Annotated in this window: 71 protein-coding genes and 1 pseudogene (1 of these 72 running past the window's edge); 35 read left to right on the top strand and 37 right to left on the bottom strand. The window is 33.8% G+C overall.

The features are described from left to right. Positions 1-377, top strand: the end of a protein-coding gene (locus A2530_RS10780) for a TRAP transporter substrate-binding protein (RefSeq protein ID WP_294885373.1). 754 nt of this gene lie to the left of the window's left edge; only the last 377 of its 1,131 coding nucleotides appear in the window; its start codon lies off the left edge, out of view; it ends in the stop codon at positions 375-377. 48 nt (positions 378-425) lie between these two features. Then, the gene (locus A2530_RS10775) at positions 426-1,679 is read left to right on the top strand and encodes a putative glycoside hydrolase (protein ID WP_294885374.1); all 1,254 of its coding nucleotides are present in this window, start codon (positions 426-428) and stop codon (positions 1,677-1,679) included. On the opposite strand, the gene A2530_RS10770 is transcribed toward A2530_RS10775, so the two are convergent. Together A2530_RS10770 and queC are read right to left on the bottom strand one after the other, a co-directional pair. Then, positions 1,636-2,298: a M48 family metallopeptidase gene (locus A2530_RS10770; protein ID WP_294885375.1), complete on the bottom strand. Its 663-nt coding sequence runs from the start codon at positions 2,296-2,298 to the stop codon at positions 1,636-1,638. The genes A2530_RS10775 and A2530_RS10770 overlap by 44 nt on opposite strands. Continuing rightward, complete coding sequence (gene queC, locus A2530_RS10765; protein ID WP_294885376.1) at positions 2,285-2,959, bottom strand: 7-cyano-7-deazaguanine synthase QueC; 675 nt, start codon at positions 2,957-2,959, stop codon at positions 2,285-2,287. Before queC ends, A2530_RS10770 begins: the two co-directional genes overlap by 14 nt. A gap of 83 nt (positions 2,960-3,042) precedes the next feature. Here queC and A2530_RS10760 point away from each other — a divergent pair, with 83 nt between their 5' ends. The 3 genes from A2530_RS10760 to A2530_RS10750 all read left to right on the top strand — a co-directional run bounded on the left by A2530_RS10760 (position 3,043) and on the right by A2530_RS10750 (position 4,643). Then, positions 3,043-3,216 (top strand): hypothetical protein, encoded by a 174-nt coding sequence (locus A2530_RS10760; RefSeq protein WP_294885377.1) that lies wholly within the window; start codon positions 3,043-3,045, stop codon positions 3,214-3,216. A gap of 75 nt (positions 3,217-3,291) precedes the next feature. Beyond that, positions 3,292-3,711, top strand: coding sequence for an rRNA maturation RNase YbeY (ybeY, locus tag A2530_RS10755; protein ID WP_294885565.1), 420 nt, complete (start codon positions 3,292-3,294; stop codon positions 3,709-3,711). A 5-nt stretch (positions 3,712-3,716) separates the two neighbouring features. Then, positions 3,717-4,643: a calcium/sodium antiporter gene (locus A2530_RS10750; protein ID WP_294885378.1), complete on the top strand. Its 927-nt coding sequence runs from the start codon at positions 3,717-3,719 to the stop codon at positions 4,641-4,643. A gap of 1 nt (position 4,644) precedes the next feature. On the opposite strand, the gene mrdA is transcribed toward A2530_RS10750, so the two are convergent. From mrdA to A2530_RS10695, 11 genes are all read right to left on the bottom strand, one after another. Continuing rightward, positions 4,645-6,429, bottom strand: a complete 1,785-nt coding sequence (gene mrdA, locus A2530_RS10745; protein WP_294885379.1) for a penicillin-binding protein 2 — start codon at positions 6,427-6,429, stop codon at positions 4,645-4,647. A 415-nt stretch (positions 6,430-6,844) separates the two neighbouring features. Then, a complete protein-coding gene (locus A2530_RS10740; protein WP_294885566.1) occupies positions 6,845-7,261 on the bottom strand; it encodes an N-acetyltransferase in 417 nt (138 codons plus the stop codon). Between the two features lie 34 nt (positions 7,262-7,295). Then, on the bottom strand, positions 7,296-7,913 hold the full coding sequence (gene yihA, locus A2530_RS10735) for a ribosome biogenesis GTP-binding protein YihA/YsxC (protein WP_294885380.1): 618 nt from the start codon (positions 7,911-7,913) through the stop codon (positions 7,296-7,298). Beyond that, complete coding sequence (gene lptA, locus A2530_RS10730; protein WP_294885381.1) at positions 7,906-8,388, bottom strand: lipopolysaccharide transport periplasmic protein LptA; 483 nt, start codon at positions 8,386-8,388, stop codon at positions 7,906-7,908. Before lptA ends, yihA begins: the two co-directional genes overlap by 8 nt. Beyond that, a complete protein-coding gene (lptC, locus tag A2530_RS10725) occupies positions 8,388-8,906 on the bottom strand; it encodes an LPS export ABC transporter periplasmic protein LptC (RefSeq protein ID WP_294885382.1) in 519 nt (172 codons plus the stop codon). The genes lptA and lptC overlap by 1 nt, the downstream gene beginning before the upstream one ends. 1 nt (position 8,907) lies before the next feature. Continuing rightward, positions 8,908-9,402 (bottom strand): HAD family hydrolase, encoded by a 495-nt coding sequence (locus tag A2530_RS10720; RefSeq protein ID WP_294885383.1) that lies wholly within the window; start codon positions 9,400-9,402, stop codon positions 8,908-8,910. Next, on the bottom strand, positions 9,399-9,971 hold the full coding sequence (gene hisB, locus A2530_RS10715; RefSeq protein ID WP_294885384.1) for an imidazoleglycerol-phosphate dehydratase HisB: 573 nt from the start codon (positions 9,969-9,971) through the stop codon (positions 9,399-9,401). Before hisB ends, A2530_RS10720 begins: the two co-directional genes overlap by 4 nt. A 2-nt stretch (positions 9,972-9,973) precedes the next feature. Beyond that, positions 9,974-10,786 (bottom strand): septal ring lytic transglycosylase RlpA family protein, encoded by an 813-nt coding sequence (locus tag A2530_RS10710; RefSeq protein WP_294885385.1) that lies wholly within the window; start codon positions 10,784-10,786, stop codon positions 9,974-9,976. After that, positions 10,779-12,005, bottom strand: coding sequence for a lytic transglycosylase domain-containing protein (locus A2530_RS10705; RefSeq protein WP_294885386.1), 1,227 nt, complete (start codon positions 12,003-12,005; stop codon positions 10,779-10,781). Before A2530_RS10705 ends, A2530_RS10710 begins: the two co-directional genes overlap by 8 nt. Positions 12,006-12,082: 77 nt before the next feature. Next, on the bottom strand, positions 12,083-12,859 hold the full coding sequence (locus tag A2530_RS10700; RefSeq protein ID WP_294885387.1) for a TatD family hydrolase: 777 nt from the start codon (positions 12,857-12,859) through the stop codon (positions 12,083-12,085). Positions 12,860-12,879: 20 nt separating this feature from the next. Then, a complete protein-coding gene (locus A2530_RS10695; protein ID WP_294885388.1) occupies positions 12,880-14,418 on the bottom strand; it encodes an AAA family ATPase in 1,539 nt (512 codons plus the stop codon). Between the two features lie 117 nt (positions 14,419-14,535). On the opposite strand from A2530_RS10695, the gene A2530_RS10690 reads away from it, so the two are divergent. Beyond that, positions 14,536-14,742 (top strand): hypothetical protein, encoded by a 207-nt coding sequence (locus A2530_RS10690; RefSeq protein WP_294885389.1) that lies wholly within the window; start codon positions 14,536-14,538, stop codon positions 14,740-14,742. Positions 14,743-14,746: 4 nt separating this feature from the next. On the opposite strand, the gene A2530_RS10685 is transcribed toward A2530_RS10690, so the two are convergent. Further along, the gene (locus A2530_RS10685; RefSeq protein ID WP_294885390.1) at positions 14,747-15,601 is read right to left on the bottom strand and encodes an NAD(+)/NADH kinase; all 855 of its coding nucleotides are present in this window, start codon (positions 15,599-15,601) and stop codon (positions 14,747-14,749) included. Positions 15,602-15,734: 133 nt separating this feature from the next. Here A2530_RS10685 and wrbA point away from each other — a divergent pair, with 133 nt between their 5' ends. From wrbA to A2530_RS10665, 4 genes are read left to right on the top strand one after another with little or no spacing between them, the layout of a single operon-like run. Continuing rightward, positions 15,735-16,346: an NAD(P)H:quinone oxidoreductase gene (gene wrbA, locus A2530_RS10680; RefSeq protein ID WP_294885391.1), complete on the top strand. Its 612-nt coding sequence runs from the start codon at positions 15,735-15,737 to the stop codon at positions 16,344-16,346. 30 nt (positions 16,347-16,376) lie between these two features. Further along, complete coding sequence (locus A2530_RS10675; protein ID WP_294885392.1) at positions 16,377-16,709, top strand: co-chaperone YbbN; 333 nt, start codon at positions 16,377-16,379, stop codon at positions 16,707-16,709. A 59-nt stretch (positions 16,710-16,768) separates the two neighbouring features. Then, a complete protein-coding gene (gene aspS, locus A2530_RS10670; RefSeq protein WP_294885393.1) occupies positions 16,769-18,523 on the top strand; it encodes an aspartate--tRNA ligase in 1,755 nt (584 codons plus the stop codon). 7 nt (positions 18,524-18,530) lie between these two features. After that, positions 18,531-19,100 carry an adenylate kinase gene (locus A2530_RS10665; RefSeq protein WP_294885394.1) on the top strand — a complete coding sequence of 190 codons (570 nt, stop codon included), beginning with the start codon at positions 18,531-18,533 and terminating at the stop codon, positions 19,098-19,100. Positions 19,101-19,118: 18 nt separating this feature from the next. On the opposite strand, the gene adk is transcribed toward A2530_RS10665, so the two are convergent. Together adk and A2530_RS10655 are read right to left on the bottom strand one after the other, a co-directional pair. Beyond that, entirely contained in the window at positions 19,119-19,766 is a 648-nt protein-coding gene (gene adk, locus A2530_RS10660) for an adenylate kinase (RefSeq protein WP_294885395.1), read from the bottom strand. A 301-nt stretch (positions 19,767-20,067) separates the two neighbouring features. Beyond that, positions 20,068-20,355 carry a hypothetical protein gene (locus A2530_RS10655; protein ID WP_294885396.1) on the bottom strand — a complete coding sequence of 96 codons (288 nt, stop codon included), beginning with the start codon at positions 20,353-20,355 and terminating at the stop codon, positions 20,068-20,070. Between the two features lie 96 nt (positions 20,356-20,451). Here A2530_RS10655 and A2530_RS10650 point away from each other — a divergent pair, with 96 nt between their 5' ends. Both A2530_RS10650 and A2530_RS10645 read left to right on the top strand, forming a co-directional pair. Continuing rightward, positions 20,452-21,183: a molybdopterin-binding protein gene (locus A2530_RS10650; RefSeq protein WP_294885397.1), complete on the top strand. Its 732-nt coding sequence runs from the start codon at positions 20,452-20,454 to the stop codon at positions 21,181-21,183. 184 nt (positions 21,184-21,367) lie between these two features. Then, a complete protein-coding gene (locus tag A2530_RS10645) occupies positions 21,368-22,039 on the top strand; it encodes a DUF6166 domain-containing protein (RefSeq protein ID WP_294885398.1) in 672 nt (223 codons plus the stop codon). A gap of 16 nt (positions 22,040-22,055) precedes the next feature. On the opposite strand, the gene A2530_RS10640 is transcribed toward A2530_RS10645, so the two are convergent. Next, positions 22,056-22,559: an ankyrin repeat domain-containing protein gene (locus A2530_RS10640; RefSeq protein WP_294885399.1), complete on the bottom strand. Its 504-nt coding sequence runs from the start codon at positions 22,557-22,559 to the stop codon at positions 22,056-22,058. Positions 22,560-22,669: 110 nt separating this feature from the next. Here A2530_RS10640 and A2530_RS10635 point away from each other — a divergent pair, with 110 nt between their 5' ends. After that, positions 22,670-23,866, top strand: a complete 1,197-nt coding sequence (locus A2530_RS10635) for a tetrahydrodipicolinate N-succinyltransferase N-terminal domain-containing protein (protein WP_294885400.1) — start codon at positions 22,670-22,672, stop codon at positions 23,864-23,866. 111 nt (positions 23,867-23,977) lie between these two features. Continuing rightward, complete coding sequence (locus tag A2530_RS10630) at positions 23,978-24,283, top strand: flagellar basal body protein (protein ID WP_294885401.1); 306 nt, start codon at positions 23,978-23,980, stop codon at positions 24,281-24,283. Between the two features lie 9 nt (positions 24,284-24,292). Here A2530_RS10630 and A2530_RS10625 read toward each other — a convergent pair whose 3' ends face one another. The 11 genes from A2530_RS10625 to A2530_RS10575 all read right to left on the bottom strand — a co-directional run bounded on the left by A2530_RS10625 (position 24,293) and on the right by A2530_RS10575 (position 32,034). After that, complete coding sequence (locus tag A2530_RS10625) at positions 24,293-25,669, bottom strand: SH3 domain-containing C40 family peptidase (protein ID WP_294885402.1); 1,377 nt, start codon at positions 25,667-25,669, stop codon at positions 24,293-24,295. Positions 25,670-25,680: 11 nt separating this feature from the next. After that, positions 25,681-26,340, bottom strand: coding sequence for a LexA family transcriptional regulator (locus A2530_RS10620; RefSeq protein WP_294885403.1), 660 nt, complete (start codon positions 26,338-26,340; stop codon positions 25,681-25,683). Between the two features lie 214 nt (positions 26,341-26,554). Further along, positions 26,555-26,707 (bottom strand): hypothetical protein, encoded by a 153-nt coding sequence (locus A2530_RS10615; RefSeq protein WP_294885404.1) that lies wholly within the window; start codon positions 26,705-26,707, stop codon positions 26,555-26,557. Next, entirely contained in the window at positions 26,704-27,177 is a 474-nt protein-coding gene (locus tag A2530_RS10610) for a tRNA (cytidine(34)-2'-O)-methyltransferase (RefSeq protein ID WP_294885405.1), read from the bottom strand. Before A2530_RS10610 ends, A2530_RS10615 begins: the two co-directional genes overlap by 4 nt. 102 nt (positions 27,178-27,279) lie before the next feature. Further along, positions 27,280-28,116: a formyltetrahydrofolate deformylase gene (gene purU, locus A2530_RS10605; RefSeq protein WP_294885406.1), complete on the bottom strand. Its 837-nt coding sequence runs from the start codon at positions 28,114-28,116 to the stop codon at positions 27,280-27,282. Next, positions 28,113-28,466, bottom strand: a complete 354-nt coding sequence (locus A2530_RS10600; RefSeq protein ID WP_294885407.1) for a hypothetical protein — start codon at positions 28,464-28,466, stop codon at positions 28,113-28,115. Before A2530_RS10600 ends, purU begins: the two co-directional genes overlap by 4 nt. Beyond that, a complete protein-coding gene (locus tag A2530_RS10595; protein ID WP_294885408.1) occupies positions 28,457-28,705 on the bottom strand; it encodes a tetratricopeptide repeat protein in 249 nt (82 codons plus the stop codon). Before A2530_RS10595 ends, A2530_RS10600 begins: the two co-directional genes overlap by 10 nt. Next, complete coding sequence (gene leuB, locus A2530_RS10590) at positions 28,702-29,769, bottom strand: 3-isopropylmalate dehydrogenase (RefSeq protein ID WP_294885409.1); 1,068 nt, start codon at positions 29,767-29,769, stop codon at positions 28,702-28,704. The genes A2530_RS10595 and leuB overlap by 4 nt, the downstream gene beginning before the upstream one ends. Beyond that, a complete protein-coding gene (locus A2530_RS10585) occupies positions 29,769-30,272 on the bottom strand; it encodes a 3-isopropylmalate dehydratase small subunit (protein ID WP_294885410.1) in 504 nt (167 codons plus the stop codon). Before A2530_RS10585 ends, leuB begins: the two co-directional genes overlap by 1 nt. A gap of 145 nt (positions 30,273-30,417) precedes the next feature. Further along, entirely contained in the window at positions 30,418-31,206 is a 789-nt protein-coding gene (flgG, locus tag A2530_RS10580; RefSeq protein ID WP_294885411.1) for a flagellar basal-body rod protein FlgG, read from the bottom strand. Positions 31,207-31,212: 6 nt separating this feature from the next. After that, a complete protein-coding gene (locus A2530_RS10575) occupies positions 31,213-32,034 on the bottom strand; it encodes a flagellar hook-basal body protein (protein ID WP_294885412.1) in 822 nt (273 codons plus the stop codon). Between the two features lie 121 nt (positions 32,035-32,155). On the opposite strand from A2530_RS10575, the gene rpoD reads away from it, so the two are divergent. Both rpoD and A2530_RS10565 read left to right on the top strand, forming a co-directional pair. Continuing rightward, a complete protein-coding gene (gene rpoD, locus A2530_RS10570; RefSeq protein WP_294885413.1) occupies positions 32,156-34,039 on the top strand; it encodes an RNA polymerase sigma factor RpoD in 1,884 nt (627 codons plus the stop codon). Positions 34,040-34,047: 8 nt separating this feature from the next. Continuing rightward, positions 34,048-34,731, top strand: coding sequence for a hypothetical protein (locus tag A2530_RS10565; protein WP_294885414.1), 684 nt, complete (start codon positions 34,048-34,050; stop codon positions 34,729-34,731). A gap of 3 nt (positions 34,732-34,734) precedes the next feature. On the opposite strand, the gene A2530_RS10560 is transcribed toward A2530_RS10565, so the two are convergent. From A2530_RS10560 to hemL, 3 genes are all read right to left on the bottom strand, one after another. Continuing rightward, positions 34,735-35,142 carry a hypothetical protein gene (locus A2530_RS10560; RefSeq protein WP_294885415.1) on the bottom strand — a complete coding sequence of 136 codons (408 nt, stop codon included), beginning with the start codon at positions 35,140-35,142 and terminating at the stop codon, positions 34,735-34,737. Between the two features lie 82 nt (positions 35,143-35,224). Further along, on the bottom strand, positions 35,225-35,548 hold the full coding sequence (locus tag A2530_RS10555; protein WP_294885416.1) for an AtpZ/AtpI family protein: 324 nt from the start codon (positions 35,546-35,548) through the stop codon (positions 35,225-35,227). Further along, a complete protein-coding gene (gene hemL, locus A2530_RS10550; RefSeq protein WP_294885417.1) occupies positions 35,541-36,833 on the bottom strand; it encodes a glutamate-1-semialdehyde 2,1-aminomutase in 1,293 nt (430 codons plus the stop codon). The genes A2530_RS10555 and hemL overlap by 8 nt, the downstream gene beginning before the upstream one ends. 95 nt (positions 36,834-36,928) lie before the next feature. Here hemL and A2530_RS10545 point away from each other — a divergent pair, with 95 nt between their 5' ends. Further along, positions 36,929-37,816 (top strand): energy transducer TonB, encoded by an 888-nt coding sequence (locus A2530_RS10545; RefSeq protein WP_294885418.1) that lies wholly within the window; start codon positions 36,929-36,931, stop codon positions 37,814-37,816. Positions 37,817-37,828: 12 nt separating this feature from the next. Here A2530_RS10545 and A2530_RS10540 read toward each other — a convergent pair whose 3' ends face one another. Beyond that, positions 37,829-38,761, bottom strand: a complete 933-nt coding sequence (locus A2530_RS10540; protein WP_294885419.1) for an aldolase/citrate lyase family protein — start codon at positions 38,759-38,761, stop codon at positions 37,829-37,831. Beyond that, positions 38,751-39,092, bottom strand: coding sequence for a cytochrome c (locus tag A2530_RS10535; protein WP_363114104.1), 342 nt, complete (start codon positions 39,090-39,092; stop codon positions 38,751-38,753). Before A2530_RS10535 ends, A2530_RS10540 begins: the two co-directional genes overlap by 11 nt. Before the next feature lie 68 nt (positions 39,093-39,160). Between A2530_RS10535 and folD the strand changes: the two genes are divergently transcribed. The 15 genes and pseudogenes from folD to A2530_RS10460 all read left to right on the top strand — a co-directional run bounded on the left by folD (position 39,161) and on the right by A2530_RS10460 (position 49,650). Continuing rightward, positions 39,161-40,015, top strand: a complete 855-nt coding sequence (gene folD, locus A2530_RS10530; RefSeq protein ID WP_294885421.1) for a bifunctional methylenetetrahydrofolate dehydrogenase/methenyltetrahydrofolate cyclohydrolase FolD — start codon at positions 39,161-39,163, stop codon at positions 40,013-40,015. A 3-nt stretch (positions 40,016-40,018) separates the two neighbouring features. Beyond that, the gene (gene lepB, locus A2530_RS10525; protein ID WP_294885422.1) at positions 40,019-40,828 is read left to right on the top strand and encodes a signal peptidase I; all 810 of its coding nucleotides are present in this window, start codon (positions 40,019-40,021) and stop codon (positions 40,826-40,828) included. Beyond that, positions 40,815-41,492 carry a site-2 protease family protein gene (locus A2530_RS10520; protein ID WP_294885423.1) on the top strand — a complete coding sequence of 226 codons (678 nt, stop codon included), beginning with the start codon at positions 40,815-40,817 and terminating at the stop codon, positions 41,490-41,492. The genes lepB and A2530_RS10520 overlap by 14 nt, the downstream gene beginning before the upstream one ends. A 12-nt stretch (positions 41,493-41,504) precedes the next feature. Then, positions 41,505-41,942: a ribose 5-phosphate isomerase B gene (gene rpiB / locus A2530_RS10515; RefSeq protein WP_294885424.1), complete on the top strand. Its 438-nt coding sequence runs from the start codon at positions 41,505-41,507 to the stop codon at positions 41,940-41,942. 15 nt (positions 41,943-41,957) lie between these two features. Continuing rightward, positions 41,958-42,290 carry a hypothetical protein gene (locus A2530_RS10510; RefSeq protein WP_294885425.1) on the top strand — a complete coding sequence of 111 codons (333 nt, stop codon included), beginning with the start codon at positions 41,958-41,960 and terminating at the stop codon, positions 42,288-42,290. Positions 42,291-42,300: 10 nt separating this feature from the next. After that, positions 42,301-42,849 carry an adenine phosphoribosyltransferase gene (locus A2530_RS10505; RefSeq protein WP_294885426.1) on the top strand — a complete coding sequence of 183 codons (549 nt, stop codon included), beginning with the start codon at positions 42,301-42,303 and terminating at the stop codon, positions 42,847-42,849. Further along, positions 42,849-44,048 carry a tryptophan synthase subunit beta gene (gene trpB / locus A2530_RS10500; protein WP_294885427.1) on the top strand — a complete coding sequence of 400 codons (1,200 nt, stop codon included), beginning with the start codon at positions 42,849-42,851 and terminating at the stop codon, positions 44,046-44,048. Before A2530_RS10505 ends, trpB begins: the two co-directional genes overlap by 1 nt. A 70-nt stretch (positions 44,049-44,118) precedes the next feature. Then, positions 44,119-44,242, top strand: a pseudogene (locus tag A2530_RS10495) (IS982 family transposase); the annotation flags it as partial. A 63-nt stretch (positions 44,243-44,305) separates the two neighbouring features. Next, complete coding sequence (accD, locus tag A2530_RS10490; RefSeq protein WP_294885428.1) at positions 44,306-45,151, top strand: acetyl-CoA carboxylase, carboxyltransferase subunit beta; 846 nt, start codon at positions 44,306-44,308, stop codon at positions 45,149-45,151. Continuing rightward, positions 45,151-45,714, top strand: coding sequence for a thiamine phosphate synthase (locus A2530_RS10485; RefSeq protein WP_294885429.1), 564 nt, complete (start codon positions 45,151-45,153; stop codon positions 45,712-45,714). Before accD ends, A2530_RS10485 begins: the two co-directional genes overlap by 1 nt. Further along, the gene (locus A2530_RS10480) at positions 45,711-46,169 is read left to right on the top strand and encodes a 23S rRNA (pseudouridine(1915)-N(3))-methyltransferase RlmH (protein ID WP_294885430.1); all 459 of its coding nucleotides are present in this window, start codon (positions 45,711-45,713) and stop codon (positions 46,167-46,169) included. Before A2530_RS10485 ends, A2530_RS10480 begins: the two co-directional genes overlap by 4 nt. Before the next feature lie 9 nt (positions 46,170-46,178). Further along, the gene (dksA, locus tag A2530_RS10475; RefSeq protein ID WP_294885431.1) at positions 46,179-46,529 is read left to right on the top strand and encodes an RNA polymerase-binding protein DksA; all 351 of its coding nucleotides are present in this window, start codon (positions 46,179-46,181) and stop codon (positions 46,527-46,529) included. A gap of 10 nt (positions 46,530-46,539) precedes the next feature. After that, complete coding sequence (locus A2530_RS10470) at positions 46,540-47,556, top strand: hypothetical protein (RefSeq protein WP_294885432.1); 1,017 nt, start codon at positions 46,540-46,542, stop codon at positions 47,554-47,556. A 13-nt stretch (positions 47,557-47,569) separates the two neighbouring features. Beyond that, positions 47,570-48,520: a tRNA dihydrouridine synthase DusB gene (gene dusB, locus A2530_RS10465; protein ID WP_294885433.1), complete on the top strand. Its 951-nt coding sequence runs from the start codon at positions 47,570-47,572 to the stop codon at positions 48,518-48,520. Then, positions 48,517-49,650 carry a hypothetical protein gene (locus tag A2530_RS10460; RefSeq protein ID WP_294885434.1) on the top strand — a complete coding sequence of 378 codons (1,134 nt, stop codon included), beginning with the start codon at positions 48,517-48,519 and terminating at the stop codon, positions 49,648-49,650. The genes dusB and A2530_RS10460 overlap by 4 nt, the downstream gene beginning before the upstream one ends. Here A2530_RS10460 and A2530_RS10455 read toward each other — a convergent pair. The 3 genes from A2530_RS10455 to A2530_RS10445 are packed head-to-tail and all read right to left on the bottom strand — an operon-like array spanning position 49,647 to position 51,286. Further along, positions 49,647-50,528: a hypothetical protein gene (locus tag A2530_RS10455; protein ID WP_294885435.1), complete on the bottom strand. Its 882-nt coding sequence runs from the start codon at positions 50,526-50,528 to the stop codon at positions 49,647-49,649. The two genes, A2530_RS10460 and A2530_RS10455, sit on opposite strands and share 4 nt — an antisense overlap. After that, positions 50,525-50,845 (bottom strand): flagellar motor switch protein FliN, encoded by a 321-nt coding sequence (gene fliN / locus A2530_RS10450; protein WP_294885568.1) that lies wholly within the window; start codon positions 50,843-50,845, stop codon positions 50,525-50,527. The genes A2530_RS10455 and fliN overlap by 4 nt, the downstream gene beginning before the upstream one ends. Positions 50,846-50,863: 18 nt before the next feature. Further along, complete coding sequence (locus A2530_RS10445) at positions 50,864-51,286, bottom strand: chemotaxis protein CheX (protein WP_294885436.1); 423 nt, start codon at positions 51,284-51,286, stop codon at positions 50,864-50,866. Between the two features lie 92 nt (positions 51,287-51,378). On the opposite strand from A2530_RS10445, the gene A2530_RS10440 reads away from it, so the two are divergent. Genes A2530_RS10440 through A2530_RS10430 form a run of 3 tightly spaced genes read left to right on the top strand, consistent with a single transcriptional unit; the run spans position 51,379 to position 56,403 of the window. Continuing rightward, positions 51,379-52,110: a sulfite exporter TauE/SafE family protein gene (locus tag A2530_RS10440; protein ID WP_294885437.1), complete on the top strand. Its 732-nt coding sequence runs from the start codon at positions 51,379-51,381 to the stop codon at positions 52,108-52,110. Between the two features lie 16 nt (positions 52,111-52,126). After that, positions 52,127-54,955 (top strand): excinuclease ABC subunit UvrA, encoded by a 2,829-nt coding sequence (gene uvrA / locus A2530_RS10435; protein ID WP_294885438.1) that lies wholly within the window; start codon positions 52,127-52,129, stop codon positions 54,953-54,955. Positions 54,956-54,981: 26 nt separating this feature from the next. Further along, positions 54,982-56,403, top strand: a complete 1,422-nt coding sequence (locus A2530_RS10430) for an SDR family oxidoreductase (RefSeq protein ID WP_294885439.1) — start codon at positions 54,982-54,984, stop codon at positions 56,401-56,403. Here the strand turns inward: A2530_RS10430 and A2530_RS10425 are convergent. Beyond that, positions 56,400-56,552, bottom strand: a complete 153-nt coding sequence (locus A2530_RS10425; protein ID WP_294891540.1) for an SEC-C metal-binding domain-containing protein — start codon at positions 56,550-56,552, stop codon at positions 56,400-56,402. The two genes, A2530_RS10430 and A2530_RS10425, sit on opposite strands and share 4 nt — an antisense overlap. Between the last annotated feature and the right edge of the window lies 1 nt (position 56,553).

Genomic DNA, 56,553 nt, shown 5'->3' with positions numbered 1-56,553 from the left:
CATACTACTACTCTGGATGGCATGAACCGGGATCAATTCTTGAACTTACTTTTAATAAGCAATTCTGGAATAAACTATCTTACGAACATCAAGCTATGATTGAAGTTGCTTCTAGCGAGATGAATTCAAATATGACATATGAATTTCATAGCGAGAATATAAAAGCACTTAAAAAATTAAAAGAGCTTAATATTGCCATACATCAATTTCCTAAAGATGTGACAAATGCCGGTAAAGCAGCTTTAGCGGAGGTTTTAGCTAAACTCAGCAAAGAAAACGGCGACTTTGATAAAGTTTACAAATCTATACAAAATCATCTTGCTCTTTCAAAAGAGTGGAGTGATGCAAGCTTAAAATATTTTTTGAACGAGAGGTAAATAACAAATTATGTATAATCGCGCATTTAAACAAAAGGTAGTAATCATTTGAAACATTCCATATTTATATCATTTCTGCTAAGTACTACCCTTTTTGCTTCTTTTAGTGGAGCAATAGTAGATAAAACAAACTCTTTGCCTATCGCAAATGCGACTGTTAGTGACTCTAACAATAGTATAAAAAGTAACAAAGACGGACTTTTTACTATAGATAGCAGTGATAAATCACTCTCAATAAAGGCTTGTGGATACAGACCATATAAACTAACTCTTGAAAATAACACTACTAACATAAAGTTAGAGCCAATAGCTGTAAAAGCCTTGTATCTTACATTTTGGGGTGCAAACTTAAACTCAAAAACTATAAAGAAAATACTTGATATAGTTGATGCAACAGAAGTTAATGCTATTGTTGTTGATGTAAAAAATGAATATGGCTCAACATCATATAAAACATCATGTAATGAAGCAAATAGTTACGGGGCAGCAAAAAAAAGAACAATCAAAGATATAAAATCTTTTATATCTTTGATGAAATCAAAAAATATATATACAATCGCTAGAATTGTTACTTTTAAAGATGAGTTACAATCCTCAAATAACTTTGTATATGCAATAAAAGATAAAAATAAAAATTTATGGAAAAATCATGATGAGATGGGTTGGGTCGATCCATTTGATACGAGAAGTCATGAATATACCGCTTCGATAGCAGAAGATGCTGCTAATGTAGGATTTGATGAGATAAATTTTGATTATATTCGCTTTCCTGCCAAAGCAGAATTGACATTAGCAAAAGAGAGTAATGAAGCAAACCGTATTAAGGCTATAGAGAACTTTCTCTCTTTAGTACAAAAAAAATTGCAAAAATATCCGACATTTATTTCTGTATCTACCTACGGTAATATTTGTTGGGAAACAGGAGATACGGGTATAGGACAAAAAATAGAGTCATTAGCAAAATATGCAGATTATATCGCTCCTATGCTTTATCCTTCCGGATTTGCAAAAGGTTCATTTAATTTTGAACATCCATCAGAACATCCACATGCAGTTATATACAGAAGTATAAAAAATATAGAAAACAAAATTGATTCAAAAAGAATAAGACCTTGGCTACAATCTTTTAGAGATTATGCCCACAAAAAAAGAGAGTATAAAAAATTTGAAATAGGTGAACAAATTAGAGCAACAAAAGATATAAATACGAGCGGATGGATGATGTGGTCACCGTCTAGCAAATATGATATAAACTGTTTTAAGAGAGAGAAAAGCGCCTCAACTCTTGATTCAACACTTTAGCATCAGGTATATACCGCTCAACTAGTAAATGGAACTTTTTTGAGTGGTTCATATGCGTTATATGCGCCAATTCATGGACTACAATAAAATCAATCAAATTTTTGCCTATTTTAACAAGCTCCGTATTAAAAGTTATAATGCCTCGCGAGCTACAACTTCCCCATCTACTTCTCATTTTTCTGAATTTTATATCGCTATAGTTTAAATTCATTATCTTTGCATAATGTTCTACTCTTGGAACAATATAACTCTGTGCAGACTCTTTGTAAAATTTATCGTAACATTTTGATATATTAATGATATTGGAGACATCAACATTTTTTAGATATTCTCTTAAAGCATTTGCTTCATTCGTGTCAATACTATAAATTTCTCCAAAAAGAATCACTTCATCTTGTATATTTACAGTCATTGACCTGTTTTGTTCTACTATTTTTAACTGCTTTCTTATCCAAAACTCTTTTTTTATAAGAAGATTTTGAATATAACTGTTAGAAATAACTGATGTTTTAAGAGTTATTTCACCATTTTTTTTAACACTAATATAACTATTTTTTAAATTTGGTTTATAGATATGTAAAATTCTTAAGTTATTAAAATTTATCTCACTGATACTCAATTGGATCTTTTACCCCGACTAATTTAAAACCATTTAATCTCAAACGGCAACTGTCACAGACTCCACACGCTTTATCCTCACTTTTATAACAGCTCCATGTAAGTTTGAGAGGAACATTAAGCTCAATCGCCTTTTGTACAATTTGAGATTTTTTAAGATGCACAAGCGGCATATAAATTTTTATATTTGTTTCGTCTTTTGTACCTAAATTTATACTTTGTTCCATACTTTTAATATAAGCTTCTCTGCAATCAGGATATCCACTGCTGTCCTCTTCAACTACTCCTATTACTATTGCTTGTGCACCCTCTTTCTCGGCAATAGCAGCTGCCATACTTAAAAAGATACCGTTTCTAAACGGTACGTAAGTAACAGGAACACCATCTTCAAGACCGCCTATTGGCACTTCTATAGTTTTATCAGTAAGAGCTGAAGCGCCTATTTGAGCAAAAAAATCCAAATCTAAAATATATCTATTTAAAACATTTAGCTCATCGCATATTTTGTTAAAACAAGAGAGTTCTTTACTCTGTGTTCTTTGTGCATAGTTAAAATGCACGGCAATAATATCATATCCAATCTTTTTCATCATGTACGCACTCAAAGTAGAGTCCATACCGCCGCTCATAATACAGAGTGCTTTTTTACTTTTCATAATCATAAAAATATTTTAACATAATATTTTAATCTTCATTGAAAGATATAAGCAATATAATGTTCAAATATATAAAAAAAGGAGATATCATGGATATTTCAACAACAGCGACTCCATCTTCACCTCAAATTGAAGCTATGAAAAAAGCGAGTGAAGTTCAAGAGAGACAGATTTTAAAAGTTTTGGAGAGTGCCAATGAGCAGTCTCAGCAAGTTACAGCGCAAAAAACAGGTCTTGGAAATAATTTAAATATTTCAGGATAACATATCTACATGTATAAAGTGAGTTTATTTGCTCACTTTATACAACAACCTTCTATTTTTGGTATAATTCCGCTTATGATTGAATTTGACAACAGAACCTCATTAAATATAAATATCGAAACAGTAGATATAATTGCTAATTTCTTAACAAAAAAAGATATTGAGTTAATTCTTACAGACAATAGTGAAATAAAAGAGATAAACAAAATTCATAGAAATATCGATAAAGACACTGATGTTTTAAGCTTTCCGTATGAAGACGTGCCTATGTGCCCACTGGGAAGTATTGTTATTTCAGCTTCACATGTGCAAGAGAAAGCAAAAGAACTTGAACATAGCGAAGATAATGAGTTTGCCCTACTCTTTTTACACGGTTTACTGCATCTTTTGGGCTACGACCACGAAATTGACGATGGTGAGATGAGAAACAAAGAGGCAGAACTTATTAAAAAATTTAATTTACCTACAAGCCTAATTGTCCGAACACAAGGATAAATTTAATGGATTTTGTAATTTTTATAATTGCAATGTCGGCACTTATTTACGGTGCAGATTTTGTTATAAAAGAGTCTGAACGCATAGCTCTGCATTTTAATATATCTCATTTTGTAATCGGTGCTACACTAGTATCTTTTGGCACATCTCTTCCTGAAATGGCAGCATCAATTACCGCATCTATGGCAGGTAAGAGTGAAATGGCAGTAGCAAATGTCGTCGGAAGCAATATTTTTAATATTGTATTGATACTGGGAACTGTTTTTTTTATATCTAAAGCCATGCATCCAAAAAGAGATTTGTTCATTAAAGACAGTGCTTGGATTATAGTTCCGTTAGCTTTATTTTTAATAATGATTAATGATGGTGTTATAGGGAGATTTGACGGCTTTTTGTTTATTTTATTAATGTCTTCATATCTTCTATTCCTATTTGTCGATTCCAAAGATGAACTTTCACAAGAGATAGATGAAGAACTAGTTAAAGAGAAATTTAATTGGAGTAAAACAGCTGCTTTGCTTACAATTGGCTTTATACTTACTATCGGCGGAGCAGGTTTTGTTGTGGAAAGCGGAACTAATATAGCTAGAATGTTTGGTGTAAGCGAGTGGGTTATAGGTATGTTTTTAATAGCTATCGGCACATCTTTACCTGAGCTTGTTGTTTCGTTAGTTGCCATAAAAAAGGGAAATGCTGAAATGAGCATAGGAAATATTATAGGCTCAAATGTAGCAAATTTTTCCATGGTTTTAGGTAGTGCAGCACTCATTAATCCTTTGACAATAGATTTGATAGCAACAAAGTTTGATATAATGATTTTAATTGCATCTTCCGTTACTCTTACATTTATTTTAGCAAATAAGCTATACAACAAAACCGGAGCTATATTTTTATTGATTATTCTAGCTCTTTTAATTCAAAATCATCTCTAATTTATTGTTTAATATACCCCATCTCTAAAAGTTTATTATATATATCAGAAACAATCTTTCCCGCAGCAGCTCCGCCATGCCCTCCATGTTCAACCATGGCTAAGACAACATACTGAGGATCTGAATATGGACCGTAACTAGTAAACCATGCATGAGAGCGGGTGTAGTACTCCATTTCATGTTCTAACTCTCTATTTTTTATATCTTGCAATATACCTACAACTTGGGCTGTTCCTGTTTTTCCTGCAATTTTAACTCTTGAACTTAAATACTGCATAGCCGTTCCACTTGGAACATTACAAACTTCATACATTGCTTTTTGAATTATGGGCAATTTTTTCAACTCATTCTCATCAAATATATCTTGGAACTCAGGTTCAATAACTGCATCACCTATCTTATTTGCAAAATATGGACGCGGCAATTTACCTATTGCCATTAGCGCTGTAAATTGTGCCATTTGCATTGGAGTAACTAGAAAATCACCCTGTCCTATTGATGTATTTACCGTCTCTCCTATATACCATGGCATATTATACTTTTTTCTTTTCCATTCACGTGATGGAACGGTTCCGACAAACTCATTTGGCAAATCTACACCTGTTTTTTGACCGAGTCCGTATCTAATTAGCCCCTCACTTAACTTCTTAATTCCAAGCTGAATACTTCCTTTATAAAAAAAATCGTCACAACTCTCTCTTATTGCTCTGTTTATACCTACATGTCCATGTCCATCTTTTTTCCAGCATCTAAATACCCTTTTTCCAAGAGGCATAGACGCTGTACAATTTACGCTAAAATAGCCCATATCCGGCGATGTAATATATAATAGCCCAAGTCCGGTTTTTATAGTTGAACCAGGTGGATATAATCCGTGAATCAACTTATTTGTAAATGGTTTTTCAAGACTAGTAGAAAGATGATCCCAAACATCTTGTGAAATTCCTGATACAAAAGTATTTAAATCATATTCAGGAAAACTGCTTGCAGATAATATTGCACCGTTAACTCCCATAACTATGACGGCACCTGATTTATTTTCAAATAGTGATGATATATATTTTTGAAGTTCTATATCTATGTTTAATATTAATTTTCTATCTTCTTGAGCCTCTTTATTTGAGAGTTCTTCAATCTCTTGATTATTTGCATTAACTTTTATTTCTCGCTTACCAGGTAATCCCTGTAAATATGTATTATAATTTTTTTCTATACCTGTTTTCCCCGTATATCCTATTAGTTCTTGAAGCTTGTCCTCTTCTATATCGCTTTTGTTTGCACGAGAAACATATCCGATAATATGTGCACCAACCTCCTTATAAGGATAAAGTCTTTTTGGGGAGGATACTATATTTATATTTTCTCTTAAATTTAATATAGAATATACAGGCATAATTTCTTCATACGATACGAATTCAACAATATCAATAAAATTATGATTATAGTAAGAATCAACTTTTTTATAATTTTTTATAATTTTTTCTTTATCTAACTTAGGCAATAACTTTATTAGAATATCTATCTCTGATTCAAATGTCTGAGAATTCTTTTTTAAGCCAAGATGCGGAGCTAACTGTATTTTAAAACCTAGTTCATTTATAGCAATAGGTTTATTATTTACATCAACAATTTCTCCTCTAACAGGTGCAATTTGTTCAATTTTAATAGTATTGTCATAAGATAATTTTTCATAATAGCTATTTGATTCTACCGATAATAAAAATACCCTTACTAGAAGTGCAAGCCATATCGTAATAAATATAAAAAGTATAAATTTAATCTTCATAAGATGCTCACAATTAAAAATTCAATTACTATATAATAAATTACATAATAGTTTATGCTTGGAATAGGAAGTAAAAATATATTTGACAAAAGTGAATAGAAAAGGAAAAAGCCCATATAAACCAAAACAACAATTATAAATTTTATACAAGAATTACAACTAATGCTTTGAGTAATTTTAGGTATAACGTATTTATAAATAAACACAAAGTATATAATTGTACTAAATAGTACATATCCATTCTCCGCTTCAAAAAGCAATAAACAAAAAGAGACTAATAATATAAAGATGGAATCATTATTTTTAAGTGCCTTTGAAAACAGTATAAAAAGTACTGCCAACAGAGGCGGTAAAAAAAGATATATCCCGCTTAATGCAGTATATACAAAGAATAGAACAACATATAAAAATGGTGTTATAGGGTTTTTATAAGTGATACTTCGTTGCATACGGGAAAGTGTTTACATTTAATACAATCGGCCCAAATTTTATGTTCAGGTAGCGACTCTTTTGGAATTTCAACAAAGCCAAGTTTTTCAAAAAATAATTGTTTGTATGTTAAACTGAGAACTTTTTGAAGACCTAAAGCTTTAGCTTCTTCTATTGCTTTAGCAATTAAACTCTGCCCTATTCCCATACCCCTCTTATTCTCAGTAACAACAAGGGATCTGATTTCTGCCAATGATTGAGTATGGATATGTAAAGCGCAAAATCCAACAATTTTATCATCCTCTTTTGCTAAAATATACGATCTGATATTTGTGGCTACTTCATCTGAGCTTCTTGCAAGTATTACTCCGGCTTCAATCTCTTTTACAACAAGCTTTTGCATATCATCAATATCTGACAATCTAGCCTTTATCAATTCAATTTTCACTAGAATCTCCTTGTAAAATATTATAAATAATTGTTACAATTTTTTGTAAACCTCTTTTTTTTGAGCTTGATACCATAAGTGCATGCGGGAACTCTTTTTTTAGAGCATTTTGTTCTTTTTGATTTAATTTGTCTATCTTAGTGAAAATCTGAAGTATATGTTGTGTTTCGTTTGAAAACTCAAATAAAAAATCACTAACAGATTTATCTATCTCTAAAAAAGGGTGTCTGCAGTCAACCAAATGAATAAAAATTTTTATTTGTTTTCTATTAGCAATATAGTCTGTTAAATTTTTTTCCCAATCATATTTGATTGATTTTGAAACTTTTGCATATCCAAAACCTGGTAAATCTACAAATTTTGCAAAACTTTTTTGGGAATTTTTTCTATTTAGAAAGGCAACGTCAAAATAATTAATTAGTCTTGTTTTACCGGGTGTAGATGATACTTTTGCTAAACCTTTATGATTACTTAAAGCATTTAACAAAGAGCTTTTTCCGACATTTGAACGAGCCATAAAAACAACTTCATTTTGTTCTTGTGTATCAGGTGAGCCATCTATGTTAGCAGCAGAAATTACAAATTTTGAATCAACGATTTCAATCATTCTTACTCTTTTTCTTATCTTCAGGCATATCAAAAATCATTATTACAGGCTCTTTTGCAGCACCTTTTGCATACGCTTTGCCATCAATAACTTTTAGGATAACTTCTTCTCCGATTATCTCTTTTTTTTCGTTTATCTGTCTTAGATGAACATCTCTAAAAAAAAGATATTCTTTTTTTTGCGGAAGATATACTACCTTTTGTGCTTTACCGCTATACATTGCACCATCAAGAGTTTCTATGTTGAAAGAGGCATTACCTTCTGCAATAAACTTTATCGGTTTTTGATTGCTATCAGTATGAATAGTTACTTTTGATGCATTTAATTCATCGTTACCTTTGATTATATTCACATCACCTTCAAAGACTGATATGCCATTCTTTTGATCAGCATTAAAAAGCTTCGCCTTAATCTGCATCTCTTGCGAAAATAGTGCTGATGTTAAAAAAAATGTCAAGAAAAATATTTTTTTCATTAATTACTCTCTTCTAATTGATATATTGCTTTAATATTTTTTGACTCTAAAGTTTCTAAAGAGTTATTATACTTTAATTTTTCTCCTGTAACTATATTCGCATCTCTATATAAAACATAAGATCCATCCACAGTAGCGACTGTTGTTTTTTTATTGTAAACTGCTTTTTGAGTCTTAAAAGTCAATCCATCTTCTCTGGAGTAGATAATATCTCCATCCAAATAAACCGTATTATTTTTATATACACCTGTGTTTGACTTCATATTTGCTATGTACTCTTTAGAATTATCTGTATAATTCATCCTCTCAACCTCATATCTGTTTGCATATTTAGTTGCCTTATCGCCGTTCATTAATGTAATAAGTCCTTTAGAATTTAATTCATACATTATAAACGATGAAATAGAGAAAGACGGAACATCGGTAAAAGATTGTTGTTTTATATCCATAGGCTTAAACAAGAGCAATATCATCAACAAAGAAATAAACAAAAATGCAAAAAAATGATTAATATTCATATTATAACCAAATAGACAAAAACTGCTCTTGCAAATCATTTTCATCCACTATTATATCTATCATCTCTCTTACTGCTGCTTCTCCACCGTTACATGTAAGAGTAGTATTGACAAGTTCTCTAATCTCTTTTACGCCATCTTTTGGAGTAAAACTTCTGCCGACTTTGCTTAGCATTTTATAATCATTTAAATCATCCCCTATTGCGGCAACTTCATGATATTTAATTTCAAGCGAATCAATAAGCTCATTTAATACTTTTTCTTTCTCTTTAACACCCTGAAACAAAAATTTTATGCCTAACTCTTTAGCTCTTTTTTCAACTATCTTGGAGTTTCTGCCCGTTATAATAGCGACATGTCTGCCCATCTTTACCCACGAGCTTATGGCAAGACCGTCTTTTACGTTAAAGTTTTTAGTCTCTTCCCCTGTCGATGAATATATAATTTTTCCATCGGTTAGGCAACCGTCAACATCAAGTACTATTAACTTAATCACAAAACATCTTTTGTGCTTGGAATACCGACTCTTTCGTTTTTTTGTGTTGCACGACGAATTGCAACGCCAAGTGATTTAAAAGCAGCCTCTATTATGTGATGTCTATTTTTGCCTCTAAGCGCTACAATATGTGTACTAATTTTTGCATTTAAGACAAAAGCTTTAAAAAATTCTTCTACAAGTTCAGTATCAAATGTCCCTACTTTTCCTCTGACATCAACTTCATAAACCAAATACGGGCGGTTACTTAAATCTAAATCACAACTTACACAAGCCTCATCCATTACAATGTTTGCACTTCCAAAGCGCTCCATTTTCTCTACCGGATATATAGCTTCAGCTAGAAGAGAACCTAAAACTATACCTATGTCTTCTACGCTATGATGGTCATCAATGTGCGTATCTCCGCTACATGTTATATTTAAATCAATCAAAGAGTGTTTCGAAAAACTCTCTAACATATGGTCTAAGAATCCAACACCAGTATTTATTTTACTTTTGCCCGTTCCATAAAGAGAGAGGGAAATTGTTATATCTGTTTCTTTTGTTTTTCTGCTTTTGCTAATCATTTTTAATCCTCTCTTACGATAAACGAATCTCTAAAATTTCCAAGTGATCTATAATCTCTTGCTTCTTGTTCACTTTTAAACCCTTTTAGCCACACTTTAAACATTCTGCCGTTTTGTGTTTGTATATCTTTTATAATAGTTTTATAACCGTCTGTATCATTATATTTTTTTTGAGTAGCCATTGCCCCCTCGATTTTACTAAAAGATGCAATCTGAATAGCAAACCCGTCTATTGTTTGATTCTTAGGCGACTCGTCTAACTCCTTTTGTGAAGGAATATGTTTTTCTCCTTTAACATAAAAACCTAGAACTTCTACCTTTACGGGTGCTGTTCCTACACCAATCATATTTATTTTACGAGCTGCCGTATTTGATAAATCAATAATCCTTGTATCTATAAACGGACCCCTGTCGTTTATTCTAACAACAGTGCTTAACCCATTTGATTGATTAGTTACCTTGACAATGGTATTCATAGGTAAAGTTTTATGTGCAGCAGTCATATCATACATGTTATATGTTTCACCGTTAGAAGTTGATTTACCGTGAAAATCTGGGCCATACCAACTTGCATTTCCTTGAAACTCATCTCCTACACTTACAATAGTAGGATAGTATTTTATACCTCTAATAACGTACGGTCTCATTGTAGGATGTGAATAGTCTTTTTTAGCTATAACAGAACTATGTGAATCACTATCTTCAGAGTAAGTATCCGTATTTCCAAAATCGACATACGGTCTCTTTGCTACAGAACTACATCCTGTAGATAAAACAATAGCAGAAATAGTGAAAAAAATATAAAATTTATTCATATAATTTTAGCCTTTCGCCCTCTTTAATGATGCTACCCTCAATTTTATTATTAAGTTGTATATTTTTAATAGTAACTTGATGCGTTTTTGCAATAGACTTTAAAGTATCGCCTTTTTTTACTACATGATAAGACTCATTATCTATTTTCTTAATATCAATCTTGTCATATATCGGAATAATTAACTTTTGATTTAAACTTAGTCTAGCGCTTTTAAGGGTATTAAAATCCATAATCACTTTGCTTGAAACATGATATTTTCTACCTATATCAAAAAGATTATCGCCTCTTTGAACTATATGCACTTTATAAATATTTTTAATTTTATCTTCAAAATATTTCTGCTTAAACTCAGAAAGTTTAATATACGGTATGTATATATCATAAGATTTTAAATAGGGTGGAGCAAAATCATATTTTAAATGTCTATTTAATTTTTGCAGCTCTTCATGAGGAATTCCTATTAGTTTAGAAACTCTCTTAAGCGATTCACCACTAGGAACTTTAACAGTAGAAACAGAATATGCATTCGCCCTGTTTAAAAGATGTTCATATTCGCTCTTTAGCAAGAACTGTTCATCATTGCCCATTATTGCCAGAGCTACAATTTTTCTAATATATAACCTGCTCTCTTTAGGAATATATTTCTTTTGTGAATCCAATAAAACATTTAACTCATCGCTGTTTGCATCTTTTATGGCTTTACTTAACCTTCCGCTGCCGCAATTATATGCGATAACCGCTAAATACCACTTACCGAATTTATTATGAAGCTCACGTAGATATTTTGCAGCTGCTTCCGTTGATTTTATAAAATCTCTTCTCTCATCAACGTATTTATCAATTCTAAGTCCATATAACTTTGCCGTATCCGGTATAAATTGCCATAAGCCAGAAGCACGTTTAACAGAATAAGCTTTTGTTGAAAATTGCGACTCTGCCATTGCAAGAAAAAGAAATTCAGGCGGGACTCCGTTGCTTGATAAAATACTTTTAATAGCCGGAATAAAAAGATGAGCATCGTCCATAGCTTGAAAGAAACGTTCATCTTTATAAATCGCTGTATTGCTATTTTTCATTTGATTCATAAGCTCATCGTATAAAAACGATGCTTCTATATCAAAAGACTCTAAAATGGCTATTTCTTTATTGTGATTTGGGGTGCGTGTGAGATTTGCGCTAAGCAAAAATGGTAATAAAAATAATAATATATATTTCAAAATGACAGCTCTTATATTAAATTTAAAGCCTTAATTCTATCTAAATTAACATTAAACATAGTGCAATATTACTAATATTAAGAAATATCAAAGAGGGTAAAAGCATTTTTTGTAGTTAAATTTTCTAAATTTTCTAGTGGAATTCCTAAAAGTTCAGACATTTTTTTAGCAACAAAAGTAGTATAAAGTGGCTCGTTTCTCTCTCCTCTGTGGGGCATAGGAGTCAAATAAGGAGCATCTGTTTCAATAAGAAGTTTTTCAAGTGGGATTTTTGGTAACACATGCAGAAGTTTTTTTGCATTCTTAAATGTCAGCACTCCTCCTATACCGAAGTAAAAACCTTCATTTGCCAAACTTAGCAGCTCTTCATCGGCATTATAGCAGTGCAGAACTCCGCCCACTTCTTTGGCATTATGTTTTAAAAGAAGCTCCTTAGAGTCTCTTGAAGCATCTCTAATGTGTACTATTAAAGGTTTTTTATACTTTTTGGCAAGTTCTATTTGAGCAATAAAAATCTCTTTTTGTCTTATTTTTTCTATCTCTTTCTCTTCCGACGTGCCTTCAAGCCTAAAATAATCAAGTCCGCACTCACCTATTGCAACACATTTTTCATGCTTTACATTTTTTTCAAAATCCTCCATATTGAATAAATCCATATCATAAGGATGTACACCAACTGCAAAGTAAACATCACTGTTACTTTCTGCTATCATAATTGCTCTCTCAAGATTCGCAGGGTCTGCACCTGGAATTATAAAACGCTTTACACCGCCCTTCCTTGCTCTGTTTAAAACTTCATCCAAATCATTAATATATCTATTATCATCAAGATGTACATGTGTGTCAATTATCATTCTAAACTCTCTCTCTTTACTTATTTTGCATGTAAACTTAGTAGTTCTTTTGCAAACTTTTTAGCCTCTATTGTTATATTTTCACCGCTTATGATTCTTGCTATCTCATCCACTCTATCATAAAAGTCAAGTTCTTTTACATGTGATTCTTCGCCGCTCTTAAAAACTAAAAAATGCTGATTGCCCATAGATGTGAGCTGTGGCTGATGTGAGATTACAAATATCTGAAAATGCTCTGAGAGCTGTTTTAGTACTTTAGCAACACTCATCGACTCCTCACCGCTCAAATTTGCATCTATCTCATCAAGCATCAATACACCGCCGCCTTTATTCATAAACTCAGATTTCAGAGCTAAAATAGCCAATCTTAGCCTATTAAACTCTCCTGTACTTACTTTTTGCAAATCGGTAGAGTTTAGTTTTAAAGAGATTTCATCTTTTCCAAAAAGCCCATACTCCGTCTCATATATCTCTACTTGAGCATCTCTTAAATATAACTCTTTTAGATATCTGTTTAAATCATCTTTAAACTCTTTTATCTCTGCATGTCTAAGTCTGCTGAGCTTTTCTGAAAAATCTTTTACTTTTTTATACAAAGCGGCTTCTCTTGATTCCAAATCACCTTTTGTTATCTCAATATTTTCATACTTTTGAAGCTCTTGCATCTTTTGTTGCTTATAGTTTAGAGCATCTTCTATACTTCCGTATCTTCTCTTTATATCGCTAAGTTCTTCAATACGATTTAAAACATCCTCAACGTTTACTTCCTCAAGCATGCTGAATCTCTCTTCAGCACTCTCCATAATCGCCCTGAGTTCATTCATGCAGTCGCTAAAAAATGAGCTCTCAATATTTAATAAATCTAAAGCATTAAAAACAGTATGCTCATATTCAAAAATAGAACTTGCTGCAGATATACTACCAACTGCTTTTTCTTTTTTGGAAAGCTCTTTTTTTATCTCCAAAAGCTCTACATCTTCGGATATTTTAGGATTTATATCTTCTATTTTTTTTATTTCAAACGCTGCAAATTCTTTTAACTCAACTACTCTTTTTTGTTCATCTTCTATGGCTAAAAGTTCCTTTTTGACCTTTTTATGTTCTAAAAAAGCTTCTTTATAGTCGATTTTTAATTTATTTATATCTGGATTTTGTTTCTCAATCCTGTTATCCAAAATAGAGAGCAGATTTTCATTTTCAAAATCACTGAAATCTCTTAAAGATAGATGTCTTAAGTAGTTTGAAGATAACTCACTCATAACTTTTCTAGATATGCTTTGGTTATTTATAAAGTATCTTGATTTCTCTTTTTTTATCTGCTTAAAAACATTTATATCATCACTCTCTATGCCATGTTCTTCGGCATTTAACTCCCAAGCTACACTTGACTCACAAAGCGTTGCATCACATGAAGTTGTACCGAATGAAGATAAAATAGAGTTCATCAAAATAGATTTACCGCTTCCGCTAGGTCCGGTAAATACGACAAGCCCACATTTAAGATCAAGCTCAACCTCTTTAAAGCTAAGATAATCTTTTAAGTAAAATCTCTCTATCATCTATCTACCTTGTAAAATATTTTCAGATTATACTTGTTTATTGTTAAAAAATTAAATGATATCTCTTTAACGATTTAGCTATAATATGTAAAACAGCAAAATATATAGGTGTTTAGTATGAAAATAAAACTCTGTAAAAATTATCCTAAAAAAAACAAACTTGTAAAAAAACTTACTTTAAATTATCCGAGTGCTGAGATTAAGGTAAAATCATGTATCGGAATGTGCAAATACTGTAAATTAATGCCTACGGCTATCATTGATGGCAAAAAAGTCAAAAAGAAAAGTATTAAAAAGTTTATAAAAGCTCTACATGTAAAATAGAGCCTTATTCACCCCATCTTAATTTCTCTTTTAGTACATCAAAGTAGTTGTACTCCTCTTTATGTATCAGCTTGATTGTTTTTTGAGCCAGTTTTATATGTACGCTCTCGCCGAGTTCAAGCTCGTGCATATCTTGCCCGTCAATAATTATTAAAGCTCTCTCTTCAGATGTTTTCATCTCTATTGCATATTTCCCTGGAAGCACTACCGGTCGCTGTGTCAAAGAGTGAGGGCATATCGGAGTAAGTGCAAATACGTTTGACATCGGGAAAAGTACCGGTCCGCCTGCCGATAGATTATAAGCGGTAGAGCCTGTCGGAGTAGAAACTATTACGCCGTCACCGTAGTATGTATTAAAAGAACGAGAATCAATCAAAGTCTCTATATGTATCATATTTGTAACTCTTGTACGGGTTAAGACTATATCGTTAAAAGCGTAGTATTTTACCTCTTTAGAATTTTTTATTACCGTTGCTTCAAGAACCGCTCTCTCATCAATTTTATACTGATTTTTAATTATTTTTTGAACAAAAGAGTCAAGCTCATCAAGCGACAAATCAGCCAAAAAGCCTAGATTTCCTGCATGAACGCCAAGTATAGGAATATCAAAATCAAACGATCTTCTAACGGTAGATATAAGCGTGCCGTCACCGCCGAAACTGACCAAAAAATCGCACTCTTTGCATATCTTCTCAAAACTCTCGCCGTTCATATCAATCATAAGCGCGCTTTTACTCTCAAGCAAAACTTCTATGTCGTAATCTCTAAAAATTTTTTCTAATTTTATATAGCCATCTTTTAGTTCAGGGGTTGATGGTCTTAAAACTACACCGATTTTTTTTACTATTTTACTATTCAAATTAGCTCTTTATAAAATTTTTTTCTAAATTATACACTCTTGATATTAAAAATCAAATGGACAATTACTTAAGCTTAAATAATATACAATATTTTTCTATTAGATGATTTCAGTATAAACCAAGGAGTTTAGCATGAAAGTATTAGTCGTTTATTATTCAATGTACGGACATGTACATAAAATGGTAGAAGAAGCAGCAAACGGTGTACGCTCGGTTGATGGTGTTGAAGCAGTTATTCGCAGAGTTCCGGAGACTCTATCCGATGAAATTTTAGAAAAAATGGGCGCTACCGAGGCTCAAAAACAACAAGCAAATATTCCTATATGCACATTGGACGAACTAAGTGAAGCAGATGCCGTTATCTTTGGAACACCTACACGCTTTGGCAACATGTGCGGACAGATGAGGCAATTTCTTGATGCTACTGGAGGACTATGGATGAAGGGTTCTTTAGTGGGCAAAGTCGGAAGCGTTATTACTAGTTCAAATACACAACACGGCGGACAAGAATCTACTATTCTTAGTTTTCACACTACACTGCTTCACCACGGTATGGTTATTGTAGGTTTACCTTATACATTTCAAGGGCAGATGAGCATGGATAGTATAACAGGCTGTTCTCCTTACGGTGCATCTACTATTGCAGGCGGCAACGGAAGTCGAATCCCAAGTGAAAATGAGCTTGCAGGCGCACGTTTTCAAGGCGAACATGTTGCACGTATTGCAAAAAAACTTATGGCATAAGTAAAAAAAATTATTTTAAAAAGAGGTATTATGGCGTTTATAGAGGTAGATGAGAAAAATTTTGAGCAGGTGCTATCAAAGCAATTTGAAGAGAAAAAAACGGTTATATTAAAATTCGGTTCAGAGTTTTGCGATGCATGCAGTGCACTTGGCTGGGAGCTTGAGGATATAGATAAATATTACGATAATATATCTACTCTTCTTATCGATTGTAACGATTCGCAAGGACTTGCAGAAAGTTACGACATCTATGGATTACCTACAATGATAATATATAAAGATGCACAAACAATGGTTTATAGGGGCGAAGGCGTCCTTTTATCTCAAGATATAAAAGAAATAATAGAGCAAACAATAATATAATTAACCGATAAGCCAAGTTTGGATATAATCGGAAAAATTATTATCAGGACTCTATTTTTATGAGAAGTCATTATTGTACAGATTTAAGTGAAGCAAATGTTGGACAAGATGTTGTTCTAACAGGTTGGGCGAACAGTTACCGTGATCACGGCGGGATTATTTTTATAGACTTAAGAGACAAAAGCGGTCTTATTCAACTTACATGTGATCCTGAAGAGAATCCATCGGCACATAAATCAGCTGATGGCGTACGTGACGAGTATGTTCTTATTGCTAAAGGAACAGTTCGTCACCGTGGGGAAGGTCTTGTAAATCCACGTCTTAAAACAGGTGCTATCGAAATTATCGTTAAAGAGCTTATTATTGAAAACAAATCTGCTCCGATTCCTTTTATGATAGGCGATAAGAACGTAGGCGAAGAGACTAGACTAAAATATCGTTACCTAGAGTTAAGAGACCCTTCAATGTATGAAGCATTTCGTCTTCGTTCAAAAGCGGCAATTGCAGCTAGAAATATTTTAGATAAAAATGGCTTCCTAGAAGTTGAAACTCCTATTTTAACAAAATCAACGCCAGAAGGTGCTAGAGACTATTTGGTTCCTTCTCGTGTTCATAACGGCGAGTTTTACGCTCTTCCTCAATCTCCTCAGCTTTTCAAACAGCTTTTAATGGTAGGCGGATTTGACAGATATTTTCAAATAGCAAAATGTTTCCGTGACGAAGATTTACGTGCAGATCGTCAGCCTGAATTTACTCAAATAGACGTTGAGATGAGCTTTTGTGATCAAGAAGATGTTATTAAAGTTGCGGAAGATTTGCTTGAAGCTATGTTTGGCGCATGTGGTATCGATGTTAAACCTCCGTTTAATCGTATCTCTTACAACAATGCTATGGAGTGGTACGGCTCTGATAAACCTGATTTGAGATATGATCTTAAAATGGTTGACGTTATTGATATTTTTGAGAGATGCGATAATGAAATATTTACAAATATTGCTAAACAGCCGCATAAAAATCGTATTAAAGCTCTAAAAGTTCCAGGTGCAGACTTAGTATTTAGCAAACGTGAGATGAAAACATTCGAAGACTTTGTGCGTCAGTTCGGTGCTCACGGTCTTGGATATTTTCAAATGAAAGAAGACGGTCTTAAAGGTCCGCTTATCAAATTCTTCACAGATGCTGATATAGCTCTTTTAGTTGAGAGACTTGATATGCAAGTAGGCGACGTTGTTTTCTTCGGTGCGGGAGCTAAAAAAACAGTATGGGACTACATGGGTCGTCTTAGAATTTTCATAGCTGAACATGAAAAAATGAACCTTGTCGATAAAAATGCTTACGAGTTTGTATGGGTAGTTGATTTTCCTATGTTTGAGATTGAAGACGGACGCGTAAAAGCACTTCACCATCCATTTACACAACCAAAAGATACCGATAAAGATGATGTAGAAGAGATAGAATCTATTGCTTACGATATCGTTTTAAACGGTACGGAACTAGGCGGCGGAAGTATTCGTATCCATAAACAAGAGATGCAAGAAGAGGTGTTCAAGCTTTTAGGCATTGAAGAGGAAGAGGCTGCGGAAAAATTCGGCTTTTTACTTGATGCTTTAAAATTCGGTGCTCCTCCTCACGGCGGTTTTGCAATAGGATTTGATAGACTTATGATGCTTATTACTAAAAAATCAAGCATCCGCGATGTTATAGCATTTCCTAAAACACAAAAAGCTTCTTGTATCCTTACAAAAGCACCTAGCGAAGTTGATGCTAATCAGCTTCGTGACCTTCACATCCGTCTGCGCGAACAGGTAAAATAGTCAACATATGAAAAAACTTTTTCTAATTATCGGAGCACCCGGCTCCGGTAAAACAACAGACGCAGAATTAATAGCAAAACAAAACAGTGCGATAACGCACTACTCTACAGGTGACATGTTACGAGCAGAAGTTGCAAGCGGCAGCCGACTCGGACTTGAAATAAACAACTACATCTCAAAAGGTCTTATCGTTCCTATCAAGATAGCCATAGAAACAATAGTAAATGCCATCAAAAATGCTCCGACAGACATTATCATCATTGACGGTTATCCCAGAAGTATGGAACAGCTAAATGCACTTGATGAGTATCTACATGTAGATTTATCTATAGAACTTGTAAGCGTTATAGAAGTTCAAGTTAGCGAAGAAACCGCAAAAGATAGAGTTTTTGGACGTTCAAGAGGCGAAGATGACAAAGTGGAAGTTTTTAATAACCGTATGAAAGTCTATACTGAGCCGTTAACGGATATACAAGCTTTTTATAGCAGTAGAAATCTCTTACATGTAATAAACGGCGAGAGAACTATAGAAGAGATAGTTCACGAGATGGGAAGTTTCGTTAAGTCTAAAATATAATTGAACCTTTTGGTTCAATTATCCTAGTTTTGAAACGATAGCTGCTTCTACATCAGCTATATCTGCCGTGCCGTCAACAGTTATGTAAGTTAGAGTATCAAGTTTAGCAGCTTGATTTTTATAGTAACCTATAAGTGGGCTTGTAAGTTCATGATAAACTTTAAGGCGGTCTAGCACTACGCTCTCTTTATCATCGTCACGTTGAACTAACTCTTCGCCTGTTATATCGTCTTTGCCTTCTACTTTTGGCGGATTATAAACTACATGGTAAGTTCGTCCGCTTGCCAGATGCGCACGGCGACCTGACATACGTTTTACTATCTCACTATCCGGCACATCTATTTCTATAACCGCATCGATATTTATACCCGCATTTGTAACCGCATCTGCTTGAGCAAGAGTACGCGGAAAACCGTCCAACAGGTAGCCATTTTTACAATCATCTTCGGCGATTCTGTCTTTTACAAGTCCTATAATAATTTCATCAGTTACAAGCTGACCTGCATCCATGGCAGCCTTAGCCATTTTGCCCATCTCCGTACCTGCTTTAATAGCTGCTCTTAACATATCTCCGGTAGAGATTTGAGGAATGTTATATTTCTTTGTCAAAAATTGAGCCTGAGTACCTTTTCCTGCACCCGGAGCTCCCAATAATATTATTCTCATACTTATCCTATCTATTTTTGTTAATGCTATTATATATAAACGAAGTTAAAATTACCTATAACAATTAACTCTTTTACGATATCATAAATCTAATTTTTTATATGGAGTAATCATGAAAAGAAATTTTCTTATAACATCTGTTTTAACTGTTATGTTGTTTATCAGTGGGTGCTCTGCTACTTGGAGCGGAGTAAAGAAAGATTCGAGTGACGCTTGGGAAGCGACTAAAAGAACTGTTAATGAGATAACTGGCGATTAATTGTATTTTGCTACATGTTAAAATTTAACATGTAGTATTTTATTAATCTTCTTCAAATCCGAAATCGTCTTCTTCGCTTCCGTTTTGAGCTTCTAAAATATCATCGATTAGTTCTTTACACTCATCTTCCTCGATATCTCCGCTTTTTATATCTTCTAAAACATCCTGTAAGTCAGCCTTAAATTCGCGAAGCTCTTCTATTTCTTCCTTTGCATCTTCGCTTGCTTCTTTATTATCTGCAATCTCTTCAAAAATTTCATCTAATCTTTCATCAATATCAGGAATAACCGTTTTTATAATTAACTCTTCTAGCTGTTGTGCATAAGACATAAAAATACCTTTTTTAATTTAATTTTAGAATTATACTCTATATAAGAGTATTCTAACAATCTCTAAACTATAATTTATAAAAAACAAAAGAGAAATATGCATTTTTACGCTTGTATTATCGGTAGTGAAATATTAAACGGGCGAAGAGCTGATAAGCACTTTGAGTTTTTAAAAGAAGAATTATCAAAATACGGGCATGAACTTTTTGCTTCTTTTATTATAAAAGATGATAAAAATTTAATAAAAAATACATACAAACTTATAAAGAGCGACAAAAACAGTGTTATGTTTTCTTTTGGCGGCATCGGTGCTACTCCTGATGATTTGACAAGAGCAATAGCCGCAGATGTTTTTACGGCAAAACCATTACAGCGACATAAAAAATTTGAACAAGACATTATAGATAGATTTGGAGAAGATGCTTACCCTCACAGAATTCACATGTCGGATTTGCCCGAAAATTCAGAACTTTTGTTCAATCCCGTAAACAACATGTCAGGATTTTCTTTGAAAAACAGATACTTTTTTACTCCTGGATTTCCCCAGATGTCTCATCCTATGATCAGTTCAGTAATTAAAAATCTATTTAACAAATCTCTTAAAAAATACAGACTCACTCTACTGGCAAAAACAAGTGAAAATACGCTTATAAATATAATGAAAAAAATTCCAAAAGATATAGAGTTCTCCTCTTTGCCTATTATAAATGAGGGTAATGTTTCAGTAGAGATATCTCTTTGTGCAACTGAAAAAGAGTATGTAGAAAAATACTTTGGTCTTTTTACAAACTTTTTACATGAGTCAAATATAAACTATAATTTAATTTAATTGTAAGATTGCCGATTTTTAAAATAAGTAAAAGTCAAGGAATGGCATCATGTTAATTTGGTTATTGGTATTATTATTGCTGAGCGTGTTTATATATGTTGTTTATCGATTTGTCTTTTTTAGTAAAAGAGATGAGAAAGATGAAATAAACCATCACTATACATTTAAAATTTAAGAGGTAAGAATGGCTGTTATTAGAAATAATCATGTTTTTAAAGGACATAGAACACTTCTGGGAACTAGGTATGTAACTTATGGTGAGTTAGAGTTGCCTACTAGATATGAATTGTTTAATATGTCAAAAAATGGTTTTGACTGGGGACATTCAGGTCCCGGTGCCAGACAACTTGCTTTTTCAATGCTTTATCAGTTAAGCAATGAAGAAATTGCCAAAGATTGTGCCTCTTTATTTACAACTGATGTTGTCTCTAAATTTAATAACAGAGACTGGATAATATCAGCTTCTGATATAGTAAAATGGATATCTCAAAACAGTAAGTACGAGGAGCTTCAAGTAGTTAAAAAAATTGAAGTAAAGGAAATTGAAGAGGAAGTTCAAGAGCCAAAAGAGGATGTTCAAGATATTCAAGATATACTAGTTTTAAAGAGTCAAAAACTCAAAAAATCAAAACCAAAAACAAATGTTGTCAAAGAGATATGTGACGAACTTAAAATAACTCAAAAACAACTTTCAGCCATATTGGAAATTCCAGAGGGTACGGTAAGCAGTTGGGCTGTAAAAAATGAGATTCCGCGACTTGGAAAAAAGGCTATAGAATTTTATATTCAAAGTCAAAAAAATCAACAGATCATAGAGAGTTATAAAAGCTTTGTAAATTTACTAAACGTACCTTAAAGAAAAGAAAAAATATTTACCTAGCATAATTTATATTTTTTGGCGCTTTTTCATCATAATCAAGAAGCGTTAAAATACTCTTTTTATTTGTCTTTCTTGCAAAGTCTATTACACTAATTCCTTTTGAATCAACTGCATTTTTATTGGCGCCATGCTCGATAAGAAGTTTTGCTATTTCAACTCTGCCATAACATGCAGCCGCCATTAAAGGAGTAAATTTACTTCTTCTTTGTGTAAAGTTTACATCTATGCCTTTTGATATCAAATATTTAACCATCTCAATATTATCGTACGTTATTGCCATGTCAAATATACTAACACCCTCTTCATCAAAGTCATAAATATCAGCACCGCTATCTATAAGCAACATAACTAAATCAAAATCACACCTTTGTCTTAGTGAAAATGCTAAAACAGACTCACCGTTTTCACTTGCATCATTTAAGTTTGCACCATCTTTTATATATTTTTTTACGCCCAAAAAGTCATTGTTTTTTAAAAGTTCTATCCATTTATTCATAATCGTAGTATATTACAATTGGGCATTAATAATCTTTAAAAATTATTAAGGGTTATTAGAGGCACTCTTATGTACAATAAGGCATAATAAATAATTACAAGCGAGAACCCATGGAAATCATTCAAACCACAGATGCTTTTAAAGCACTAGTCCAAAACATTAAGTCTTCTACAAAAGGTTACAAAGACCCTTTGGCGTTTGGTATATGCAGGGTAGATTTAGGGCAGTTAAATCTAGGAAAAACTCTTCAAGCCACTTATCCTTTAATAAACTGGCATGAAAATTTCGGAAGTGCTGCTATTTTTATCAGAGCATTAACTGAACAAGGTATTGATATAGATTTTAATGAAAGCGAAGTTGTCTGCAATATTAATAGTGCCTTTTTAAAAAGCTGCCTAAATGCTTTTACTCCGTACTCGGATGAGGCATATGGCGATGCACACAAAAACATTCAAGTTGTTTCTGCACTATATAACCAAATCATGAACAGCGGCTCTTTGGAGGGCGAATTTAAAGTAACGTTTATTTTTGCTGATGAGCCACTAAAAAGTGTAGAAGCAACGTATTTAAAACTTTATGCTATCTCCGGAGCAAAAGTTGCGTTAAGAAGTATTAACTTAAACGGTGCGTTTGGTGCTCTGCCAAATGTCGCATGGTCAAACGGTCAGCCTATTGAGCTTGATTACTTAAGAGAATTTGAAATAGAGTTAAAACTCTCAAATGAGTACCCTCATATAGACTTTGTAGATAAATTCCCAAGATTCTTGCAGCATATTATCCCTGCGGACAACACCAGAATTTTAGATGCTTCAAAAGTTAGATTCGGTGCTCAACTTGCAGCAGGAACTACGGTAATGCCGGGTGCATCTTATATCAACTTTAATGCAGGTACGACCGGTCCCGTTATGGTTGAGGGTCGTATTTCTAGTTCTGCTATTGTCGGAGCAGGAAGTGATGTAGGAGGCGGTGCTTCTATTTTAGGCGTACTTAGCGGAACAGACGGAAATCCTATTACAATAGGCAAAAACACTCTTTTAGGCGCAAACTCTACATGTGGTATTCCTTTGGGAGACGGATGTATTATTGATGGAGGACTTGCGATTTTTGCGGGAACAAAAGTGCATATTAATGATGAGGAAATATCTGAGATACAAGATGTAAATCCAAATACTAATTTATCAAACATCATGAAAGCATCAGAACTTGCCGGTCTTAATGGGCTTCATTTCAGACAAAATTCTATGACTGGACAATATGTAGTGCAAAGAAGCACAAGAGAGATTAAACTAAACGCAGACCTTCACTAAAAAAAATTGATAACTTCTTCATTTAGAGTGAAGTTATCAAAAAATTACTGCCAATAAATAAACATATTTTTAGCTTCTAAGTAGTACAATTGAAAGACAAAGGAGTTTAATATGAATTTATCTAATAATGTTTCGTCAATACAAGCTCACCAAAATATGATGGATGTAACTGCTAATAACATTGCAAATGTTAACACTGATGGTTTTGTCCCTACAAACAGCAGAGTTGTTAGTAGCGGCAGTTCACTTAAAGCTGACAATAGCAAAGCTGATGACAACGGTTCTAAAATAAGCCAAACTGATTTAACAAAAGAGATTCCAAATCAGATTATTGCTCAGGAAGCAACAGCAGTTAATGTTACTGCAATAAAAACTCAAGATGAGATGCTCGGCTCACTTCTAGACATAAAGGCATAGTAAAAATTTTTACTGTGTCAAAATATTCATACTTTGAAGGTTTCTAAGCATCTCTGAATCTTCATCATAATCTTTTTGTTCTCTTCCTAACTTTAATGAACTAAAAATCGGCTTTCCGATTACTATTCTGCCTTCAATACCGTCTTTTTTAGTTTTGATTCCCCAAGTGTTGTGAAATACGACTATTTCATCATTATAAATTCCGACGTAAAGAACTATATGCCCTTTTTTGTAAAGAAGTGTTTGAAATGCAACTGCTTTTTCTTTTATAATTTTTATCTTCTCATCATTATTTAAATTTTTTAAACTTATAACTTTTCCGACTTTGCTTTGCTGATATGAGTTTCTAGGAAGCCAAATTCCAAACGGTGCAAACATATCTTTAAGCATCGAGGAGCAATCTCTTTGTTCATAAATTCCACCCCAACCGTAATTTGTTTTTGAAACTTCATTAATAATTGTTTCCAGATTGTTTGTATTTAGCTTCATTATATCTTTAGTAGCTATATTTTTAGAAATCTTAGATTTTAAAAAAAGCGGCTTTGAATCTTTATATGAAGATACACTTAAAACCGTGTATGTCTCTTTATCTTCTGATATAAGTGCAAACATCATTCCGACTTTTGATTTAAATAAAAAGTCTCCATCAAACGAATAGATAGGCTCATTATCTTTAATGATAAAAACCTGCTCTGCTTTTTGCCATGCATCTACATGTTGTTTTTCTAAAATTGCAAATTCATTGCTTTTTACCCAGCCTGACGCAAAACTGCTAAATACATAAGCCCACTCTTTGTCTTTTGAATAATGTGATACAAAAATGGGCTTGTTCGCGTGTATCGTGCTATTTTGAAGATAATCAAAAGGAAATCCTTCTCCTGCTATCGAAGGGTCTTTTAACAGCGGTTTAATAGTAGGAAAAGCTCTTATACTGCTCTCTTTTAAAACGACGGCTTTTACATTTATAGTTGCATAAGCTTCAAAATTTGCATTATTTAAGATTGCATCAAAAAAAGACTGTTCTAAAGGTTGTAAATTTTCCCCATAACTTTTATCGGCGCAAAATGAGGAAAAAGGCCATTTTATGGAGTTTAGTTCTTCTGTTGGTTTATCAATGTTCCATATAGTAAAATAGTGCTCTTCATATTTTTTTTGAATATCATAAATTGAGACATTATTATCAAAATTTTTTAAAAAGTAGTTTACATTTTGCGGAATATTTAGAAGGTCGTATATTTTTACACTACTAGAAGTTCTATTTGATATAAACTCTTCACATGTAACATTATTATCATCATTGGTTTTAATAAAAATATCTTTCTTAATACTACTTGAAGAACAACCGAAAAATAGAACTGCCGACAAAATTATAAAAATATATCTCAAAGTAAAGCCTTTTAATCTACACTTCCAAATCTACTGACTACTCTTCCTATTACTTCTATATCTCTTGGATCTAGTGTCTGAGTGGAATAGACTTGATTATCGGATATTATATCTATTTTTCCGTCTATTCTTTTTTGAACTCTCTTTATAAAAAGTCCGGCTTCAGTTTTTATAGTAAATATACCGCCTCTTTGAAGATCAGTTTTGCTTCTGTTTATGAAAACTATATCATTGTAGCTAAAAGTAGGCTCCATTGAATCACCTGTTACATTTATAGCTTCAATATATTTTAACTCTCTCTCTCCTCCAAGCATTTGCACAAATTCATGTGGAATTTCCACACCTTGTTGTTCTTCTTCCTCAATATCTGCTCCGCCTCCTGCAGAAGCATTAATATTTCTAAAGTACTTAACTAAAAAAAATCTATTTGTTGCTTCAACCAGGCTCTCAGGCGATTGACCGTAAAGCATCCAGTTTATAGATATAGATTTTGTAGCGCAAAAATCCAAAAGCTCTCCAAATGGTATTTTATTTCTCTTTTTCATAGTTGCAAAATTCATTTGAGAGATACCTAAAATATCCGCAACATCTTTGTCAAATATTTTTTTACCGTTAAATTCGGTAGATACGATACTTTTAATCTCTTCAACAATTTCAAGAAAACTTTTCATAGTACTTCCTTCATCAAATAATAGAGATTATAATCTTTTTTTAAAATTTAGTCAAAATTTTTATGACAAAATGCAATATTTTTTATATTTTTTTGAAATTACGTGTAGTATTTGAAAAATTAGAAGGATTTAAAATGTCAATTATAGTAAAAAATGCACAAAGTCTGTTAGAAAGATTTGAAAGTTCTATAGAGAAATTAGCAGAGAGATTTCTTTAGATATCACTTTGTTTATCTTTTAACTTTTTTTCATCAGCCTCTCTCTGCGCTTCTCTTTGTGCTGATTTATTTTTATGGTAACCGCCGAAAATAAAAATCATAAATAGTATAAAAAGTATAAGCATTACGGAATTAATAACAGTACTCATATATTTTCCTTAAAAATTGCGTAGTTTTGTTTTATAGCCTCATATAGCACTATTCCGGTACTGATGGCAAGATTTAGACTTCTACCCTCTTTTGTCATAGGAATTGTTATATTTTGCTCTTTATATCTGTTTAAAATATCTTCGGGGATACCGGTCGTCTCGCTTCCGAAAAATATATAATCACCATCTTTAAACTTCGCATCAAAGTACGGTTTATCTGTTTTTGTCGTTGCAAAATAAGCATTATCGGTTATATTGTTATTTGCAAAAAAATCATCTAAACTCTCCCATACATGTAAATCAAGCTTATGCCAATAATCAAGCCCTGCCCGTCTTACCGCTTTTTCATCAATATCAAATGCAATCGGCTTTATTATATGCAAAGCAGCACCTGCATTAACGCAGAGACGCCCTATTGCACCTGTATTATTTGGAATTTGAGGATTTACGAGGACTAAATTAAAAGCCATTACAATGTCTCTCAAAAAATAATTTTTTTGTAGCTTTAGGGGGTTGCAGGGACGAAGAGTCCCTGCCGCTGAAATGGGCTTTGCTCATTTTAGTGCATATCATTAGAAGATAACAGTTTTATTTGCATATACAAATATTCTATCTTCAAGGGCTAGTTTTAAAGCTCTTGAGAGAACAACTTTTTCGACATCTTTACCCGAACGTTGCATATCTTTCCATCCATAAGCATGATCTACATGTATAACTTCTTGAGCGATAATAGGACCCTCATCAAGATTGTTATTTACAAAATGAGAAGTTGCGCCTATGATTTTGACGCCCCTGTCATAAGCTTGTTTATAAGGGTTTGCACCAATAAATGCAGGTAAAAATGAGTGATGAATATTTATGATTCTATTCTCATATACCTCTACAAATCTAGGAGTCAATATTCTCATATATTTTGCTAAAACAATATAGTCTATCTCCTCAAACTCTGCTAAACACTCAAGTACCTTGTTCTCATGTTCAACTCTATCCAAACCTACATGTGAAATTGCGATGAAAGGAATATTAAACTTGCCTACCAAAGATTCTAAATCACTATAGTTGGAGATAACAGCCAAAATATTTGCCTCAAGTTCTCCTGCTTCGTGACGAATCAATATATCGCCCAGAGCATGCATCTCTTTTGTAGCCATAATAATTATATTCTTATTTTTAGGTGCTATAACCTCTATATTAGCATTTGAAGGCAAAACATCACTTAAAAGTTCATAGAGTTTATTTAGTTCTATATTGCCATCAACAACGCTTCTCATGAAAAATTTATTATTTTCTTTATCCACGAACTCACTATTTGTTAGAATATTTAAATCATTTTTGTAAAAAACCGTAGATACTTTATGAACTAAACCTTTTTCATCATTTGCATCTATAAGTACTCTGTATTGACTCATTTTTGACTTCCTCTCTCTAACTCTTCTACTCTTGAATCAATAGTAACTAACACATACTCTAAAAAATTTAGTGTCATATCTACTTTTGCCTCTATATTTGTATTATTTGGTGCTTGAAATCCTTCAAAAAGTACAAGCAATCTTTCTCTCATGGATATTAAAAATAGCATCTCGTTACTAATTGCCGGCTCATCTTCAGGTGCAGATTTTACTTCAGATTTTACCTCAATACTTAACTCTTCTCTTATTTTTGGTTTAAAATTGTCTATTATTTTTGAGTTATTTATTATATTTGGCTTTATATCTTCCATCTCCGCCAAAGTCGAGAGAATTACATCTTTTAATTCCATAACTTTAGTAACCACCTTTCAAATTCATTAAACTCGACATCCTCTTGCATTTTTATAAAATACTCCTTCATCTGAGTATTTACGTTTAAAAATTTTTTTCTCATACCGGAGAGTCTTCGTATAGCAATTTTAGCATCGCTATTTGAAGGCTCTTTTTTGAGAATCTCTTTATAAATCTCTAAAGCTTCCTCTTTTAGACCTTGCAGCTCATAAATATTTGCTAGAGTTAATGTTTTCATTTTGCCGCATAGTTAGCAATAATTGAACCCATTTCACTTGTAGAACAAACCTCTTTAGCATCAAATTGTGCTAAGTCTTTTGTTCTATACCCTTCTTTAAGCGCTCTTTTGACCGCAGCATCTATTTTATCGGCAGCTGCATTTTCGCCAAGAGCATATCTAAGCATCATAGACGCCGATGAAATAGTAGCAATAGGATTTGCTATACCTTGTCCTGCTATATCAGGAGCAGAACCGTGAATAGGCTCGTAAACACCTATCTTTGCTCCTACTGAAGCCGACGGTAAAAGCCCTATTGAACCCGAAAGCATACTTGCTTCATCGCTTAGGATATCGCCAAAAATATTTCCCGTTAGCATTACATCAAATTGTCTAGGGTCGCGAATTAGTTGCATTGCCGCATTATCAACATACATGTGACTTAACTCAACTTCTGGATATTCGGTTGCAACTTCTGTTACCACGTCTCTCCAAAGCTGAGAAACATCAAGTACATTTGCTTTATCTATTGAGCAAACTCTCTTACTTCTTGTCATAGCAATTTTAAATGCTTGATGAGCTATTCTTACAATCTCCGCGCGGGTGTAAACCATAGTATTCCACCCTCTGTTTTCGTCACGCCCCTTTGGTTCGCCGAAATATATTCCGCCGATAAGTTCACGAACAACCATCAAATCAACACCCTTTACAACCTCAGGTTTTAGTGAAGATGCATTTATAAGCTCATCATATACAACTGCAGGACGAAGATTTGCATAAACTCCAAGCTCTTTACGAAATCTAAGAAGCCCGCTCTCAGGTCGTTTTTCACGAGGCAAATTATCCCACTTTGTTCCACCTATCGCACCAAAAAGTACGGCATCACTACTTAATGAGATATTAATTGTCTCTTGAGGAAGAGGATCACCGGTAATGTCATAAGCACAACCGCCCATTAAAGCCTCTACATACTCAAAATAAAAATCAAAACAAGATGCAACAGAGTCTAAAACTTTTACGGCTTCATCTATGATTTCCGGACCGATTCCATCACCTTTAATCAGTGCAATTTTATATCTTTTCATTATTTACCTTTAATTTCATTTTGTGCAAAATTCATAAGTCCGCCGGCATCTATAAGCTCTTGCATAAAAGCCGGAATCGGAATAAAATTATAAGTTTTACCGGAAGTTTTATTAGTTATAGTTCCGTTGTTCATATCAACGCTTATCTCATCACCTTCAGCAATCTCTGCACTCTCGCGAAGTTCAAATATAGGTAGTCCCATGTTAAATGCATTACGATAAAAAATCCTTGCAAACGTCGGAGCGATAACGGCAGCTACACCTGCGGCTTTAAGTGCTATAGGAGCATGCTCACGAGAACTTCCGCAACCGAAATTTTCACCAGCGACTATAATATCGCCTCTGCTCATTTTGTTTACAAATTCAGGGTCTGCATCTTCCATAACATGTTTTGCAAGTTCCTCCGGTACTGATGTGTTTAAATAACGAGCTGCTATAATCAAGTCCGTATCTATATCCTTACCGAATCTCCAAACTTTACCGTCAATATTTGCTTTTTGCATTTAAAATCCTAACTATATTTAAAATAATTTTTGCGATTATAGCCAAATTGTGATTGTAGTTTTATAAAAAGGAAGTATAAAAATATACAAAAATTCAAATTAATCTCTTGATATTAATTCGTATCAAGAGGCTAATAAAAAGTTATTATCTTTTTAGGTTATTTGTAGTTTGGAGCATTTCATCACTTGTAGTGATTACTTTTGAGTTAGAGTCATAGGCTCTCTGTCCCGTAATAAGGTCTGTAAGTTCAACAACGAGTTCAACATTGCTTAGTTCTACAAAACCTTGTCTTAACACTCCAAGACCATCAAGTCCCGGAGTACCTTCAACAGGCTGACCTGAACTGTCAGTCTCTATATATAAATTATCCCCCATTGAGTGAAGACCTGCGGGATTTATGAAGTTTGTAAGTGTTACTTGACCTACTTGTGTTGCTTGAGTTTGCCCAGGCTGAATAACAGTAACTGTTCCATCAGTACCAATACTTACATTAGTCGCATCAGGCGGTATTACAACCTCAGGAACCAATCTATAACCGTCGCTGTTTACTACGGTACCGTTTTCATCTATTTTAAAAGCACCGTTTCTTGAATAAACTTCGGTTCCATCAGGAAGTTCTAATTTAAAAAAACCTCTTCCTGTTATTGCTAAATCAAGTTGGTTATCAGTCTGCTTTAGACTCCCTTCCGAAAATATCTTATTTATAGCAGTAGGTCTTGAACCAAGCCCGACTTCTATACCCGTAGGACTCTTTGTCGAGTCACTTGTAGATGTACCTGCATACTCCATAACTTTGTACATTAAGTCTGCAAACTCTGCACGCGACTTTTTGAAACCTATCGTATTTACATTGGCAATATTATTTGCCGTAGTGTTTATTTGCGTCTGCATTCCCAACATTCCTGTTGAAGCAGTATAAAGTGATTGCATCATAATTTTTTATCCTTTTTTAGCAAGTTTTTCAATCGCATCACGATTCATATCATTCATCTGTGTATCCATAGCTTTTTGATACATTCCGACTAAACGGTTAGTCTCTATCATCTGTGTCATCATCTTAACGGCATTTACATTGCTCTTTTCAACAAATCCCTGCACTACTGCACCGCTTTGCTCTATACTCTCAAATTCTTGTTCTCCGTCATATCTAAAAAGATTATTACCCTCTTTTTTCAAAAGAGCCATATTATCAGGCTGTGCAACAAAAATTTTAGAAGCTGCATTAAGCTTAGCACTGTTTGGAATATTTGTGGACATCTGTCCGTTTTTATCTACATGTACAATATTGTTATCTTGAGTTAGAGTTATCGGCTGCTTGGTTATAAAATAGTCACTCGGCAAAACTTCATAACCGCTTTTTGTAATTAGTTTACCTTCATCATCTTTTGTAAAAGAGCCTTCTCTGGTAAGTCTAATTCCTTGCGGGGTTTTAACTAAAAAGAAAAGTCCCTCTCTTGAGAGAGCCAAATCAAGTGAATTGTCTGTTTTTTGCATATCTCCCACGGAATAATCCGTATAAGAGTCAACTATTTGAGGAGCTTTATTCATGGTTCTGTTTAAAAACTGTGCCGCTTCTTTTGTATGATTTCCATTTGGAAGTTCATCTCTGGCTTCTTTGTACAAACGCATAAAATCACCTACAACAAGATTATCCTCTTTAAAACCTGCAGTATTTACGTTCGCAAGATTGTTCGCAATAGTGTCAAGACGGTTAAATTGAGTAACCATTCCGGCCGCTGAACTATAATATCCACTCTGCATAAATTGCCTTTATCCAAATATTTTAAACTCTAAAGCAAAGTGTGTTCCAACATGACAAGAAGGAAATGTTAAGAGTGTTTGGGTATAATCCACCTTTGAAAAATCTTATAAAACCAACAAGGTGTATCTAAATATGACAGCTAAAGACCTTAATAAAGCTATCGAAGCATTCTTTACAAATCAAAAACCTAAAGAGTGTTTAACATATGAGTCATTAATAGAACTTTTTGACAAACAGCCGACTTCCGCACAAGCAACCAATATTTTTAAACTTATTCAAAAGAACAAAGCTTGTATATACACATCTTCTGAGCATGCAAAACTTCTAAATGATAAAGAAGCAGAAGCTAGAAAAAACGCTCAAAGAAAGATGATAGAAAACAATGAAACTGATAACTTTGACATATTAAAAGAGCATGAACTGCTAGAGTGGTCTCGCTCTGATTCTCCTGTTCGTATGTATCTTAGAGAAATGGGACAGATTCCTCTTTTAACAAAAGAAGAAGAGATTGAGATTAGTAAAAAAATTGAAAACGGAGAGAGCATAATTATAGATGCGATATGTTCCGTTCCGTATCTAATTGATTTTATTTTAGACTACAAAGAGCCTCTTATAAACCGTGAAAGAAGAGTTAAAGAGCTGTTTAAAAGCTTTGAAGACGAAAAAGATGACAGTGACGATTCTGATATTAACGATGATGAGGATAATGACGATAATGAAGATATCGAGGTAGAAAAAACACTTACGGCTAAAGATAAAAGCAGAGTCGAAAAAGTTACCGTAAGCTTTAAAGACTTAGAAAAAGCAAAAAAAGAGTGGGTAAAACTAGCAGAAAAAATGCCTGAAAATCTAGAAGGTGAACTAACTCTTGATATTGTTCAATATTTTTTAGCGGTTACTTATAAAAAAGGTGTTTTAAAAGAAAAATTATTAGATCTTGGACCGACTTCAAAACTAATAAATGAGCTTGTAAAAGCTATGGAAACTGCGCTTAAGAGTGATGAAGGTTACGATAAAGAGCTAAAGCGATTAGAGTATAAACTTCCGCTATTTAATGCAACTCTAAAAGCAAACCATAAAATCTTGGTTGATAAAATCTGCGATTTAACAAAAGAAGATATCTCAAGTATGGTTCCTGAAGCTACCATGGTTAGTACATATATGGAGATAAAGAAACTTGTTCAAACAAAAGAGGCGTCAAAAAATAGCTTTGATATGGAACCTGAGAAGTTAGCAGATATTTTAGAGCAGATTAAACGCGGTAAAAATATTTCCGAGATATCTAAAACTAAAATGGCAAAATCAAATCTACGACTTGTCGTATCTATCGCAAAAAGATATACAAACCGTGGATTGCCGTTTCTTGATTTGATTCAAGAGGGCAATATCGGTCTTATGAAGGCAGTTGATAAATTTGAGTATCAAAAAGGATATAAGTTTTCAACTTACGCTACATGGTGGATTCGTCAGGCAATATCGCGTGCTATTGCAGATCAAGCAAGAACGATTCGTATCCCGATTCACATGATTGAGACTATAAACCGCATAAATAAAATTATGCGTAAACACCTACAGGAACACGGTAGAGAGCCTGATGTTGAGATTATTGCACAAGAGGTAGGATTATCTGTTGAAAAAGTTAAAAATGTAATAAAAATCACAAAAGAGCCGATAAGTCTTGAAGCTCCTATAGGCAGTGAGGATGATGGTCGTTTCGGCGATTTTATTGAAGATAAAACTTCTCTATCTCCATCTGATTCAATTTTAAAAGATGACTTGAGAGTTCAGATTGAGAACGTTTTAGAACAGTTAAATGAGAGAGAAAAAGCAGTTATAAAGCTTAGATTTGGAATCATGGATGATGAGAGCGATAGAACACTTGAGGAGATAGGCAAAGAGTTAAACGTTACTCGCGAAAGGGTACGTCAAATAGAGTCAAGTGCAATCAAGAAACTAAAACATCCTAAAGTAGGACGAAAACTTAAAAATTACATAGAAGAGTAGCCAAAAATATGACCTTTGAGCAACAATGGATAGAGTATGATTACAACCCGTTTGTGCTGTTTAATTCAAACGGAAAAATTATATCGTTAAACTCAGAAGCACAATTTTTGCTTGGTGCAATTACTGCCGAGGAACTGTTTAATTTTGCTACGACTTATGCAAATGTATCTTTTGGGTTTAAAACTACATTTGTAGAGTTGGATTTTGGGCGCTACAAATTTTTTGCTATTACCGTAGGATATGAGAATGATGAAGAGATAGGAATAAAACTATATCAAATACCATCTTTTAAGCTTAATAAACCAAAGCTTGAAGGAGAACTGACAAATATCTATACGCTTGTTGATTTATGTATCTCTACTTATTCAATAAACTCGGATATTATATTTCTTAAAGATTTTGACCCTACTATTCCTGAAATCATTATAGATTCAAATAATTTTATAAAAATATTAAACAAAATATACTCTTGCTATGAAAATAACGAAAAAATTTTAACAAAAATATTTTATAGAGTCGGTGAACATATAAAATTTGAAGATAAAAAATATAGCATTTTCTCTGTTGAAGTAAGTTCTAAAAACATCAATGAAGATAAGATTAATGAGTTAAAAGTATTAGCGGCAAATACAAGTTTTTACATGGACTTTCAAAAAAAAGTAATTATAAATATACCTATGATTACCTCTTAAATCTTATTTAAACAAATCTTTAGAGACGCTATAGCCTATTATTATACCGACAAGCAGAGATGGAAGATATACGGAGATATCTAAAACTTCATTATTTTTAAGTGCTATAAAACCTAACACCAAAAAAAGATAAGGGAGCAGTCTAAAAAGTGAGAACCCTGCCCTAGATCCTTTTTTGATATCTTTTATATTTAATATTTTTATCTTTTGTTTTTCTTCTTTAACTATCGCTTTTAAATCGAGTTCATCTACATGTACTTCATTTATTGGTGCCTCATCATACAGTTCATACGGGTCTTCTATTTCATCAAGAAAATCTCTCTTTTCATTGATATTTTCAATATCCGTTTGCGTATTTACCATTTTTTTATAAGCATAAGCAGAGCCGAGAATAATAAAAAAACTGCTCAAGTACGCAACTTGAAAATTTATAAAAAATGTATAAGATATTATACTGCTGGCTAAAATTAAAAACTCAGTAGCAACAAAAATTTTAATGGTTTTTTGCACCATAATCCTCTTCATCATCTTCATCTTGAAGCTGTTTTTTTATAGCATAACGAGGTTCTTGCGCTAGTTTTTCAAACTCTTTATACTGTCTAGAGTATGCTTTGTAAACATTTAATATCGCCGCTGCGATACCTATAAAAACACCAATCCATAAAGTCCAAGTAATACCTGTAAAGTTTTTTAATAAAATTCCTATTCCGACACCCATAAGAACTGCTACTACAATAGATATTCCCAGTGATAGATGGTCGGCTGCTTCAATTATAGGTTTGATTCTAGGAGCTTTTTGTTCCTCTTGCTCAGACATTAGATATTGCCTTAAAAACTTTTGCACTTGCTTTAATCGTATCTTCAATCATCTCATCCGTAATTGCTGTTGAAATAAAACCAGTCTCATAAAGTGAACATGCAAAGTAAAATCCCTCTTTTAACATCATAGAGTGAAATGCGGCAAAAAGCTCGGCATCTGATTTACATGCATCGGCAAAGTTTTTAACGGGATTTTCATTAAAGAAGAAACCAAACATACTCCCTCTTGTATCAATCTGCATTTTAATCCCGCAATTTTCAGCCTCTTTTTTCATGCCATCTACTAATCTTTTTGCTCTCTCATTTAAGACAGACATAACTTTTGAGTTATTTTTTAGTTTTGATATTGCCGCGAGTCCTGCCGCCATAGCAACCGGATTTCCACTTAGTGTGCCGGCTTGATATACAGGTCCCTCAGGCGAGAGTTTTGCCATAATCTCTGCTCTTGCTCCAAAAGCGCCTACAGGCATTCCTCCGCCTATAACTTTTCCAAGAGTAACGATATCCGGTTTTACGCCTGTTATAGATTCTGCGCCATGCAGAGTTGCTCTAAAACCGCTCATTACTTCATCAAAAATAAGCAAGGTCCCGTTTTCATCACATAGCTTTCTTAGTTCATGTAAAAACTCTTTATCTGCGGGAACAAGTCCCATATTTCCTGCAATAGGCTCTATAATTACACATGCAATATCTTTTGAGTCATTAAAACACTTCTTTACACTTTCTATATTGTTATACTCTGCTAAAAGAGTATGTTTTGTAAAATCAGCAGGAACACCAGGTGAACTTGGATTCCCAAATGTAGCCGCACCGCTTCCCGCTTGAACTAAAAGTGAGTCACTATGCCCATGATAACAACCCGTAAATTTTACAATATCATCACGTCCGGTAAAGCCACGAGCCAAACGAATAGCGCTCATAACAGCTTCTGTTCCGCTGCTTACAAATCTAATCTTGTCAATTGAGTCAAACATTGAAATAACAAGAGTAGCTAAATCACTCTCCGCTTGTGTCGGAGCACCAAAACTCAAACCATGTTTTACAGCTTCTATTACGGCATTTTCTATCGATTCATCTCTATGTCCAAAAATAAGCGGACCCCAACTTTGTACATAGTCCACATATCTATTTCCGTCAATATCAATTAAATATGCACCATTGCCTTCTGCTATAAATAGAGGCGTTCCGCCTACACTACTAAATGCTCTTACCGGAGAATTTACTCCGCCGGGAATTAGTTTTTGCGCTTGTTTGAAAGCCTTTAGTGAATTATCTATACTCATTGAATGACCTTATAATTTTTATTGGTATTATACCTAATAACTATTAATCTATATTAGTTATAATTGCCCGAAAATTTTTACGTAAACGGAACAGATTGAATCGCTCATTTTTTGCCCTATTTTTAGCACTTTTAATACATTTATTGTTTCTGCTTCTGTTTTTACTTCTTGGAACTATTACAAGAGATACTAAAGAGCCTCAAAAACCAAAAGAAAACAGAATCAAAGTCTCGCTTAAAGAGATGCCAAAGAAAATTGACTCAGACGACGTGGATAAAAAAATCATTGAAAAACCTGAGGAGATAGCTCCTCCTATGCCAAAAGGAAATCAGCTAAAGCGAATAGTGGAATCTATACAAAAACCGCCCATTAAGTATGAGCCAAAGAAAATTGAACAACAACATGTCAAAAAACCGCCGATAAACCTTGAAAAAAGTGAAGAACCTATAAAAAAGATGGAACCTACTATTCCAAAAATAGAACCGCTTCCTCCCATAAAACCATATATTGAACTAAAGCCGAAAGAGGATAAAAGCAAGTACAACTCACTAGAGTGGCTCTCTGAAGATAAATCTTCACAAGAAGTTAAAACGCAAAAGAGCAAATCGACAAGCAAGAGCAATATTAACAATTCAAATCTGCAAGAGCTTTACGGAGACGAGTTTGGAAAACTAACCCCAGGTCAGCAAAAATACCTAATCGACAATCAAGAGATTATGAGAAGAATAACACAAGAGGTTTTAAACAGGGTTGCACAAGTAAACCTTACTGCGGATATTAATGTAAACAAAACAAACGTTGTAGAGTTTTATCTTCATCCAAACGGAGATATGACTGATTTTAAATTTTTAAAAAACAGCGGATATTACATACTTGACCAAACAACCAAAGAGACTATTGAATTTGCATACAGCAGATACCCTAGACCGAATGAAAAAATATTGGTAAGGTATAACGTTTTTTATAATTTAGCAAGATATTAGAGTAAATTCATACTACATGTACCTATTTAGAAGTGCCATAGCCCCTTTATAGATAGGTTCATCTATAAATCCGTATTCATCATCTTTAAAACCGGTAATACCCTGTTCTTTATGTTTTTCAAAGAGTTTTATTATATTTTTTGCCCTGATAATTTGCTTTTCTTCATCTATAAAAATTCCATTTGCAAGTTCTACTTGAGCAGGAGAGATGCACCCTTTTGCATCAAATCCCATCTCCTTTTCCAAAGATATCCATTTTTCAAACTCTTGCAGATTTTTAAACTCTTGATATACGAAAGAGACTGGTTTGATACCGATTGTTTTACATGTAACTAAAAAATGAGAGAGCATGTAAAGCATTGTCGAATTTTCTCTGCTAATCAAGTTTTGAGGGAGCTTCATATCTGCAAAAAGGTCTAAAATACCGAGATAAAAAACAGTGACTTTTTTATCTGTTCTAAGCTCTGATAAGTTTTGCCAAGCCTCTTTTGTCTCAATTGAGAGATGAAGTTCTATCCCTTCGTTTAAAAGTTCACAAACTGATTCTACCTCTTTTTTATTTTTTATTTTTGGAACTCGCACGGCATCTGGCATAAATTTATTAAGATAAGCTATCTCTTCATATCCGCCTTCATCAAGTGCATTTACTCTAACAACCAGTTTCTTTTCGCATTTTTTGTGATGAGATAAAAATATAGCACATAAAAGAAGTGCAAATGGCTTATCTTCTTTGCTAACACCATCTTCAAGATTTAAAATAATACAATGTGCTTCAAGAGACTCTATTTTTGTCAAATGGTGCAGATTATTACATGAGAGCATTAAGACAGAACGAAAGTTAGACTTTTTGTTTAAATTTCTGTGCGATGGAGATGCAAATTCATTAAGTGCGGCTAAATCTCTATTTTCATAAGCATCTTTAATTTCGGATAAATTATTTATCATCCTCGGAACCCTCTTTCTTTTTCTCTTGCAGATAAAAGTAGAGTGCTTGAATCTCTTTTCTTGTTAAAAAATACCTCGGCATACCGTTTCTTCTAACATTAAGTGCCGTGTAAAATCTATCAAAATCAATACTGTTTATACTAGGGGCAACAAAACTTTTGTTTTCATTTTTATGTATATAATTGGCAACTATTTTACCCTCTCCGTAATCTCCATGACACTTTTGACAACCTATCCCTCTAGGGTTTTTGTAAAGCGATGAAGCATACTCCATAGGAGTAATAAAAGTAGTGTCTCCAAATAGAAAAAACGGCATAAAAAATAACAACATAACTCTCATTAAACGACCTTTTAATATATAACGCTATAATAACAAAAAAATAATAGTATGAGGTTTAAATGCAACTTCTTGACGGTAAAGCACTCTCGGCAAAAATAGAAACAAATGTAGCTAACGAAGTAAAAATTTTAAAAGGCAAAACAGGTTCAGTTCCAGGGTTAGCAGTAATCTTAGTAGGACAAGATCCGGCAAGTGCGGCTTATGTAAATATGAAGAAAAAAGCGTGTGATAGAGTAGGATTTTACTCTGTAACGCATGAAATGCCGCAAGATATCTCTCAAGAAGCAATTGAAAATACGATTAAAATGATGAATAATAACCCAAATATCGACGGTATATTGATTCAACTGCCTCTTCCACCGCAGATAGATACTACAAAAATACTTGAGCTTGTAGATCCCGGCAAAGATGTTGACGGTTTTCATCCATACAATGTAGGAAGATTAACGACCGGACTTGATGGTTTTGTTCCATGTACTCCGCTTGGCGTAATGGAGCTTTTAAATGAGTACAACATAGACGTCAAAGGCAAAAACTGTGTAGTCATAGGTGCTTCAAATATTGTCGGAAAACCGATGGCTGCTCTGCTTTTAAACGCTAATGCAACTGTTGAAATATGCCATATTTTTACGGATGATTTGAAAAAGCACACTCTTAATGCGGATATTCTTTTAGTAGGTGTAGGCGTTATAAACCTTATAAAAGAGGACATGGTTAAGGATGGTGTTATAATTATCGATATCGGTATTAACCGCGCCAATAACGGCAGACTAGTAGGAGATGTTGATTTTGAAAATGTAGCTAAAAAATGCTCATACATAACCCCTGTTCCCGGCGGTGTAGGACCTATGACTATTGCTATGCTTCTAAGCAACACTCTAAAGGCTACAAAATCTCATACAGGCGAAAAGTAATATATGAAAGAGCTTTTACATAAAACTTACAAATTTTCAAACTCATGGACAGGAACTATCTTAATAGTTCTTTTTGTTATATTTTTTATAGCCCAAGCTTTTAGAATCCCAAGTGGTTCCATGAAAGACTCTCTGCTTATCGGAGATCACCTATTTGCCAAAAAGTTTGCATACGGTGTTCCTATGCCGCATCTGCCATTTTTAGAAACTTCCATTATGCCATGGAGCGACAAACTTCGCTTAATGGACGGAGATAAACCGCAAAGAGGTGATATAGTAATTTTTAGATATCCAGGAAATACAAAACAACACTTTGTAAAACGATGTGTGGCACTTCCGGATGATGAACTTTTCATATCAAACAAAGATCTTTACCTTCATCATAATGAAGGCGACGAGTGGATAAAAAACAATTTTAAAGAGAGTGATATCGTAGTTTTTGCAGGAAAACTTTGGGTTAAAAATCCATATATGAAAGAGCATCCGGGAATTCATCATGACGATAAAATCATAGATAACGGAAGATATCCTATGCCTATTTTTAATTTTGCTCCGATTAAAGTTGACAAAGACAACTATTTTATGATGGGTGACAATCGCGACCACTCAAATGACAGCCGTTTTTGGGGTGCTGTTCCTTACGACAACATTGAAGGTACACCATGGTTTGTCTATTTTAGCATAGACGACAACTGGGAGATAAGATGGGATCGTATAGGTAAAACTCCGACGGACCTAGAGTCTGCCGCTCATCTTGACAAAGCCGTAGCTGAGAGAGTAAAACAAGATAAAGATGACCATGGAATCTATTGATATATTTAAAATCTTAGCAGCCGTACTTGCCTTAGCCGTAGCTATAATCGGGCATGAGATAATGCATGGATGGGTAGCTTACATGTACGGCGACACAACTGCTAAAAACGCGGGAAGGCTATCTATAAATCCTATTTCACATGTAGATTTAGTAGGCACTATAATCGTTCCTGCAACAATGTATTTTTTACCTATGCTATTGGGGGGTGAGAGCGGATTTTTATTCGGATGGGCAAAACCTGTACCTATCAATATGTCAACGGTAGTAAGAAATGCAGGATATAACGGTGCTATGCAAGTTGATTTGGCCGGAATAGTTTACAACTTTACATTAGCTGTATTCGCTTCTATTGCAATAGTTTACATGCATCAGCCAAATACAGAAGATAGTTTAGTTTACATTTTTACATATCTTTTTGTATTTCAGCTACTGATTATAAATGTAGTACTCGGTGTTTTCAATCTTCTGCCTATACCGCAATTTGACGGTGCCCATTTTATAATGCACCTATCGCTAAAGTATAAAATAGATTCTATTGCAGAATTCTTTTATAAAAATGAAAGATATGGAATAATTATAGTTTTAATAGTTTTGATGACACCGTTAAAAAATTATCTGTTGCTACTACCTGTTCAGACAATTTTAAATCTACTACTATCATAAAGGAAAAAAAGAATGAAATTTTATGTTGCTACTGATCATGCAGGAATAGATCTTAAAGATTACACAGTTGAATTACTAAAAGACAAGGGTCATGAGGTGGTTGATTTAGGGCCTTTTTCAAAAGATAGAGTAGATTATCCTGACTACGCTCTAAAAGTTTCAGAGTCTGTTTTGGCAGATAAAAACTCACAAGGCATTCTTATATGCGGTTCAGGAATAGGAATGAGCATTGTAGCGAACAGACACAGAGGAATTCGTGCGGCACTTTGCCATGATGCTTATACGGCAACTGTTGCCAGAGGACACAACGATGCAAATGTATTATGCTTTGGAGATAGAATTATAGGCAAAGGCGTGTGTGAGTCAATAATTGATGCTTGGTGTGTCAGCAATTTTGATGGTGGTCGTCATGCACAAAGAGTAGCAAAAATTGAGGCAATAAACGCTTAAAATAAAGGAGAGCTTATGTTTTGGGAATGGTCACTTTTAACATTACTATCTATTTTATCTATCTTCTTATTTGTTAAAATGTTTTATTTTAAAAGCATTACCAACAAAGAACAAAGAAGTAATGACTTAATGAAGCTAACACTTCAAGAAGCAGAGATACTTATTAGAAAATATCAAATCCAACTACAAAGAGCCTTGGGAAATGTTGACATATTAAGCGATGAACTAAATAAACTTAGAAATGAACTTAAAGTACTAAAACAGAGAAATACTAAACATAGACAAGAGACAGATCGTCTTAATAATAAAATCAAAGCACTAGAGGGTCGTATCGACGCTCTATTATAAGGAATATAATATGACGCTTAGCACTACTGAGAGAAAAATTATAGAAAGCTCTATAAGAGACGTAAAAGATTTTCCAAAACCTGGAATCATATTTAAAGACATCACAACCCTGTTAAATGATAAAGAAGCTTACGGTGTTTTAATGAATCATCTGTATGAAAGATATAAAGAGTATAGTCTTGACTATGTCGCAGGAATTGATGCTAGAGGCTTCATATTCGGTGCGGCATTAGCTCAAATGCTTGGAGTAGGCTTCGTGCCGATTCGTAAAAAAGGTAAACTTCCATACACTACTATAAGCGAAAAATACTCACTTGAGTATGGAATAGATGAGATAGAAGTTCATATCGACGCTTTTAATAAAACTAAAAATGCGAGAGTACTTCTTATTGATGATTTGATTGCTACGGGCGGAACTGCAAATGCTGCGGCAAAACTGATAAATCAAGCTGGCGCTTCTTGTGTAGAGGCTTGTTTTATAATAGGTCTTAACTTTTTAGACGGACAAAAAAATTTAAAAGAGACAACTGACGTGTACTCTTTAATAGAGGTAAATTAATGTATATTCCTTCCCCTTCAAAATTTGATCCCAATGAAAACGGTCATTTCGGTATATTTGGCGGCAGATACGTTCCTGAAACACTTATGCCTGCTCTTTTAAAGCTAGAAGAGGAGTACAACAGTATCCGCTTCGACAAAGATTTTTGGACAGAGGTTGACTACTATCTCAAAGATTATGTCGGTCGCCCTTCCCCTCTTTACTATGCAAAAAATATATCTGATGAACTCGGTGCAAAAATCTATCTAAAAAGAGAAGATTTAAACCATACCGGAGCGCATAAAGTAAACAATGTTATTGCTCAGGGACTTATGGCAAAGCGACTCGGATATAAAAAAATCATTGCTGAAACAGGCGCAGGACAACACGGTGTAGCAACTGCGACTATCTGTGCGCTTTTGGATTTAGAGTGTGAAATTTTTATGGGTGCAAAAGATGTAGCACGTCAAGAGCTTAATGTTTTTCGTATGAAACTCCTTGGTGCAAAGGTAAATAGTGTCGAGAGCGGAAGCAAAACCCTAAAAGATGCCATGAATGATGCAATACGTCACTGGGTGACAAACGCAAGAGATACTTTTTACATTATCGGAACAGTTGCAGGTCCGCACCCATACCCTATGATGGTTAGAGACTTTCAAGCAATTATCGGGTACGAAGCAAGAGCGCAGATTTTAGAAAAAGAGGGTCGATTACCTGAATATGTAATAGCATGTATAGGCGGCGGAAGCAATGCTATCGGGATGTTTCAACACTTTTTAGAAGATAAAGAGGTTGGATGTATAGGTATTGAGGCGGGTGGACACGGTATAGATTCCGGTGAACACGGTTGCTCGCTAAATCAAGGTCGTCCGGGTGTACTGCACGGTCAGATGAGCTACCTGCTTCAAGATGAAGACGGTCAGATACTTGAAGCTCACTCAATAAGCGCAGGGCTTGACTATCCTGGTATAGGGCCTGAACATGCTTTTCATCATGATAATAAATCCGTTTCTTATGATTATGTAACGGATAAAGAAGCACTTGATGCGTTTGTGTGGTTATCAAGAAAAGAGGGTATTATCCCGGCATTTGAAAGTGCACATGCGGTTGCATACCTTAAAAAGATGCCAAATATAAAAGATAAACTCATCATAGTAAACATATCCGGGCGTGGAGATAAAGATATGATTCAGGCAAAAGAAATTTTAAAGTTTGATTGATATAAGTTTTTATCTGAAAGTGGGAATCTATTCATAGAAGATATAGCTTAAATGACAAAGTATGCATTTAACACCTTTTTCTATCATAACCGGTAGATTTGGAAATATGATTAAAGCCACTTCGATAGATAGTTGTTTATTCAATAGATTGCTTCTTAAAGTTGTCCAATAAACATAAACAACTAGCAATTTGAGTTAAATAAAGTATTATAGAAAATTTGATATAATTCACATAATTATATATTAAAGGATAATTTTTGAATTTACTTAGCATTTTTTCTAGAAACATAAATAAAAAACAGCCGGTTAAGAGCGAAGCTCCTGCTCATTGGGTTAAGTGTAAATCTTGTCAATCTTTAATGTACTATAAAGAAGTAGAAAATCAAAAGCATGTATGTCCTAAATGCGGTTATCATATAAGAATCGGCGTAAAAGAGAGAATTGAACTTTTAGCTGATGAGGGAACTTTTGTAGAGTATGATGCAAATTTAAAGCCTGTTGATCCTTTAAAATTTGTAGATAAAATATCATATAAACAAAGAATTGAAGAAGCTACGCAAAAAACAGGTAAAACTTCGTCAGTAGTTAGTGGCGAGTGTGAAATGAACGGTGTCAGCGCTCAACTAGTTATATTTGATTTTGCTTTTATGGGCGGTTCTTTAGGCTCTGTAGAGGGTGAAAAAATTGTTCGTGCCGTAAACCGTGCAATTGAAAAAAGACAAGGTCTTGTTATACTTAGTGCAAGCGGCGGGGCTAGAATGCAAGAAAGTACCTTTTCTTTGCTACAAATGAGTAAAACTTCTGCCGCTTTGGCAAAACTAGCAAGTCATAATATACCATACATTTCAGTGCTAACCGACCCAACGATGGGTGGTGTTAGCGCTTCATTTGCAACATTAGGCGACATTATTATAGCCGAGCCAGGTGCGCTTGTGGGATTTGCAGGACAAAGAGTAATTGAGCAAACGATAGGTTCTGCTCTTCCTGATGGTTTTCAGCGCGCAGAATTTCTGCTTGAAAAGGGTTCAATAGATATGGTAGTCAATAGAAATAATCTTAAAAAAACACTCTCAGATTTATTAACACTCCTTAAAGCTGCGTAATGCGGCTTTATGCACTTTGCGATCAAGACCTTTTAGATAAAAAAGGTTTATCGGTAAAAGATTTTGTAGATATTGCAAAAAAACAAAATGTAGAAATAATACAATACCGCAATAAAAATGCAGATATAGCATTTATAAAACAGCAACTTATAAAAATCAGAAAAATATATGACGGCTTTTTAATTGTTAATGATGCATATGAGTTAATAGAGTTTTGTGACGGTGTACATGTAGGACAAGAAGATTTACTTAACATAGATAAAGATATATTTACTGCGGTAAGAATTCTTCGAAGCGTTATAAAACAAGATAAAATATTGGGTATTTCTACACATAATAAAGAAGAAATTTTGCAAGCTAATGATATGGATTTGAACTATGTAGGTTTGGGGGCATATAGAAGCACAACTACAAAAGATAATGTATTAAATATACTTGGAGACAAATTAGATGAAATTGCATCTTTATCTAAGCATTTAGTTGCGGCGATTGGAGGGGTAATGCCGCATGATACTTTCAAACATGTAACTTATCATGTTATAGGCAGTGGACTTCTTAAATGAATATAGAGATAATTTCAATTGCAAAAAAAGAGCGCTCAACTTACGATCCTCTTTATAAAGAGCTTATAAAAATGATTTCACGTTTTGCAAAAGTTGATGATACAGAACTTTTTAATAAAGATGTAACAAAAGCACACACTATCTCACCTGAAGCGTCTAAAGCGGTATATACAAAGATATTAGAACCGTATATATCAAAAGGTTTCAATGTAATATTGCATCCTGATGGAAAAATAATCGATAGTTATGAATTTAGTAAGCTATTAGATGATAAAATTGCGATTAAATTTTTTATAGGCGGTGCATACGGCTTTGAAAATGACTTTTTAAAAAATGGTGATGCTGTTATAAGTTTAGGAAATATTACTATGAGTCATAAGATTGCAAAAGTTGTTTTGCTTGAGCAGATATATAGAGGGTTTTCAATATTGAGTAATCACCCATATCATAAATAAGGAATATAAGTGCAAGATAGTGAGCTAAAATACTTTAAAGAGATTCTTGAGAGTAGAAAAGTACAAATAATAAAAAATATCAAAGGTGTAAATGCTGAGTTGGATCAGCTAAGTTCCTTGGAATTAAATGATGAAGGCGATCATGCATCTGTTGACAATAGCTCAATGGTAGAGAGTGCCATAGTTCAACAACAAGAGCAAGAACTAAAAGAAATTAATGTTACTTTAGGAAAAATTGTAACCGGTGATTATGGAATATGTGAAATGTGTGAAGACCCTATCGGCTTTCAAAGACTAAAAGTTAAGCCTCATGCGATATACTGTATAGACTGTAGAGAAATTGTAGAAAAATCTAAATAAGGAGTAGTCAATGCATATAAAAAGATACACAATAGCATCATTTATATTGATTGTTTTAACGGGATGGTATGTTTATGCTTTTATAACTCAAGAGAGTATGGGATTTAATTTTTTTGGTACGATGCTACCATCGATTTCAATAGCAATGTGGGTCACTATACCTCTTGTTATCTTCTATTTAGTGAGTGTAATGCACATGTCGTTTTATTCACTGCTAGAAACTATAAGACTACGTAAAAGTGAGAAAGATTACGAGAAAATTATTGATGCTATAGTAGATGCTTATCTTGGAAAAGAGAATCGTTCCAACATATTTAAAACTGATAAATACAAACTTTTAGGCTCTCTTGTGGATAATTCTATGATTTTTCCATCAGTAGATTTTAGTGCTAATATAGATAACAAAAAAATAAGTGATGTTCTTTCTGCAATAAACAGTATTAAAAACGGCGATGTAGTTGATTTAAAAAAATATTCTCTGCCTTCATCAAATGCACTGTTTGTACATAACGAAAAAAACAGATATAAACAAGGTAATATAAGCGCAGAAGATATACTAGGTGCTAAAAATAAATACGATATAAGCTTACGTAAGGAAGCTTATGGTGATTTTGTTAAAAAGGCCCCTTTACATGCAATTGAGAAGTATAAAGATTTGCTTACAAAAGAAGCACTTTCTGAAATTTTAGCAAGAATAAATGCAGATACTAATACTTTAGAGATATCAAATGAGTCATTAATCCCTCTTTTTAATGATTTAAAATTAACTTCAGGCGAATACATTGAAGCATCGAAAAAACTTTCAAAATCAATGCTCCCGGAGCAGAGAATAAAACTCTTTGAGATACTTGGTAATGAAGATGAAGCTGCTATGGAAGCATATCTATTTACACTATTTGATTTAGAGATGTTATCGCCTGCAAAAGAGATATTAGATGTTTCACAATCAGATGAATATCCTCGTTTTAAAGCATATAGCTCATTAAGAGAGTCCGGAAAACATTTCAATATAAATCTTTTTGTATAATTTGTGTATATAGATGATTAAAAATCTCTCATTTGATAAACCCGTATATGTCTTAGCTCCTCTTGCAGGCTATACGGATTTGCCCTTTAGAAGTGTTGTTAAAAAATTTGGGGCAGATTTAACTGTAAGCGAAATGCTTAGTTCAAATGCTCTTGCTTATGGTTCCCAAAAGACACTTAGTATGATAGAAAAAAGCCCAAATGAAGATCCATACTCCGTTCAGATTGCAGGAGCGGAAGTTGATGTTATAAGAAGAGCGGTCGAAATTTTAAATGAGCAAGAGGGAATAGATATAATAGACCTTAATTGCGGATGCCCGGTACCAAAAGTTGTAGGTCAAGGAAGCGGAAGTTCACTTCTTTTAAACTTGCCTTTGATGGGCAATATCATACGAACTATTAAAGATACCTCCAACAAAAGTTTGACAAGTGTAAAAATAAGACTCGGTTTTGAGAAGAAAAATCATATTGATATAGCAAAAATGGTTGAAGACAGCGGAGCTGATTTTTTAGCGGTTCATGGCAGAACCCGTGCAGGAAAATTTAAAGCAGCTGTTGACTATGATGCAATAAGAGAGATAAAAGAGTCTGTAAAAATTCCTGTAATCGCAAATGGCGATATAGATTCTTACGAAAAAGCAAAATGGGTGTTAGAACATACAGGGGCTGACGGAGTTATGATAGGAAGAGGTGCAATAGGAGCTCCTTGGATATTTCATCAGCTTCGCTCTGGAAGCAAAAATATTGACAAAAATCTTAAGCATGCTATAATCATGGAGCACTTTGATAAAATGGTTGAGTTTTACGGTTCTTATGGTGTGCCTATGTTTAGAAAACATACGCATACTTACTCAAAAGGTTATTCCGGTGCTTCAGTGCTAAGAGACAGTGTAAATCGTATAGCAGATATACAAGAGTACCGCGCTGTCATAGATAACTTTTTTAGTAATAGTGAGATAGTTTGATAAATATAAGTAAATCAATTAAAACATTGGATGATAGTGATATAGGAGATAATTTATTACACTATGATTACAATGTAAAATATCTGCTCTCTTTGATAAGAAGGGGTATAGATGTTGACGACCCTCACTATCTAAGCTCATATCGCTCTTTTGAGGGTGAAGTTTTTGAGAATTTTGTTTATGAGAAACTTTTGATTTATGCCGCACAAAATGATGAAATAGAAAAATTCGTCCTAAAAGGTTTTCATCAGGACAAAATAAAAGCACATGCAAATACGCTTTCTATCAGTGAAAAACAGCAGATAGTCTATAGAACTAAAAATAGAGAAATTAGTGAATTTGATGCTATTTTTATTACAAAAAACAAAGAGCTATATTTTGTAGAAATGACTCTTGTAAAGTCAGTGTTAAAACTTAGAAAAAGACTTAGAAAGAAGAAAGCTCTTTTGGAGATTATATTTCCAAATTATGAGATTAAGTCATTAATTATTTTAAACGAGGGTGCGAGTGGAGTTAAACAATTTCCGTCATACTGTACGGTATGGTTTACGGAAGAGTTTTCAGCTAAAGGAGTACTTGATTATATAGTAGATACGGATTCCAGAAAATTACTGCCGAAAAAGAGAATTAAGTCTTCTAAAATGATAGAAGCACACCTGTTAAAACTTTATCCGTTTAGGTATTACAACACAATTTCATGGATAACAAAAACAATAAGAAGCCATAAAAAATATGTTATAGATATGAATTTTTTAATGAGTGAAAAGATTCAAAGATATCATGATTTATACAATAAATTTTATATCGGTTATATAGATGCCGCAGAATTAAGAGATGAACTAAATCTTGATAAGAACTATAAAAATGATCACAGAGTTATAGTTGCAATTGAAAAAAAGCATACAGATGAAATTGTATTGACCTATTATATACAGCTAACTCGTAAAAGTTTATATTTATACTCTTATGATGATGGAAAAATTGTAAAAGAGAAAAAAGACCCATACGGTATAACCGTAACAGAAGTCTATCATATAAGTAAAATGATGGATGATAAATATAAACTTGACATGTCTAGTTTATATACAATCAGGAAACTTCTACAAGATAGATTTCAAACGCTTAATTAAACCTCATACAGTATTGAGGCTGCTTTTTCTTTATATGATTGGATAGGTTCTTTTTGTTCGTTTTCATTATTTAAAAATTTGTCTAACTCTTTATGTCTATTTTGCAAAATAAAATTAAAATCATCTTCTGTAACAGGTTTATTATCTGTAAATTTATCAAGCAGTATGTTATTCTTTCCCATAAGGACAAGATAGCTCTGCTGGGCAAAGTCAAGTAAAACAACACTGTTTTCACTGTTGAGAGATTTTTGAAATCTTATGCTAACACTTTTTGCATCAGATGTTTGCTGTAAAATCTCTTTTTTTTCATCTTTATCCTCTTTAAATAGCCATGAAGATAGCTCATTTTTGCCCTTAGGTGATGAAACTCTGTTTTTTATGTAAAAAAGTATTATTACCAATAGTATCAATATTGTAACGACTACATAATAACTCATAGAGATATCTTCACTCTTTTTTGTAGGAAGAGAGTTGAGAAGCGGAGTTTCACTATCTTTAAACTCTTTGGTATTTTCATCAGATGATGAAAGTGCCGTAAATCTGAGTCTAAGCCCATATGCATCTGATGTTTTTGAGGCTTGCAAACTTACTGAAGGCGGTACTTGAGCAACTACTTGCGTATAATCCTGCATAGGTGTAATTGAAACAGCTTTTATATATTTTGACGATAATTGCTTGATTTTTGATGACTCTATTGAAGCATCTTCAAGTTTTATGGTAATTGTAGAGTCGCTAATACTCTGTTTTATTACACCCTCATAAGGAGTGTCAAACGTTATCATAATATCTACTCTGTCTGTTCTATCATAAATATTGTAGCTTAATATTTTTGAACCATACAGATAAAAAGGGAGAATAAGAAGAAGTAATTTAATCATAATTTTTCTTTTGAGAGATGATAGAGCACAGCACTTGAATCTAAAACTTCATTTATACGAATAGCAAGATTTTTTTCATATACCATTACTTCGCCTTTACCCAAAATACGACCGTTAACATACGATTCAACACTTTCTCCAGCCGGTTTTTTAAGATCAATAATAGAGCCTTTAGTAAGTTTTAATATCTCGCCGACGGTAAGTTCCGTTTCGCCGAGTTCTGAGACAAATTCTACTTCCATATCAAGCAGTCCAGAATAGTCCATCCACGAAAGCTCTACTTCAGGATTAAATATAGTCTCTTTGGCTCCGTAAATATGTTTCTTTCTTTTCAACTACAGTTCCTTGATAGCAATAATTATCTCGTCATTTTCAACTTTTAAAATTTTTGCCTCATCATATTGAAAATCAAAATTGTCTATTTTCTCAAAATGTGGAGTTGACATGTTATATGCATGTCTGTCACTCTCTTGGGCAAGAACTTTAGCGCTTCCTACTATTAAATTGGCAGTTTCAAGCACCATGTCTATAAGTGTCTCTTCATCGCTTTCGTCTTCTTCAAGAAAAATTGTGGAAATTCTTTGTGCAAACCCTGATGTTACAGCTATATAAACTCTATACTTTTTGCCGCCAACAACTTCTATATCAATATAAGCAATAAGTGTTCTCATTTGAGTTATATTGTCATGAATCTCATGCGGCAGTCTAATTTGGTGAATACAAAAATTTTGTGAAGCTTCCATAATGATGTTTAACATTTTTGCCCCTTAAATAAGTGATGATTATACTTTAATGAATCTCAAAGTAAAATTAAACACTAGATGATATAATTCAAAAAAAAGTTTTAATAATGATTGAATTAATTTTTCTTGGTGTAGGTGTTGGGATTTTATCCGGATTTTTCGGTATAGGTGGTGGAACCATACTGGTTCCTTCTCTTTTATTGCTCGGTTATCAAATTAAAGATGCCATAGGTATCTCAGTTGTACAGATGATTTTTAGTTCTGTTTACGGCAGTTACCTAAATAATAAAAAAGGTACGCTTGATATTGCAATGGTAATGACCATAGGTATCGGCGGTTTTTTCGGTGCACTTTTAAGTGGTTTTGTCGCTTCTAGTTTTGACGATAAGACTTTAGAGATTATATTTTTGATTTTTGCTATCTTTGCTCTTGTGAGACTTTTTTTTAAAACAAAAACGCAACATGTACAAAAGAGTGTTAACAGAGTTATTCTGTTTTTAATAGGTTTGGTACTTGGAACTCTTAGTATGATTATAGGCGTAGGCGGAAGTATAATTTTAGTTCCTATATTGGTAGGATTTTTACATGTAGAGCTTAAAAAAGCGATTTCGGCAGGACTCTTTTTTGTAGTATTTTCATCTATTTCCGGTTTTATTTCTCACTCACTAAGCAGAGAAATTGACTTAAAAAGCGGAGTTATTATAGGTTTGGCATCGTTAATAGGCGTTTATGTAGGTATTTTACTTAAAGATAGAGTAGATGCAGTATTGCAAAAAAAATTATTAGTAGGTTTTTATCTTTTAATAGTAATATATTTAATACAAAGAATATTTTTTTAGAGGAAGTTAGTTATAAATGAAAAATAGAGATGTTATAAAAATAGTAGGTGCGAGAGAAAATAATTTAAAAAATATATCGCTTGAGATTCCAAAAAATCAGTTGGTTGTTTTTACTGGGCTAAGCGGAAGCGGAAAATCTACTCTAGCGTTTGATACTCTTTATGCCGAAGGGCAAAGACGCTACATGGAATCTCTATCATCATATGCAAGACAGTTCCTTGACCGTGTCGGTAAGCCCGATGTTGATAAGATTGAAGGGCTTACTCCGGCTATTGCAATTGATCAAAAAACTACTTCAAAAAATCCTCGCTCGACGGTGGGAACAATAACTGAAATATATGACTACTTAAGACTTTTATATGCACGTGTCGGTATTCAGCACTGTCATAAGTGTAACAAAGAGATTTCTCAAATGAGTGTTTCGGATATCATAGGTGAAGTGGCAAAACTTCCAGAAGGTGCAAAACTTGTTCTTTTAGCTCCGATAGTAAACGAAAAGAAAGGCGCTTATGCAGACGTGCTTGAATCATTGGTGCATAAAGGTTATGTAAGAGCGATGGTTGACGGCGTTATGGTGCGTCTTGATGAAGAGATAGAGCTTAGTAAAACTAAAAAACATACTATAAAAGTTGTTATAGATAGAGTTGTTGTAAAAGAGGAAAACAGAGAAAGAATAGCGGCTGACGTTGAAAAAGCTCTAAAAGAGAGCTACGGTGAACTAGAAATTGAGATACAAAATCATGAAGAGCTTGGGCTTGTGCGTTCCTATATTCATTATAGTGAACATAATGCATGTTTTGATTGTAAAATAAGTTTTGACCCACTTGAACCACTATCTTTCTCTTTTAATTCACCTAAGGGTGCATGTTCTGAGTGTGATGGACTTGGACTTCGTTATGCGCTTGATCAGGACAAAATAATAGATATAGATTTAAGCATAGAAAGCGGTGCAGTAAAGATAGTTTACGGTTTTAACAAAGGATACTATTTTACTTTTTTAAAGGGCTTCTGCGTAGCTAATGACATAGATACCAAAGTTGCATACTCAGAGTTGCCGGATTATCAGAAAAAAGCGATTTTGCACGGCGGTATAGACGAAATTAGTTTTTTGTGGAAAAATCATGAAGTAAAGAGAGTTTGGCCCGGAATAATTAAAATAGCCTATGACATGTTTAAAGATGAAAAAGAGCTGGCCGATTACATGAGTGAGAAAAAGTGCAATGTTTGTAACTCTCACAGATTAAAAAAAGAATCACTTGCCGTCAAGGTTGCTTCAAAAGGGATAGCCGAAATTTTGGATATGCCTATTGCTAAAAGTTACGAGTGGTTTAGCGATAAAAATAATTTCAGTTATCTTACAAAACAGAGTACTCAAATATCGGCACCGATTTTAAACGAAATAAGAGAGAGACTCTACTTTTTATTTGATGTCGGTCTTGGTTATATAACACTCGGACGTGATGCAAGAACAATCAGCGGAGGAGAAGCTCAAAGAATCCGCATTGCTTCCCAGATAGGAAGCGGGTTAACCGGTGTTTTATATGTTTTAGATGAGCCTAGCATAGGTTTACACGAGAGAGATACTCTAAAACTTATCCGTACTTTAAGAAGTCTTCAGGAGAAGGGAAACAGCGTTATAGTGGTTGAACACGACAAAGAGACAATTGAAAATGCAGACTTTATCGTCGATATCGGAAGCGGTGCAGGAAAATTCGGCGGTGAAGTAGTGTTTGCCGGCACACTTGATAAACTTAAAAAAGCAAAAACACTAACCGCAGATTATCTTTACGGTCGTAAAAAGATAGAGTATTTTTATAGAAGAGCGCAAGATAAATATATAGAGATAAAAAACGTTACGCTTAACAATATAAGCAATTTAAGTGCAAAAATTCCGCTTAATAATTTTGTATGTATAACAGGAGTAAGCGGCAGCGGAAAAAGTTCGTTAATGCTTCAAACTCTTCTTCCTACGGCTAGAGAATTGTTAAATCATGCCAGAAAAGTAAATAAGGTTGCAGGTGTCGAGATAAGCGGACTTGAACATGTAGATAAAGTAATCTATCTTGACCAAAGCCCCATAGGTAGAACGCCGCGTTCTAACCCTGCAACATATACGGGTGTTATGGATGAGATAAGAAATCTCTTTGCACAGACAAAAGAGTCTCAGATAAGAGGATATACAAGCTCAAGATTTAGTTTTAACGTCAAAGGCGGCAGATGCGAAAAGTGTCAGGGCGAAGGTGAAAATAAAATAGAGATGCACTTTTTGCCGGACATAATGGTTAAATGTGATACATGCAAAGGCACAAGATACAATCAACAGACGTTAGAGGTGTTTTATAAAGGTAAAACTATCTCAGATGTGCTAAGAATGAGCGTTGATGAGGCATATGAGTTTTTTAAACCGATACCGAAAATAAATCAAATACTCTCAACACTCGTTGATGTTGGGCTTGGATATATAACTCTTGGACAAAATGCGGTAACTCTATCAGGCGGAGAAGCTCAAAGAATCAAACTAAGCAAAGAGTTAAGCCGTAAAGATACCGGCAAAACACTCTATATACTTGATGAACCGACAACGGGACTTCATTTTGCCGATGTTGACAGGCTTACCGGAGTTCTACACAAGTTTGTAGAGCTTGGAAACTCGGTTCTTATCATAGAACACAATCTTGACATGATAAAAAATGCGGATTATATAATAGATATGGGACCTGAAGGCGGAAGCGGCGGCGGACTTATAATAGCCGAGGGAACACCAGAAGAGTTGGCAAAAAATCATAAGAAGACACTCTCTTATACAGGAAAGTATTTAGAAAAAGAGCTGGCACTTCATAAGTAGTTTAAAATATTTAGAGGGAGTTAATCATGAAAGTTTTACTTACCGGTGCAAACGGATATATCGGAAGAAGGTTAAAAAACATACTTAAAAATCAAAAAGATGTTGAACTTAGAATTTTTGTACGAAATAAAAAAAGTCTATCAAAAGAGATACTAGAACATTTTGAAATTTTTGAAGGAGATACTTTTGATAAAGATGCTCTTAAAAAAGCACTTTGCGGAGTTGATACGGCTTACTATCTTATTCACTCTCTAAATAAAGAAAATTATAAAGAGTTAGACAAGCTCTCAGCGCAAAATTTTATAGATATTGCAGACGAGTGCGGTGTAAAAAGAGTTATATATCTAGGCGGTCTGGGAGTGAAAAACAGCGATACCAGTAAACATCTTCTTAGCAGAATAGAGACAGGCGAAGTGCTGAGTTCTTCAAAAAATGTTCAAACTATCTGGGTGCGTGCAGGCGTAATCATAGGCTCTGGAAGTGCAAGTTTTGAGATTATAAGGAATCTTGTAGAAAAATTACCTTTTATGATTACTCCAAGATGGGTTGACACTTACGCTCAACCTATTGCTGTCGATGATGTAATAAACTATCTTGTCTCATCTCTGCATCTTGAGTATGACAAAAATCTCATTGTAGATATAGGCTCATCTAAAATGAGTTACAGAGATATGATGCTTCATACGGCAACTGCATTAGGTCTCAAAAGGTATCTTATCCCTGTGCCTTTTATGAGTATAAATCTATCTTCGTATTGGTTAAATCTTTTTACGCCTGTACCTTTTAGCGTCGCAAAAGCATTGATAGAGGGGCTAAAATCAGAAGTAACTATACAAAACGATAATGCAAAAATATATTTTGCAGATATTATACCTATAAGCTATATTGATGCCGTAAGAAAAGCAGTTCAAGAGATACAACAGCATCAGGTAATAAGCAGATGGAGTGATGCCGAAGGCTCTTCATGGGATGATATACATACAAAAGAGATAAATGATGCTATTTTTGTAGATAGAAAAGAATCAGATATCAGTTCTTACGATAAAGATAAAATTTTTAAAGCTATAAAATCTATTGGCGGTGAAAACGGTTGGTTTGATTATGACTTTTTATGGGAAATAAGAGGCATAGTAGATAAAGCGCTTGGTGGAGCAGGACTAAATCGCGGGAGAAGAGACGATTGTGATTTAAGGCTTGGAGAGTGCCTTGACTTTTGGAGAGTTGAAGATATAAAAGAGGGAGAAAGACTGCTTCTTTTTGCTCAGATGAAAGTTCCAGGTTCTGCATGGCTTGAATTTAAAATAGATGGCGATAAGCTTATACAGTCGGCATATTTTTATCCTAAAGGGATATGGGGCAGGATTTACTGGTATATTTTTATACCTATGCACTATCTAATATTTAACAATATGATAAAAAGTATATTAAAAAACAGTTTAAAAATTTAAAGATTTTTTATTTCACAGCATTTTTTATATTTTTTGCCGCTTTTGCATGGACACAGCTCATTTCTCTCTATTTTTGAGCTAAAAAGCTTACCGTCATTGTAGAACCATTCACCGTTTTCATAAATAAAATTGCTTCTCTCATGTTGCACT

The sequence above is a fragment of the Sulfurimonas sp. RIFOXYD2_FULL_34_21 genome (assembly GCF_001830805.1).
In the GTDB taxonomy this organism is placed as follows: Bacteria; Campylobacterota; Campylobacteria; order Campylobacterales; family Sulfurimonadaceae; genus Sulfurimonas.
The sequence above is the reverse complement of the archived record's forward strand: the minus strand, read 5'-3'. Positions and strand labels throughout refer to the sequence as shown.

Coding starts and splice junctions, on each gene's coding strand:
- queC (WP_294885376.1), bottom strand. CDS start 2,959: ATGATTATGAAAAGTAAAAAAGCACTCTGTATTATGAGCGGCGGTATG.
- A2530_RS10760 (WP_294885377.1), top strand. CDS start 3,043: ATGGATATTTCAACAACAGCGACTCCATCTTCACCTCAAATTGAAGCT.
- ybeY (WP_294885565.1), top strand. CDS start 3,292: ATGATTGAATTTGACAACAGAACCTCATTAAATATAAATATCGAAACA.
- A2530_RS10750 (WP_294885378.1), top strand. CDS start 3,717: ATGGATTTTGTAATTTTTATAATTGCAATGTCGGCACTTATTTACGGT.
- mrdA (WP_294885379.1), bottom strand. CDS start 6,429: ATGAAGATTAAATTTATACTTTTTATATTTATTACGATATGGCTTGCA.
- A2530_RS10740 (WP_294885566.1), bottom strand. CDS start 7,261: ATGCAAAAGCTTGTTGTAAAAGAGATTGAAGCCGGAGTAATACTTGCA.
- yihA (WP_294885380.1), bottom strand. CDS start 7,913: ATGATTGAAATCGTTGATTCAAAATTTGTAATTTCTGCTGCTAACATA.
- lptA (WP_294885381.1), bottom strand. CDS start 8,388: ATGAAAAAAATATTTTTCTTGACATTTTTTTTAACATCAGCACTATTT.
- lptC (WP_294885382.1), bottom strand. CDS start 8,906: ATGAATATTAATCATTTTTTTGCATTTTTGTTTATTTCTTTGTTGATG.
- hisB (WP_294885384.1), bottom strand. CDS start 9,971: ATGATTAGCAAAAGCAGAAAAACAAAAGAAACAGATATAACAATTTCC.
- A2530_RS10710 (WP_294885385.1), bottom strand. CDS start 10,786: ATGAATAAATTTTATATTTTTTTCACTATTTCTGCTATTGTTTTATCT.
- A2530_RS10700 (WP_294885387.1), bottom strand. CDS start 12,859: ATGATAATTGACACACATGTACATCTTGATGATAATAGATATATTAAT.
- A2530_RS10695 (WP_294885388.1), bottom strand. CDS start 14,418: ATGATAGAGAGATTTTACTTAAAAGATTATCTTAGCTTTAAAGAGGTT.
- A2530_RS10690 (WP_294885389.1), top strand. CDS start 14,536: ATGAAAATAAAACTCTGTAAAAATTATCCTAAAAAAAACAAACTTGTA.
- wrbA (WP_294885391.1), top strand. CDS start 15,735: ATGAAAGTATTAGTCGTTTATTATTCAATGTACGGACATGTACATAAA.
- A2530_RS10675 (WP_294885392.1), top strand. CDS start 16,377: ATGGCGTTTATAGAGGTAGATGAGAAAAATTTTGAGCAGGTGCTATCA.
- aspS (WP_294885393.1), top strand. CDS start 16,769: ATGAGAAGTCATTATTGTACAGATTTAAGTGAAGCAAATGTTGGACAA.
- A2530_RS10665 (WP_294885394.1), top strand. CDS start 18,531: ATGAAAAAACTTTTTCTAATTATCGGAGCACCCGGCTCCGGTAAAACA.
- adk (WP_294885395.1), bottom strand. CDS start 19,766: ATGAGAATAATATTATTGGGAGCTCCGGGTGCAGGAAAAGGTACTCAG.
- A2530_RS10655 (WP_294885396.1), bottom strand. CDS start 20,355: ATGTCTTATGCACAACAGCTAGAAGAGTTAATTATAAAAACGGTTATT.
- A2530_RS10650 (WP_294885397.1), top strand. CDS start 20,452: ATGCATTTTTACGCTTGTATTATCGGTAGTGAAATATTAAACGGGCGA.
- A2530_RS10645 (WP_294885398.1), top strand. CDS start 21,368: ATGGCTGTTATTAGAAATAATCATGTTTTTAAAGGACATAGAACACTT.
- A2530_RS10640 (WP_294885399.1), bottom strand. CDS start 22,559: ATGAATAAATGGATAGAACTTTTAAAAAACAATGACTTTTTGGGCGTA.
- A2530_RS10635 (WP_294885400.1), top strand. CDS start 22,670: ATGGAAATCATTCAAACCACAGATGCTTTTAAAGCACTAGTCCAAAAC.
- A2530_RS10630 (WP_294885401.1), top strand. CDS start 23,978: ATGAATTTATCTAATAATGTTTCGTCAATACAAGCTCACCAAAATATG.
- A2530_RS10620 (WP_294885403.1), bottom strand. CDS start 26,340: ATGAAAAGTTTTCTTGAAATTGTTGAAGAGATTAAAAGTATCGTATCT.
- A2530_RS10615 (WP_294885404.1), bottom strand. CDS start 26,707: ATGAGTACTGTTATTAATTCCGTAATGCTTATACTTTTTATACTATTT.
- A2530_RS10610 (WP_294885405.1), bottom strand. CDS start 27,177: ATGGCTTTTAATTTAGTCCTCGTAAATCCTCAAATTCCAAATAATACA.
- purU (WP_294885406.1), bottom strand. CDS start 28,116: ATGAGTCAATACAGAGTACTTATAGATGCAAATGATGAAAAAGGTTTA.
- A2530_RS10600 (WP_294885407.1), bottom strand. CDS start 28,466: ATGGAATTAAAAGATGTAATTCTCTCGACTTTGGCGGAGATGGAAGAT.
- A2530_RS10595 (WP_294885408.1), bottom strand. CDS start 28,705: ATGAAAACATTAACTCTAGCAAATATTTATGAGCTGCAAGGTCTAAAA.
- leuB (WP_294885409.1), bottom strand. CDS start 29,769: ATGAAAAGATATAAAATTGCACTGATTAAAGGTGATGGAATCGGTCCG.
- A2530_RS10585 (WP_294885410.1), bottom strand. CDS start 30,272: ATGCAAAAAGCAAATATTGACGGTAAAGTTTGGAGATTCGGTAAGGAT.
- flgG (WP_294885411.1), bottom strand. CDS start 31,206: ATGATGCAATCACTTTATACTGCTTCAACAGGAATGTTGGGAATGCAG.
- A2530_RS10575 (WP_294885412.1), bottom strand. CDS start 32,034: ATGCAGAGTGGATATTATAGTTCAGCGGCCGGAATGGTTACTCAATTT.
- A2530_RS10565 (WP_294885414.1), top strand. CDS start 34,048: ATGACCTTTGAGCAACAATGGATAGAGTATGATTACAACCCGTTTGTG.
- A2530_RS10555 (WP_294885416.1), bottom strand. CDS start 35,548: ATGTCTGAGCAAGAGGAACAAAAAGCTCCTAGAATCAAACCTATAATT.
- hemL (WP_294885417.1), bottom strand. CDS start 36,833: ATGAGTATAGATAATTCACTAAAGGCTTTCAAACAAGCGCAAAAACTA.
- A2530_RS10540 (WP_294885419.1), bottom strand. CDS start 38,761: ATGATAAATAATTTATCCGAAATTAAAGATGCTTATGAAAATAGAGAT.
- A2530_RS10535 (WP_363114104.1), bottom strand. CDS start 39,092: ATGTTGTTATTTTTTATGCCGTTTTTTCTATTTGGAGACACTACTTTT.
- folD (WP_294885421.1), top strand. CDS start 39,161: ATGCAACTTCTTGACGGTAAAGCACTCTCGGCAAAAATAGAAACAAAT.
- lepB (WP_294885422.1), top strand. CDS start 40,019: ATGAAAGAGCTTTTACATAAAACTTACAAATTTTCAAACTCATGGACA.
- A2530_RS10520 (WP_294885423.1), top strand. CDS start 40,815: ATGGAATCTATTGATATATTTAAAATCTTAGCAGCCGTACTTGCCTTA.
- rpiB (WP_294885424.1), top strand. CDS start 41,505: ATGAAATTTTATGTTGCTACTGATCATGCAGGAATAGATCTTAAAGAT.
- A2530_RS10510 (WP_294885425.1), top strand. CDS start 41,958: ATGTTTTGGGAATGGTCACTTTTAACATTACTATCTATTTTATCTATC.
- A2530_RS10505 (WP_294885426.1), top strand. CDS start 42,301: ATGACGCTTAGCACTACTGAGAGAAAAATTATAGAAAGCTCTATAAGA.
- trpB (WP_294885427.1), top strand. CDS start 42,849: ATGTATATTCCTTCCCCTTCAAAATTTGATCCCAATGAAAACGGTCAT.
- A2530_RS10485 (WP_294885429.1), top strand. CDS start 45,151: ATGCGGCTTTATGCACTTTGCGATCAAGACCTTTTAGATAAAAAAGGT.
- A2530_RS10480 (WP_294885430.1), top strand. CDS start 45,711: ATGAATATAGAGATAATTTCAATTGCAAAAAAAGAGCGCTCAACTTAC.
- A2530_RS10470 (WP_294885432.1), top strand. CDS start 46,540: ATGCATATAAAAAGATACACAATAGCATCATTTATATTGATTGTTTTA.
- dusB (WP_294885433.1), top strand. CDS start 47,570: ATGATTAAAAATCTCTCATTTGATAAACCCGTATATGTCTTAGCTCCT.
- A2530_RS10455 (WP_294885435.1), bottom strand. CDS start 50,528: ATGATTAAATTACTTCTTCTTATTCTCCCTTTTTATCTGTATGGTTCA.
- A2530_RS10445 (WP_294885436.1), bottom strand. CDS start 51,286: ATGTTAAACATCATTATGGAAGCTTCACAAAATTTTTGTATTCACCAA.
- A2530_RS10440 (WP_294885437.1), top strand. CDS start 51,379: ATGATTGAATTAATTTTTCTTGGTGTAGGTGTTGGGATTTTATCCGGA.
- uvrA (WP_294885438.1), top strand. CDS start 52,127: ATGAAAAATAGAGATGTTATAAAAATAGTAGGTGCGAGAGAAAATAAT.
- A2530_RS10430 (WP_294885439.1), top strand. CDS start 54,982: ATGAAAGTTTTACTTACCGGTGCAAACGGATATATCGGAAGAAGGTTA.